We start from the raw sequence: 57,671 nt of genomic DNA on the forward strand, positions 1-57,671 counted from the left end.
GCGCTATTTTCGATCTCCCCCTCACGCTAGAGTTGGTGATATCAACGTTATTCAGAAGAAACTATATGCCTTATGGAATCAGTTTCCTGTTTGTCCCGATTCCGAAGCTGGCGTAATGAATCCTGGTTCAAAAAGCTAAGAATATATAGTTGAGTGTCTCTTGGTCCATCGTTTGATGTGGGTTTTCTTTCATTTTGTATGAGCTGATCGACAGGGTCGATCTAAACAATTATCCGCAATTTATTGTCAGGTATAGCAACGCATAATAGGAACTGATTATGAAGTCGATAACATTTGCGGTTGTAGCTGTTCTCGCAACCGCCACACAGATTTGTTCAGCGGGTAGTGACCATGTCGTGAGTGTGTCCGTTTCCGTCGGAGCAGAGATGGAAGACAAGTTTGTGTCTAACGGTAGGTTATTTCTATTTTTGAATGAGAATCTGGAGAAAGAGCCTCGTAAGGATCTTTGGCCTGTAACTCCAAAGCGAAACAATATTTTCGCCACCAATATCACGGGTTGGAATAAGGGAGACTCGCGGACGTTTGGCGCTGATACTGAGCTGCAAGCGACCACGCCTTGGACTCTGGCGAATGTTCCGGAAGGTACGTACAAGTTACAGGTTCTCTGGGATCAAGACATTGAGGAATCCCAGATAAATGCGCCGGGAAACCTGTACAGCACAGTTCAAGCAGTTGAAATTTCCGGAAAAACCCTACTAAAAGTCAGTTTGGATCAGCAGGTGCCCGCTCACAAGTTGGTGGAGCACGATCATCTAAAGTTGATGGAGATAGAAAGTCAGTTTCTATCTGAGTGGTGGGACAGAACAATGAAGCTCAAGGCGTCTGTACTGCTTCCATCCAGTTATTATGACGATCCCACTCGGGTATATCCGCTGCGTATTAATATCAGTGGTTACGGCGGTCGCTATACTCGCGTCAACTACCTGTTGGAGAATGAGAAGTTCACAGACTGGTGGTTCGGTGAAGATGCCCCACAGGTGATCAATGTCTTTCTGGATAGTGACGGTCCCTTTGGTGACAACTATCAGCTCGATTCTGAGAATAGCGGCCCCTACGGAACCGCCTTGGTTGAGGAGCTTATCCCAGCCATTGAGCGTTCCTTCCGAACGAAAGAAGACCCAAATTACCGCTACGTCGACGGCTGCTCTACGGGTGGCTGGGTTTCCCTGGCATTGCAGATCTTTTATCCGGAACAGTTTGGCGGAGCCTGGTCCTTCAGCCCGGATTCGGTTTCATTTGACCACTACCAGTTAGTCGACCTTTATAAGGACGATAACTTGTTCGTGAATGAGTGGGGGAATCTTCGTCCGGTTGCCAGGGATATTTACGGGGACCCTATGGTGACGGTTAAGGATTTCATCCGATACGAGAATGTACTGGGGTCATCTAATACCTATTTGAATTCCGGCTTCCAGTTCGGCGCGCATACCGCGCTGTATAGCCCTAAAGGTGAAGATGGTTTGCCGGCGCCCATGTTTGATCCGAACACCGGTGCTATCAATAAGCAGGTTGTCGAAGCTTGGAAAAAATACGATCTAAAACTGCACCTGGAAGAAAATTGGAGCACCCTTGGACCCAAGCTGCAGGGGAAAATCTATGTTTGGATGGGAGATATGGATCACTTCTATCTGAACCCAGCCACTCGTAGCATGAGTGAATTTCTGGCAAAGACCAGCGAACCCCAGTCCGACGCCGAATTTGTATTTGACGCAATGGAGGGGCACTGCACTAAATTCAGTAACATGAAGGTTCTTGGTATGATTCAGGACAAGGTCGATAAGTTGGAAGCCGCCTCTCCGTGAGGTTTTCTTTGTCGCCGTGTGAGCTTAACAGAATCGAGTAGAACAGTTATGAGTACCTTCGTAGCATTTTATCCAGTTGGTATCCCCGGAACGCCCTGGGGCGATGCCGAACGTGCCGAGTGGTTATCCCGCCAAGTCCGTCATCGCAGCTACGAGTCTGAGGTGTTGAGCAAGATTGAATTGTTGCGCTCGCGCTTTGACCTGGAAGAGTATGGACGGTTGGAGTATGCCGGCGAAAGCTTTCCTCTGCTGGCTATCCGCAACCGTAACTGGAGTGATGATCTTCCCGTAATGTTGGTAACGGGTGGTGTCCACGGCTATGAAACCAGTGGTGTACATGGGGCCCTAGAGTTCGTGGATCAACATGCCGCGGATTATACAGACCGAGCTAACATACTCGTCGCCCCCTGTGTCAGCCCCTGGGCTTACGAGCGCATCCATCGCTGGAATCCAAACGCAATTGACCCCAACCGTTCATTTTACAATGACAGTCCCGCGGAAGAGTCGGCGGCATTGATGCGGCTGGTAGCCCCCGTCGTTGATCGCGTAGTGATGCATATCGACCTGCATGAAACCACCGATACCGACGAAACCGAATTCCGTCCTGCGCTCGCAGCTCGAGATGGTAAGCCATTTACCCCGGGCGGTATTCCTGATGGTTTCTATCTCGTTGATGACAGCGAAAGCCCGCAACCAGAATTCCAGCAGGCCGTCATTGCGGCGGTGGAGAAGGTAACGCATATCGCGCCTGCGGATGACAGTGGTGAGATTATCGGTTCACCGGTTGTCGCCCGGGGCGTAATTGAGTATCCACTAAAGAAGCTAGGGCTCTGCGCCAGCGTTACCAACGCACGCTATAAGACCACTACCGAAGTTTATCCCGACAGCCCGCGCGCTACACCCGAGCAGTGCAATGCAGCGCAGGCCGCAGCGGTGTGCGCCGCAATTGATTATTCATTGGCGCACCAGTGATCTCGTTCGGCAAGATCTAGAATTAGGTCAACTCCATAGATATAACCCAGATCAATGTTCCGGAATACGGATTCACGTTATGGCAGTGTCGCCGTCGCCCTGCACTGGGCGATGGCGCTGTTATTGATCGGGCTGCTTGGACTGGGGCTGTATATGGCCAGCCTGCCGGATGTTGGGTTCGATAAACAGAAGATAAGGCTGATTCTGCTGCATAAGGAGTACGGTATTCTGGCCCTGGCGCTCGCATTAGTGCGGCTGGCTTGGCGTGTCGGAAACGTTTTGCCAGAGCTGATAGAGGAAATGCCGGCTTGGCAGAAGGTGGCTGCGCGCTTTGTTCACTTGAGCTTTTACGCGCTGATGTTGGCCTTGCCGATTAGCGGCTGGCTAATGTCTTCCGCCATGAGTGTGCCGGTATACGTTTTTGGCTTACGCCTGCCGGACCTTATTCCACATAACGAATATCGCTTCGAGCTGCTGGTCGAACTACATAAGTGGCTTGGGTTTGTGTTGATTGGTTTTATTGTTCTGCATGTTGCCGCTGCCTTGCGGCACTACTTTATTTGCCAGGATGATGCTCTGGAGAAAATCTTGCCCGGTCGGCCTGGTTAGGCTCTGATTGAGCGATCTGCTCGAATATAAAATACGCCGTCTGCTCCAATGCACTGGCCGTAGCCTTGTTCGCCGCGACAACGCCTGCGGTGGGCGTCTGCTCTATCAATGGTTCTTGTAGCGCAATCAAGCGACTGGCGATAATCCGGTTGGACCTGCCGTCCACCAGTTGTACCCGCAATGCCAGATGAAAGCGTGCCGGGCCGGAAGTGAAGTCCTGTACGAATTCCAAAATTTCCGTGCGTAATCCATAGCTGTAGGGGCCGAAGTAGGGTGGTGTGGCCACGGCCCTGAACTGCTGCGTGCGCTCAAACGTTTGCGCAAGTAGGGGTTGCAGCATCTGCGCTGGCGTTGCGCCCCATTCGTGTTTGCTGAAGTAGTCGACCTGATGGGGTTGGGCCTGATAGGCCATGCGTATGGTGTCGTAAATCGGATTGATGGCAGGTGGTAGCACCAGCAGTGTCGCATCGAGGCGGCTTTGCTCTGGCGTCGCTATCGGGATCTGGTTGATTACCGCCACCCGCATATTGTTTTCAACTGGGGAAAATATCGAGCACCCGGAAAGTAGCGCGACGCCAAACACTGCCGTTACGATGCGAGCAGCCAAGGCTTGATTCAACCTTGGAGGTGATATGCGATGGCCGCTGCTTGGTTTCATTCGGACTCGCCCGGTCCAAGTGGTGGCGCCGCACTGCCACGGATCAACACGGATGGGTCGCGGTTGATCTTGTCGGTAAGCCGCGTAATCGAATGGCTCAGCTGGTTGAGGGTGGCCATGGTGCGGTAGGCCTCAGGCAGAACCTGCTGTTGCAACGCATTGATAGAGTTGGTACTGGAATCCAGCAGCGGCCCTAGCTGGCCGCTGGCCTGCTCGGTATTGGCGATGATGGTATTCAGTCGCTGCTGGTTACTGGCTAACATTTGGCTCACCTGCTGCAAGGCGTCTAGGGTATCGCTAGTTGAATCCAGTAGTGGCCCCAGCTTGCGGGTGGCCTGCTCGCTATTGGTAATGATTGCACTGAGCTGTTCCTGGTTGGTTGCGAGCACGAGGGTAACCTGCTGCAGGTTTTCAGCGGTATGTTGCAGGGCGGTGATAGTGTCTTGATTGAGTAGGGTGCGCACAAGTTCGGTTAACGCCTGTACGTTCTGATTTACCTGGCTGATTGCCGTGTCCAGATTGACCGAGCGCGATGGGGTGCTGGGGATCCGCGCGTAGCGGGCGCTGGGTGCGGGAATAAGTGGGCTTTGATCGGTTCCCGAGTTGTTTAGCAGAATGTAGACATAGCCGGTAAAACCCCGGGTTGCCAACCCGCGCGCGGTGATGGTGGCGACGGTGGCTTTGGTGATGGGCGCATCTTTGTTGACTTCAAGCAGAATGCGTACGGACTTGGGGCCGGTCAGCTCCACGCTGGTTACGTGCCCGACGTCGACACCATGAAACTCTACTGGCGCGCCGACAATCAGTCCGGAGACGGGGTCTTGTGTGACGATCTCGTAGGTTGTATGGCGACCTGATGCGAGCTGGAAATACAGCCATGCGGCCAGCACAACGAGTACCAGGGCGGTGGTAAACAGTATTCGCGCCCGATTCGCAATGCTGATAGACATCGAGCGCTCCTCTGCCAGTGTGATATCTCCATATCAGGGCCAGTCGAAGTCTAGTTCAAATTGCGCCAAGGCGAATGGATATGCGGCAGGGCTAGTGCGCTGCTTGATAGCGCATGATCAAAATGTCACGCCCTTGCTTCTGGTAGGTATGGAAGCGGTCAACAATGGCCGAAGGTAATCCATTTTCATCGACTTCGGTGTAGCCGAGGGATTCGTAAAAGGGCACCAGATGCCGGTAGGGGAAGGTGAAGGTGCTGTCGTCGTAGGCTTCTGCCATGTGTCGCAACAGGAAGCGCGCCACGCCTTTGCCACGGGATTCTTCCGCGACGGCCACGCCGGCGAGCAGCTGGCTATCGGTGAGTTTGCGCAGCGAGCCACAGGCAATAATCTGGTTTTGCGCGTCGCGCACCACCATGCAGGGGTCGTGGCGCCGCGCTTTGCCGCGAAACTTGTGTGCGCGATAGAACTTGTTGGCTAACGGCATCTCGGCATCGGTGAGCCAGTGCGCAGTTAATTCATTGCCAGGTTGGTTCAAATCCATATCGCTCTAAGTCACGGAAAACGGCAGCGCCAGTATTTGGTTGGCGAATTAGAAGCGCAAACGCAGGCCCAGTGCGCCATCTACGCCAAAGCCTTCCTGGTTTTCATTGTCGCTGAAGGCGAAGTTAGGTACAGCCTGGACATAGGCTTGCACACTCGGGGCAATCCCGAAGGACAGGCCGATTGGCAGGCGCACGCCGGCTTTGTCATTGTAACTGTCATTGCCGCCATCTTCGTAGAAACCGCCGGCATCGATGTAAACGTAGGCGGTGCCGCGGTCATTGCGGAAGTTCTGCAGGCGCATATCGACGGCAATCGCGTCGCTATTGACGAAAATCGACGTGCCGCGGACTTGCGCAGTGACGCCCACGCCAAGGTCGTACGCGAGACCCAGGCCGATACCGTTCTGGTTGGCGAAAGAGGGCATGCTGATGACGGCAGTGAGCAATGGAATAGCGAATCTGAGCAGTTTCATAGGTACCTCTGAGGAAAGACATCATTGGGGCAGAAGGCGCGTAGTATATCCATCGTCAGGATTGTTGATTTGTTTCAGGTCACAGTTTCCCTTTGGGACTAATGTATGTTGTTCTAGAGCGAGTAATAGCCTGGATGACTGAGAGCGCGGTAGAATTGTTTGGCTAGGGGCAATCCGCATTGGGGCGCCACTAGTCAGTCAATAATCCGTTGAGTTGTCTGGGTCCATCCCACGCTATGTCACGCGAAATCTGTCCAACCTGCCAGCGACCGCTCCGTATGTGCTATTGCAGCGCGTTGGTGCATATCCCTAGCCGTATCAAGGTGCTCATTATCCAGCATCCGCAAGAGCAGAAGCATCCGTTTAATACGGGGCGTATGGCGCACCTTTGCCTGAATAACAGTGAGCTGGTGGTCGCAGAGAGCCTGTCGGAAGCGACGTTGCGTCGGTTGCTTCAGCCACGCTCGGCATTGCTGTACCCATCTTTGAGTTGGTTGCCACCGGTTCAGTCAGTAGAACCCGATAGCCCGCAGAGCGCAGCGCTGGAACAACTGGTGGTGATCGATGCGACCTGGCGCAAGTCGAAGAAGATGTTGCACTTACAACCGCTATTGCAGCAGCTACCGCGTGTGAGCTTTTCCGGGGAGCTGGAATCAAACTATCAAGTGCGCAAGTCGTCCATGGAAAACAGCTTGTCGACTATCGAGAGCATCGCTCTGGCAATGCAGGAGCTGCAACCGAATGGCGATTTCGGGCGGTTGTTACGGCCCTTTGAGAAGATGGTTTCATTGCAACTCACCGGTATGCAACGGTGAACCCAAGCAGCTTACGTGTCTTAGCGACACTCTGATTAATCCCTCCTAAACAAGCTAGCGTTCCGCTCGTTCACCCGGTTCGCATGAATACAAGTCTTTCAATTCGTCGATCACGACTGCTGGAGGCGGGCGGATTTACTGGGTTTGTGCATTTTTTGATCTCTCAATTCAATAAAAACAGTCAGAACTGTTTGTTCGCTACCTTCCTCTTTGGTATGGTAGAGATGTGAATGCTGGCGCATTCCAGCACCTGATGAGAGTGTGCGGGGCTAAGGGGTTTCCCCGCAATAACTATAAATAGCCACTTGTCTCGAAGGAATGATAATAATGAAGGGATATTTTGCGTCGCTAAGCTGTTTTCTTTTCGCCAACCTTGCGGCCTCAGCTGTTGCTCAAGAGAGCCAGCCTGAAGCAGAGGTTAGTATCGAACACATCACCGTCACCGCCACTAAGCGGGAAGAAAATATTCAAGAAGTCCCCATATCTATTTCCGCCTTTGACAAAGATTTCTTTAAAGATTCCGGCGAGACAAATTTCAATGCGCTGGAACAATATACGCCGAGCCTGAAAATCCAGTCCGGGCCAGACTCCAGAACCACATCCCTTCGCATACGCGGTATTGGGTCAGCGGGCTCAAATGCCGGTATTGATCCGAGCGTTGGTGTATTTATCGATGGCGTGTACCACAGCCGTGCGGGTATGAATATCAACGATCTGGTGGATATCGAGCGTGTGGAAGTGCTCAGAGGGCCCCAGGGCACTCTCTACGGTAAGAATACCGCGGCGGGTGCGATAAATATTATTACCTCCAAACCGACCGAAGATTTTGCGGCCGAGGGCGATTTGGTGTTTGCCAATAACAATCGCAAAGAAATGCGATCTATGGTGAACCTGCCGCTTGGCGATTCGGGTAATGCCATGCGCATGAGCGCGTTCGCGATCAACGGTGACCATCTTTATAAAAACACCTTCAATGGTGAGGGCGTCAATAATGTGGACAAATGGGGCGTTAAAACACGCTTCTTGTTCAATTTTGAAGACAGTGAGCTGCTGCTAAACGCGGACTATTCGAAAGAAAATACCGACTGCTGTGCATTGGCGGTGATCGACTATAACGGTGTGTCGCCCATTATGATTGGCACACCGATGACCAATATTCCTTCAGCGATGTTGCCCGGGCTACCGTATAACGCTCTCGAATCTGCACCTGGTAGCATTGGTGCTCCGCCTCAGGCAGATCCATTTGGTGATGACTACTGGTTTAATGATGAGCTGGCAAACAAGGTTGAGGTAGGGGGCCTTTCCGCTGAATGGACGTATGACGGGGCGGAATCGCACAGCGTCACCTTTATCAATGCAATCCGAACCTACTCATCTGGCAGCAGCTACGATGGTGATTTTACAGCCTATGATGCAGCTTCCGCGGCAGTCACCGAAGAGGACCTGAAGCAATATTCCACTGAACTGCGTGTGGCTTCGCTGGGTGACAATACCGTAGATTATCAGGTGGGCCTCTACGGTTACTATGCTAACTTCGAAACCGAAGGCAGTCTGGGATTGAATGAGACGGTGCTGCTCAATTCACCGCAACTGCAGACTGGCATGCCGCCACTCTCTGCAATCCTCGGCAGTCGTTCGCAGAATATTGATATCAATGAATATTCCACCAGCGCCCTGGCAGTGTTCGGCCAGCTGGAATGGAACCTCGGCGACCAGCTCAGTGCCACCCTCGGCGTTCGAGTGACCCAGGAAACAAAAGAGCGCACCGGTTCTCAGCGTACCCTGCGTACACCACTCCCAGGCCTGCCGCCAGAGTCATTGCCGCCGTTCCAGTATCTGCCTTTTGATCTCGCGCCTATTGCGGGGGCTGACGTTGACTTTGATCAGAAGCGCTCCGATAGCGATATCTCGCCTTCGTTTAACCTGCGCTATTTCATCAATGACGATGTGATGACCTATGCCAGCGTGAGCAAAGGATTCAAGTCTGGCGGCTTCGATCAGCGCCGCGTGCCGGTGCAGGTCTTTGGCAGAATTAATGGTGGTAATGACAGCGCCGGCGAGTTCGATGAAGAGGAGGCTACCAGTTACGAACTCGGTTGGAAGAGCGTTCTGCTGAACAACCGCCTTACGTTTAATGGCACCCTCTACCTTGTAGATTACGACAACTTCCAGGCGCAGGCCTTTGATGGGGCCAGTACTACCGTGACCAACGCCGGCTCGCTGGAAAGTTATGGGTCGGAATTGGATATCCTGTTTGCTGCGAGTGAGAAGCTTACTCTGGGCACCGCGATTGGCTATAACAAGGCCGAGTACAAAGAGTTTGATAATGGCCAGTGTACCGCCATGGATTCTCTGCTCTGGTCGCTGTCTAATCCGACGGTACCGTGTGTGGCTGATCTCGCGGGGAAATCTTTGGATAACGCACCCGAATGGACTTATAGCTCTTTTGCGCAATACGAGCAGCCACTTGGATCAGGTCTGCAGGTGATTACCCGTATCGAACATAACTTTGTAGACAGCCACTATCTGGATCAAGACTTGGACCAGAACCTGTTCAATGAATCGGTAGATCTGGTTAACTTGCGTGTGACCCTGAGCAATCTCGATCGCAGCTGGGAGGTGGCGGCGTGGGGTAAAAACCTGCTGGATGAGGAGTATCTGCTGATGGGAATCGATATTCCCACCGTAGGCGGGTATGCGGGTTTCGTCGCGCCACGCTCCAGCTATGGGGTTACTTTGCGTCGTAGCTTCAACTAACAATCTGGCTATTTAGTGCGTCGCATGCGGAAAAGTGGAGAGTATTATGGCCATTGCAGAAGCCACCCGGCAAAACGTGCAGCCGCCAACCATCAAAGGCAACTTTGAGGCACAGGAAAGCGAGTACGATTACTGGGTGACCGACATCGAAGGCACGGTGCCCGGCGATCTCACCGGGTCGTTCTTTCGCAACGGCCCCGGCCGATTGAAGCTGGGCGGCGAGCCGGTAGGACACTGGTTCGACGGCGACGGCATGATTGCGCGTACGACGTTTACTGAGGGGAAAGTCCATTTCTCGAATAAGTTTATCCGGACCCCCAAGTATGTGGACGAGACGGCGGCGGGTAAGTTTCTTTACCGGGGGTTTGGCGGTGCGCCGAAGGGCAACTTTTTCAAGCGCTTCTCACCGCCGGCAAACCCTGCAAATACCGGCCTAATACTGCACGCAGGAAAGTTTCTGGCACTCAATGAGGGAGGGCGCCCATACTCTATCGACCCCGCCTCCCTCGATACCTATGGGGAATTTACCTACGACGGCAGTCTCAGTAAGACCAATGTGTTCAGCGCACACGGTAAGATTAACCCCAAAAATGGTTGTTACTACAATTTTGGGCTGTGTTTCGATGTAGGCTGGGGAGGACTAAAACCGGGGTTTGAACTGTATAAAATCGACCCCAGTGGCCACATGGTGCAGCGTGCACGCTTCGCCCTGGACCATATGCCGTTGCTGCACGATTTCGCGATGACGGAAAACTACGCGATATTTATTCAGTCATCCGTGTCCATGCAGGGCAACGTATTGATGACCATGCTGAAGAATGAGTCGTTTGCTGACTTGATGCTGTATGACAAGCATCTTACCAACAAGGTTATCATTATCGACCTGCATAGCCTGAAGCGGGTTGACACTATCGAGATTGATCCAATCGCTTGTCTGCACTTCGGCAATGCGTATGAAAAAAATGGGGAAATCCATTTCGACCTAATGGAAACCAAAGAGGGTGGCTTTGGAACGCCAGATCAAAAAATGGAACCCCTGGATATATTTTCAGAGGATGTGAATTTCCGATCTGGTGCTGCCCGCTATAAGCGCTGTGTCGTTAACTTGAAGAGCCGACGTTTCCAGAGCGAATATATTGACGATGCGTTGGAAGGGGAGTTTCCCCAGTGGGACTGGACCCGTACTACTTCAGAAAACCGCTACGCCCTCGCCACAGGCTATACCGGCGAAGGCCCCAAGACCTACTTCAACGCGATACAGAAAATTGATCGTGAGAGTGGAAAGGTCGAAGTGCATGATTTTGGCAGTTACCGTTACACCGGCGAACCCCTCATGGTGGCTAAGCCGAACGCTGGGGCGGAAGACGATTTCTACTGCCTTTGCTATGTCTACAATGGCAATTCCGACAAGTCCGAAGTAGTCGTGATCGACGGTAAGGATTTTGAGGAACCGCTTGCCACCATCAAACTCGATTTCCATATTCCCCAGGGCTTTCACGGGATGTTCAGCCCGAAAGTGTTTCTGTAAGCAAAGATCACGCGCTTCGTATCTCCGTTGCCAGTTCGAATCTGTGGCGGATAGACTATTTGGCGAGCGCGCCGCCACGTTTGTAGCTAATATTGGCGGGTGACCAACTTTGTGCCTCATGCGCAGTGCACCGTGCGGGCCCTCTAGGCACACGGCGTAAATGTCTCTTTTTGGGGTGCCCCGGTCATACATCTGATAATTGCGGCAAGGGAATTTTCGTGGATGACAGCTAAACAGGCGCCAAGCTATTGCTGGACGATACGGCATTTGGTGTTCGATGCCTGATCCGCTACTTGACGTAATTGGACTCAAGTACATTTACCGTTACGGAACGAGGCATGTAGCGGTGCTTGACGATGTCTCATTTAGCCTGCGGAGCGGCGAATCTGTCGCAATCATTGGCCCGTCCGGGTCTGGCAAGAGTACGCTGCTCAATGTATTGAATGGGCTGCTGACCCCCGAAGCCGGTGAGCTACGCATATTTGGACAATCTGTAAAGACTCTGTCGCAAAATGATTGGGCACAGTTACGTCGCGAACAGATTGCGACCCTGTTTCAGGACGGGAACCTCATTCCCACTCTGACTGTTTCTCGAAATATAGCCTTTCGCGCCAATTTGGCGGGACTTTCAGAAAATGATGGTGCGGCGTTGATGGAACGTCTGGGCATTTCTGACACCGCCGAACGCTATCCCGACCAACTTTCCGGCGGCCAGCGCCAGCGTGCGGCACTCGCCTGCGCATTTGCCATGCGGCCAAAGCTTATCCTCGCCGATGAGCCCACCGGCAGCCTCGATTACGTCACCGCCCAGCGGGTTACCCCGTTGTTCTTCGATGCTATTCGCGAGCGCGATGTAGGTGCATTGATCGTCACCCACAACCCGGAATTAGCCGAGCGCTGCGATCGGATACTGGAGCTGCGCGAAGGAGCCCTGCGTCCATGGGACTCGGCACTGTCTTCCTGAGCCATTACCGCCGCCATCCAGCACAGCTGCTTGGGCTGTTGCTGATTCTGGTGTGCGCCGCAACTCTGTGGAGCGGCGTGCGTGCGCTGACCGATTCCGCCGCAAGCGCGGCAAAAAAATCCAGCGAGTTACTGGAGCCATTACTGCGTATTGAGCGCGAAGATGGTCTTGCCCTGACGGTGGAAGATTTCGCTGCTCTACGTCGCGCCGGACTTTGTGTGGCACCACAATTGCGCGTGCAGTTTGCAGGCCGCGCAGTGCCCGATGTTATTGGCATCGATCCGTTTACTGCCGGCTGCCTACGACAGTTCAGTGATTCTGGTGCGGAGGGCGAATCCGAATCTAGCGCCGATGCTGCAGTAGTTGAAAAACTCATCACCTCTTGGGGTAAGCCGCAATTACTTGGCGCGGCAGAAGATTTCGCAAAGTGGACGGCTTTGGGGCTTCCGGGGTCAGGCGCTATTGAATTCGAAGCGCTTGAAGGTGTGCCGCGGAATCAGCTATTTGCGGATATCTCCGTCGCGCAGGAATTTGCACCGGGCAATCGACAAGAACTTGCCATTTTACTGCCCGGCGCAGAACAGGGAGAAAAGAAACTCCCGATTGGCTACCGCACTGAGGTGGAAGACTATGGCGTTGAACCTGCGCCCCTAGTTGACGCGTTTCTGCTTAGCCTGAATGCGCTTGGCGTCTTAACGCTATTAGTGGCGGCGCTATTGGTGCGCAGTGTGTATCGTTTCGCCCTCGAGCAGCGGCGCCGCAGCCTCGATATTCTGGTGCGCTGTGGCATCCCGCAGAATAAATTGCGTATCGCGCTGATCGTCGAAGTGTTGTTAGTAGCGCTAATCGGCGGGACCATCGGTGTATGGTTGGGGGAACGCCTTGCTTCCGGCCTTGCCGATGGCTTTTCGGGAACGCTCAGTGGCCTTTTCAGTGTACAGGCGCTGGCGCAAAGTCGACTCACGCTTATGTCCTGGCTGGGCATGGTTTTGATTCTGGCGTTTGTTGTGGGCTGGGCCTGTTTGGATTTGCTTACAGCCTCAAGCCGACAAGGTACGCACAAGAACCCATTTCGCGCGACGTCCGAGCAGGAAGCGGGTGAGGGTAGAGGTCGCAATTGGAGGGTTATGCTCGCGTTGTTACTGGTCGCGATCTCGGTAGTTACCTTGCTTTCCACTTTTACCCTTTGGCTGATTTTCGCTGCGACCTTGGGGTGCCTTATCGGCTGTGGGATGTTGCTGCCAGAAATGTTGAACGGGCTGCTGGGTTTTGCCGAACGCGTTACCGTTCGGCCGTTGCTGGAGTGGTCCTTTTCAGAAATGCGCGCTCTGTGTCGTTTGCTGAGCCTGCCGCTTACTGCGCTCGCCTTTGCCATCGCTACCGCGATTGGTGTGCAGGCGATGGTTTCTGGCTTTGAGTCCACGTTTGATCGCTGGCTGGACCAGCGCCTGCAGGGCGATCTCTATCTGGACCCTGGACAGCCGGTGGACACAAGTGATTGGCAGCGGCGCCTGCAAAAATTGCCCGGCGTTTCCACGGTGTTGCCCATGGTCCGTGGGCGAGCGGTGTTGGAATCCAGTCAAGCCCCGATTCAGATTGATGTATTCGCCATTGACCCAGAGTCGCCGCTATTGCAGGACTGGCCATTTCTCAGTGCCGAGCAGCACCTCTGGCAGCGCGTGAGCAGTGGAGGTGTACTGATCAATGAGCAACTCGCGCGGCGGGAATCACTTGGGTTGGGGGATAAGGTTCAGTTCAAGCTTGGTGGCACAACGGATACTCGCACGGTTGCTGGCATTTACGCGGACTATGGGCGCCCTCAGGGCGAGCTCATGTTGCCGCTTTCACAAGTGAATGATGCGCTGCCGGAGCGTTACACTCGCTTTGTGTTGGGGTTAACGGATTCCGCCGGCGAGGGTTGGCGGGATTGGCCAGAGCAATTTCCATGGCTACAAAAGACCGACCTGCGCGATCAGCAGGAACTCAAGCGGGCTGCCAATGCAGCCTTCTCGCGCACCTTTCAGCTCACCCGATTGCTCAATGGGCTGACGCTGGCGTTGGCGGGCACCGCACTCGCGTTAATGGGTCTGGTCATTTTCCGCTTACGCCAGAGCAGTTATACCTTGCTGTTTGTAAATGGTGTACCGCGCGCAAGCCTGCGCCGCCGCCTGGTAGCCCACAGCATTCTGGTAACCGGCTTGCTGGCCATACTGGCCGTGCCACTCGGTTTATTCTTGAGCTGGGTACTGGTAGCGCGGGTAAACCCTGCGGCCTTCGGTTGGGCGTTGCCGCTGCATTTTTACCCAGAGTTTTGGCTCCAGGTTTGGGGTGTATGCCTGCTGATTGGCTTGGGTGTTGGGCTACTCGCTGGTAACCCGGTACGGCTGGAGACGCTCAAGAATGAATAGTCGACCACTCGTTACTGCCTGGTTTATCACTCTTGCGCTGGTGCTTTCGGCATGTGGCGATGAGCCGTCGACTTCATCTTCCATGAGTGCATTGACCGATCCCCCCGAGGGCTTCAAGCAGGCGCGCCCGGGGATGCAGGTCATGTTCCCTCAAGATATGGGAGCGCACCCGGAGTTTCGCCTGGAGTGGTGGTATCTCACCGCAAATCTGGAGAGTGCAGACGGCGAGCAATTCGGTGTGCAATGGACCCTGTTTCGCAATGGCATTAAACCGGGCCCGTATTCCAGCAAGGAGCAGGGCAGAATACTCGATTGGCAGCGCAACGAAGTATGGTTCGCGCACGCCGCGGTGAGCCGCCCTAACCAGCATTGGTTCGCCGATCGCGCGGCTCGTGGTGGCAATGGGCAGGCTGACGTTACCGCCGACCCCTTTACTGCCTGGATAGATCACTGGCAGTTGTCATCGGATAAGAATGGCGACTGGAACCTTGAAGTGGCAGAGCCGGAGTTCCAGTTCCGCCTTCGCATACAGCCGCGCTTGCCGCCAATCTTCCACGGTGAACAGGGCTTTAGCGCTAAGTCGGCCGGTGGCGGAGGCTCCATGTATTTCAGCTATCCGGATCTGGCGATTGAAGGCGAAATAGCGATCCTCGATAACGACGAGTCCGAAACCTTTACGGTAACCGGGCAGGGCTGGTTCGACCGCGAGTGGAGCAGCCAATACCTGAAAGAAGACCAGCAGGGGTGGGACTGGATGGCCCTGCACCTGGACGACGGCCGTCACCTGATGCTGTTCCGCGTGCGCGGAGCGGAGGATTTCTATTCCGCCACACTGGTCGCCGCGGATGGGGCAACCATGGCGCTGAAACCAGACGATTTTACCCTCGCTGCCACCGACTACCGTAAAACCCGCTTCGGCCAGGTGCCTGTGGTGTGGCGAGTTGCGGTGCCCACGGCAAACCTCGAACTCGACGTACACTCCTGGCCCGGCGAATACTGGAATGCAGGTGCAATGCGCTACTGGGAGGGACCGGTCACAGTTAAGGGCAGTCAAAGTGGCGCTGGGTATCTGGAAATGACCGGGTACGGCGATTAAAGCCACTTGTTGTAGGAAAGTCACGCTGGCTTACCTACAATACGTCGCCTTTCTTTAAACCTCGCTCACCTGAGCCGACCCAAACCCCATATTTGAGCCTATACCGTGACTTCCTCAACTTCCGATAACGCGCACCCTAAAGATTTCCAGTCCCTGCCACTGAAGCCCGCCTTGTTGAAGAACCTCAAGGATCTGGGCTACGCCCAACTGACGGAAATCCAGGCGGCGGCGTTGCCGGCGATGGTGGCGGGCGAGGATGTGATCGGCCAGGCCAAAACCGGTTCCGGCAAGACGGTGGCGTTTGGTCTCGGGTTGTTGCAGAAATTGCGTGTCGAGAAATTCCGCGTACAGGCGCTGGTATTGTGTCCGACCCGTGAACTGGCGGATCAGGTGGCGCGCGAGCTGCGTAAATTGGCGCGCGCGATTCATAACGTCAAGATCCTGACCCTGTGCGGTGGCATGCCATTCGGACCACAGATCGGCTCCCTCAAGCACGGTGCACATATTGTGGTGGGTACGCCCGGCCGTATCGAAGATCACCTGCGCAAAGGTAATCTCGACCTGAGTGGTGTGGAGACTCTGGTGCTGGACGAAGCCGACCGTATGCTCGATATGGGCTTTCAGGCGGTACTGGACCAGATCCTTGCCACCTTGCCGAAAGACCGGCAGACCCTGCTGTTTTCCGCTACCTACCCAAGCACCATCGATGCGCTCGCCAGCCGCGTGCTCAGCAATCCGGTCAAAGTGGAAGTGGCTGCGGGCCACACCAAAAGCACCATCGAGCAGAAGTACTACCGGGTGCAGAACAATGAAGCGCGGCCGGCAGCTCTGTATCAATTGCTTGCGAATCACGATGCGTCTTCAGCCCTGGTGTTTTGCAACACCAAAAAGGAAACCGAAGAGGCCGCCAACGCACTTAAACGCGCGGGTTTCGCCGCGCTGGCTCTGCACGGCGATATGGAACAGAAAGAACGCGACCGCACCCTGACCCTGTTTGCCAATGGCAGTGCGTCAATTCTTGTGGCGACCGACGTTGCCGCGCGCGGGCTGGATATCGAAGAGCTGCCCATCGTCGTGAACTACCACCTGTCGCGTGATCCGGAAGTGCATGTGCACCGGGTTGGGCGTACCGGACGGGCAGGGCAGAAAGGCGTGGCGATCTCGCTGGTAAGCAAGAAAGAAGTCTACAAACTTGAGCGTCTGGAAGAATTGATGGGTCAGGAAATCCCCTTGCTGGATGTGCCTGATACACCACAAGGTTTTGCCCCTGTACGCCCAGTCATGACAACCTTGCAGATTGACGGTGGCAAAAAGCAGAAGGTCCGCGCCGGTGATGTGGTTGGCGCGCTGACTGGTGAAGGTGGTATTGATGGCAAGCAGATCGGCAAGATCCAGCTATTCGATTTCTCCACCTTCGTAGCAGTGGAGCGCCCGGTGGCCAAAAAAGCACTAAAAAAGCTTGCCAATGGCAAGCTCAAAGGGCGCAATTTCCGCGCACGGATTGTGGGTGTATGACAAGAGCTCGTTAAATTTCCTAAAAACCCGAAAAATAAATACGTTCGTAAGTCTTCATTTTTTTTAGATATTCACGCTCTAAGTGGGACGAGCGTTTCACGACAACTCTTTGAATAATTGATATTGTGCGATGTCGTATGGTCAGGGAGGTCGCTAATTTTTTAGTGGCTTTCCAGCTTTGTTTTCACTGTAAGACACAAACACCATATATAGTGATTTCAAATCGGAGATATTTCGTGTTGACGGATCAACAAAAACAGCTGCTAAGCGTCCAAATTCAAGCGAATAAGCATGAAATTTATGTGATTTCATTTGAAGAGATGGATGCCATTGTCAAATCGTCGCCAAACGGTACGCGTGAACAGGTACAAGCTGCCTGGAAAAAATTGAAAGGCACAGCTGAGGCCGGAGCAGGGTATTCCGCTGCAGCAGATGATGCAGTAACGCTGACACGGCTGGTTGGAGATTTGGGCGGGGTTGGTGCTAGGGCGTATATAAAAAACTACGGTGGAAGGCCTCATATTATCCTCAAGGGTCGTCCGGGCCTGAGAAACATCCTTACTGGTACCAAGTACGGGATAAAGAACCCTAAAGTGGTAAATATGGGGCTTGGTAGAAGCGGAGCTGTCGCAGCTGCCAGGCAGGGTGGTATCTTGACAATGGTTCTACTTATCTCATATCGAGTTGTTGATTATGCGTTAACAGATGAGGCTACTTTATCCCGACTCATAGGGACCTTGGCGACAGATGTTGTAAAGGTCGGTATAACCACTGCGGCTTCGATTGCGACCGCAGTATTCGTGGGCGGCTTCACGTTAGCTGTCGGTCCTATTGCTGCCGTGTTGGTTGTAGGCGTCGGTGTTTCTATGCTTCTTGAATACGCGGATCAAAGCTACGGAATCACAAATAGAGTCGTTGCCTGCATTGATGAACTTGAATCTAGAGCTAAGTCGGCTTTCAGGGACCAGCAGGAGTCTGCGCTTGAGTCAGCTAGGGATGCGGCTAACTCATTAATTGCCCTTGTCATTGACTCAGCGCGTTCTGTAGTAATCCATTGGGTAAGAAGAAATTTGAGGGAATATATCTCTCCAGTACGGAGTGTATGGTAAATGCCTGGTCGGGTTGATCTGCCTATTCTGGCGCGAATTTTTGGACCATTCATTTTTATTGTTGGTGCACCAGTAGCATTATTTGTATTTCTATCTAATTCTTACCATCTCTTTACGCATTGGGCTGATGAAGCTCTTATGTTTGATAAGAGTGCGTTTTATCTTCTTGGTGTGGGTTTGGGAATGGCGGCACTAGCTATCCTCACTATTCAGGAGGGATGGTTTGGCCGAAGTCTTAGTAAGGCTCAGGCAGGAGTGTTAAGCCGGTTAATACTAGTGAGTGTTGCACTTATTCCTATCCTTCCCAATCTGACACATTATGCTGCGGATAGAGCGCTGAAAAGTAATGGGTACGTGGTGTGCGAGTCCGCATCTCACCAATGGCGTTTTGTTCGAGATATTGTGTATATCAAGCCCAGTGTGGTGTGTAGCGGTAGTCTTCGTGATCGAATTCTTGGCGGGGGTAAGAAATAATGGCCGGCATAGCGTTAGCAGTGCCGGCCAGTCAATGTAATTAAAAGCAATACAGTTATTGCTTGGTATCTACAGCTCTGCTTTCTAGCTGGCCTTCGCCGAGCAGGTCCAAATAGAACGCATACTCGAGGGCACGCTCCTTGTTGCGGCGGAAGCGGCCAGAGGAACCGCCGTGCCCGGCTTCCATGTTGGTATGGAACAGCAGCTGGTTTTCATCGGTTTTTAGATCACGCAACTTTGCCACCCATTTCATGGGTTCGAAGTACTGCACCTGAGAATCGTGCAGTCCAGTAGTGACCAGCATGCTTGGGTAGTCTTGCGCTTTTACCTGATCGTAGGGCGAGTAAGACAGCATGTAGTCGTAGCTCTCTTTGTTGTTTGGGTTACCCCACTCATCGTACTCGTTTACTGTCAGCGGAATCGACTCGTCCAGCATGGTGGTGACTACATCCACGAACGGTACCTTGGCGGTAATACCGCGGTAGAGTTCAGGTTCCATATTTACCACCGCGCCCATCAGCAGGCCACCGGCGCTACCGCCGGATGCAAATACCTTGTCGGAAGCCGCGTATTTTTGTTCAACCAGACCTTTGGTTACGTCGATAAAGTCGGTAAATGTATTCTTCTTGTTGAACATCTTGCCGTCTTCATACCAAGGACGTCCCAGCTTTTGGCTGCCGCGAATATGTGCGATGGAGAAGACAAAACCGCGGTCCAACAGTGAAAAGATGCTAGGAATAAACACTGGGTCGATGGTGTTGCCGTAGGAACCATAGCCATACTGCAGCATCGGGTGGGAACCGTCTTTCTTGAACAGGTCTTTGCGGTAAACCAGTGAAACTGGAATCTCCTTACCGTCCCGTGCAGTAATGCGAATGCCTTCCGCCTGGTAGCGGGTACGGTCGAAGTCCCCGAGCACCTTATCCTGCTTCAGTAATTTGAGATCGCCAGTCAGCAGGTTCGCATCGTAAATGGTGTTGGGTGTAGTGAGACTGGAATAGGAGATACGCACAGCATCGGACGAAACTTCTGGGTTCCGGCTCAGAGAGAGCTGATAGACCGGGTCGTTAAAGCCGACTTCAAAATCATCTTCATTCGATAAGCCGATGATACGCAGTGCGGACTGGCCTTCGGCCCGTTCGACCACGGCGAGTCGTCCTTCAAAGGTGGTGAAGTCTTCCAGCAATACATTTTCGCGATGCGGAATGACTTCCGCCCACTGGGACTTGTCACTGACAGTTTCCGCGTTTGCCTTCATCAGGCGGAAGTTCTCTGCCTGCCAGTTGGTCTGGATGAAGAATTCTTCGCCGAGCTTCTGCACAAAATACTCATGCTTGGGCTCGAGCGGGTGCAAAGGCTGGAATTCACCGTTCGGGGTGTCGGCGTCCAGCGCAGAAACGCCTTTTACCAGGGTCGAGTAGTGATGGATGTAAACCATGGAACCATCACGAGACTTGGATATGAAGGTATAAAAGGTGTTGTCTTTCTCTTCATAGACAACCTCATCTTCGCTTTGCGGGGTGCCCAGCTTGTGTCGCTTTACTTGATAGCCGAGCAGGGTCTGTGGGTCCTTATTGATGTAGAACACGGTCTGGTTATCGTTCGCCCAGACTGCGGTGCCCTCGGCATTCTCCAACTGGTCATCCAGCAGTTCGCCGGTGTTCAGGTCCTTGAAACGAATGGTGTAAATACGTCGGCCGACAGTGTCTTCCGGGTAGGCGAGTAGGGCGTTGTTAGGGGACACCGCGGTCTGCGCCACATTGAAGTAGGACTGGCCCTCTGCCAGGGTGTTCACATTGAGTAGAACTTCCTCCGCGGCTTCCAGGCTACCTTTCTTGCGCGCATGGATTGGGTATTCGCCGTCAGACTCGTAACGGGAGTAGTACCAGTAGCCGCGTACCTTGACCGGTACCGAAGACTTGTCTTTTTCCAGCCGCCCGACCATTTCTTCGTAGAGGGCGTCCTGCAGCGGTTTGGTGTGCTGCATGATCTGGTCGACATAGCTATTCTCTGCCTCCAGGTGCGCCAGCATTTCCGGGTCGCTGCGGGAATCGTCACGCATCCAGTAATAGGGATCGACCCGCTCATGGCCGTGGATTTCCATCTTGTGCGGGACCTTTTTTGCCACAGGTGGGGCAACTTTAGGTGCCAGTGCACTGGTGTCTGGGGAGGTGGGTTTGTTCTCTTCGGCGGGCTTGCCACAGCCAGTGGCCAATATTGTCATAGCTAGTACCGCTATCTGGGGCTTCATAGCTTCTCCGGATGATGATTATCGTTATTTGGCATAGGTTCGTATCCTATAACAGTTCATATTCTCAGGGATATTCACTGCGGTAAAGCGAGAGGCGGTAAAGCGAGAGTGTGAGAGGATACGGGCGCCGGTTGCTCCTCGGGACGTGCTGCTGAGAAGTGACTAACCTAACATCGATATGAGCATCTATATTTCCCCCCTGGCCGTCCTAGCGCTGTCAGTGATTATCGTCACCATTCCCTACTGGCCGGTTTTTCAGCGCAAAGGGCACCCACCCATATTGAGTGTGTCCGCGGGTGTTGGCATTACGTATGTGTTTCTCGCGGTGTTACCCAAGATGGCGATTGTTCAGGCATCGCTTGGGGGCACGGTGGATGATGGGTCGATCTTGCCGGTGGAGCGCCATGTATACCTTGGAGCGCTTGCCGGATTTGTCATATTTCTGTTTATTGCCAATAAAGGGTTTTCCAAGCGCTCAAAAGACCCAGGTTCGAAGCTGACCATTGGCGAGATCGTCGTTCTCACTGTTTTTTCCTTGTACTTCGCACAGATTGGGTTCTTGCTGGGGGAGTGGCCCAGCGGGTCCTTGCTCGGGTACTTTGCTTTAACCTGCGCCATTGGAATGCACTTTATTGGCATCAATTATCATTTGTGGAAACGGTATCCATGCCGCTATGCCCGCTTGTTTCGCTGGTTCTTTTCCTGCAGCTTGATCATCGGTTGGCTGGCTGCCGGATTCGCAGAGCAAGTGGGTGAGTTGGTGAAGCTTTCATCGATGTTTGTAGCTGGCGGGATCATCATCACTGCAATACGGGAAGAAATTCCCAGCCAGAGTGACTCCAACATATTTTACTTCCTGTCCTCGGTAGCGGTGACTACGGCGTTCGTTTTGTTTGCTGAAATAGTCCTGCTGAGATGACAGCATCTACATTGATGTCCAGCGAAATCTGGCTCGGTTGGTCTAGGCTGGCGAAGAGCTGTGTGATTACGTCGACTTATAGCGGGGGAGCTGCAAAATATAGATAATGCCGGCCATTCGGGCCAGAGCCCTCCGAACTTCCCAGATTCCGGAATTACCTATGGAAATCAGCGTTAACTTCCTCGATAACCTCAGACTTGAAGCCAAGTTTGACGACTTCACGGTCATTACAGATCAGCCGATCCGCTATAAGGGCGATGGCTCGGCGCCGAGCCCGTTTGATTACTTCCTGGCTTCCTCGGCTCTGTGTGCGGCGTACTTCGTGCGGGTTTACTGTCTAGCGCGGGATATTCCTACTGACAATATCCGCCTCTCCCAGAACAATATTGTTGATCCGGAAGACCGCTATAACCAGATCTTCAAGATTCAGGTGGAGCTGCCGGAAGATATCTCCGAGAAGGACCGGCAGGGGATTCTGCGCTCCATCGACCGCTGCACGGTGAAAAAGGTAATTCAGACCGGGCCCGACTTCGAAATTGAGACGGTCGAGAACCTTGCGGAAGACGCACAGGCGCTATTGATGGTTTGCCCGGATGCCGAGCATCAGACCTTTATTGAAGGCAAGGACCTGCCGCTGGAGCAGACCATTGCCAACATGACCAAGATCCTTGCGGATTTGGGCATGAAGATCGAAATCGCTTCGTGGCGGAATATTGTGCCGCACGTGTGGTCGCTGCATATTCGGGATGCGGCCTCGCCGATGTGCTTCACCAACGGTAAGGGCGCCACCAAAGAGAGTGCCCTGTGTTCCGCTCTGGGTGAGTTTATCGAGCGCCTGAATTGTAATTTCTTCTACAACGACCAGTTCTTCGGCGAAGAGATCGCAAACAAGCCATTCGTGCATTATCCCAATGAGCGCTGGTTCGAACTGGAGGAGGACGATTCGCTTCCCGAAGGTATCCTCGATGATTACACCCTGCCGATTTACAACCCGGACGGTGAGTTGGCTGGTTCGAATCTGGTGGACACCAATTCCGGCCGCGTTGATCGCGGTATTTGCTCGCTGCCGTTTGTACGCAAGTCAGACGGCGAGACCGTCTATTTTCCGTCAAACCTGATTGAAAACCTGTTCCTGAGTAATGGCATGAGTGCCGGTAATACACTGGCCGAAGCGCAGGTACAGTGCCTGTCTGAAATCTTCGAGCGGGCAGTGAAGAAGGAAATCCTCGAACAGGAAATCGCCTTGCCGGATGTGCCGCGTTCCGTACTGGAAAAGTACCCGGATATCATTGAAGGAATTGAAGAGCTGGAAAAGCAGGGCTTCCCTATCCTGGTGAAGGATGCCTCCCTGGGTGGCCAGTTCCCGGTAATGTGTGTGACCCTGATGAACCCGCGGAACGGCGGCGTGTTCGCTTCCTTTGGGGCGCACCCAAGCTTGCATGTTGCGCTGGAACGCAGTCTCACGGAATTAATGCAGGGTCGCAGTTTTGAGGGGCTGAACGATGTGCCTCCGCCCACGTTCAATAGCCTGGCGGTTACCGAGCCCCATAACTTCGTCGAGCACTTTATTGATTCTACTGGTGTGGTTTCCTGGCGTTTCTTCAGCGCCAAGTCCGACTACGAATTTGTCGAGTGGGATTTCTCCGGCAATCACGCCGATTCGAACGAGACCGAAGCGGATCGACTGTTCGGGATCCTCGAATCCATGGGGAAAGAGGTCTACATGGCTAACTATGAGGACCTCGGCGCATCGGCGTGCCGGATTCTGGTGCCTGGATATTCCGAAGTGTACCCGGTGGAAGATCTGATCTGGGACAACACCAACAAAGCACTGGATTACCGAGAAGATATTCTTAACTTGCACCGACTGGAAGACGAGGCCCTGGAAGACCTATGGGCGCGGTTGGAAGAAAGTCAGATTGATAACTACGAAACCATCATCACCCTGATCGGTGTCGAGTTCGATGAAAATACCGTGTGGGGCCAACTCACGGTGCTCGAACTGAAACTGCTGATTCAGCTGGCATTGCAGCGTTATGACGAGTCATTGGAGTCGGTGGAGGCGTTCTTGCAGTACAACGACAACACGGTAGAGCGTGGGCTGTTTTACCGCGCTGTGCAGGCGGTGTTGGAAATTGCGCTGGATGAAGACTTGGAGCTGGAGGACTTCATCGACAATTTGTGCCGTATGTTCGGCAAGGAGGTAATGGACGCTGCCGTTGGTTCCGTACACGGAGGTGTGCGCTTCCACGGCCTCACGCCAACTAATATGCAGCTTGAGGGCCTAGACAAGCACCTACGCTTGATTGCCAGCTACAAAAAACTGCACGCCGCACGCGCCCAAGCGGCTGCGCAGTAATCGGTATTAGTGGGTAGCAACGAGAGGCCGTTACGGCATCGCACACCCGCTAGTTGGATTTTCTTCACGGCCTGATCTGGCATTCAGCAGAAGAAAGCTCATTACGTGCAAGTCCTCAAAGCGCTTTTCGTAGGGCGGGTATACGGTTACGCCGTGCGGGAATGCGTTGAGGTGGCAGCGTGAGCAGCTGAATCCTTTTTGCGTATAGGTCTCCAGCGTTGTATTGACCAGATTTTCCGTGTTGGAATGCTGCGCACCGGGGATACCAGGCCCCAGTGAGGAGTTGGGGACTTGCAGACTTTTGTTTTGGGTGCCGATCAACTGGTAGTAAGACCAGACGGAATCGCGCAGTAGCCACTGGTATTTTTTGTTGGCTATTTGCACATCGATGGGGATCGGTGTTTCCCGTGATACGTTTACTTGCTTGATGTCTGCTTTTGTCGGAAGCGTATCCCCTTGTTTGAAGGCGCTGGGTATCAGGCCCGCTTCGCCCGTTTTTCCGCCTACCTCGTAGCCGTTCGGATAATTTGGACTCGCGCTAGCGCCGTATTGAGATTCCGCTCCTGGATTGAGTGCAGGGTGTGCAGGGAGTGGGAGTGAATCGTGAAATCGCTTTTCCAGGCGCACATTGTCAACGTGCTCGAAGGTAGAAGGCAGGTGCCCGAAAGGCGTTACCCGGTGAATATGGAATCCGATCAGGCCCATTAAGGTGGGTTCACTCAGGCCGCCATCCGGGAGCGGGAACTGTAAAACGCGGCGGAAATAGCGGCCGGGAATATCCGCATCAGGCCCTTCTGTTTTCAGTACCTTCCATGCAGCCTTTATTTCAGTAATCCCTTGTCGTGCATATAGCGGTAAATCTCGCAGGTAAAATTCCAGGCCGGTGGGCAGCGGCTGAAAGTTACTGCTGTCATCGTGAGGGCCTTGGGCTGGGTTGGGGGCTGCGTCGTGCTGGTTTGCATAGTCGATGTAGTTGTCGACAGCAATCACCTGATTGTCGGCATCATAATATTTGAACTGCTTGATGTACTGAAAGTAGGGCTGGCTGAGCTTTACCTCTACCCGTACAAACTCTTTGTTCTGGTCCACCAGTGGCCCGGTAGGCACGTTGGCGTTGGTGTAGGGCTGGTTGATGCCGGGTGCAAATGGTTTCCCGTACACGTAGCTGTTGCTGTAGCAGGGTGGTGACGGTTGACGTTGTAAATTCAGAAACTCGGGGTTCCCCCAGTCTACCGGCCAGTATTTTGGCGGAGTGAACGCCTTTTCCGGTTCCATGTAGGACTCCCAAACCACGATGGGGTGGGGTGCGGTGTTGTTGGCGATACCGGCTAGTTGCTGGTTAGGATCTGGCTGGCCGCCGGGACCACCTTGCTGCCAGGGCCAGTTCAGGGCGATGAACGATTGCCAGGCGAAATCGTACGTATCTTGTTGGCTGGCCGGAGGAGTCTTGTAAGCGTCTGGATTCGCAGGGTACTGGGGATGGTTCAGGTCGAAGGGGAGTAGCCATGGGGTCTGCCACTGAGGCAATGGGGTTGCGTTTGTGGCCGCTGACATAAGCAGCGCGCAGGCAAAGGCCGCACAGGTTCTCGAAGGCACATTCATACTGCGATGCTCCATCCGGTACTACTTCCTATTGTGTTAAGCGTAGGACGAAAGCTGCGCGCCAGGGTTCATTAAGGTGCCAGGCGCTTCTGGAGCGATTGTGGGGTGCTGGATAAGGCGCGTAAAAATGAAAAAGGCGGCCGAGGCCGCCTTTTTAAACCGTAAAGGTTGGTTTGTCAGGGAGTCGCAGACGCAGCGGTGGTTGCTGGCGTCGGAGTCTCGGTCTTGGGGTGTCCGTCTTCATCCAGTTCAACAATCGGAATCTCCAAGCCCTCGAGGCTTTCCCGAATGTTGGCGGCATCGCCTACCACCACAATTGCCATGTTTTGTGGGTCCAGCAGGCCGGTGATGACTTTGTTCAGTGCATCGCGATCGGTTTCTTTCAGCAACGCATTCTGCTGAGTGCGGTAGTCCAGCGGCAGGTCATAGCGCAGGATATTGTTCAGCAGGCTGAGCTTGCTGCTCGGCGTTTCATATTTACGGGCTTCCTGCTGGCCGATCGCAGAGCGCAGGTAGTTGAACTCTGTCTCGGTCATACCTTTGCTGTCGAAGTTTTCAAACTCGGTCAGTACTTCATTGAGTGCATCGGCGGTAGCGTCCTTTTTCACTTCCGAACTCAGCATGTACATGCCGTCCTGGGGCTCGCCGATCAGATAGGAGCGGGCGCCATAGGTATAGCCTTTGTCTTCGCGCAGGTTGAGGTTGATGCGGCTGTTAAAGTTTCCGCCCAGTGGGAAGTTGCCGAGGTAGGCGAGGTAGTAATCGCCGAGCGCGTCATACGGTAAGCCGTGCTGGCCGACGCGCAGGCTGGACTGGGCTGCGCCTTCCTTGTTCACCAGATAGACGGTGCGTCCATCGATGGATGGTTTCTCCAGAGCAATCGCTGCGCGGGTTGGCTCGGATACTTCCAGCTTCGCCAGTTGTTCGAGCGACTCGAGAATGCGTGAGTGCGGCAGGCTGGTGCTTACGGTGACACCACTTAAGTGACGAGGGAAGTGCGCCTTGTAGTGCTGCTTCACGTCTTCGAGCGTGATGTTCTCCACCGTGCTCGGCAAGCCGTTACCCGGGTAGCTGAGCGGGTGCTCTGCGCCACGCATCACCGCACCTACCGCGCGGGTTGCCAGTCCCTGCGGGGTTTTGCGCGCTTGCTGCAGGCTTTCGATGGTTTGCTGCTTGATACGGTCGAAGTCCGCTTCGCTGAACGCAGGCTTGAGCATGCGCTCCATCATCAGGGGAACCGCAGTATCCAGGTGCTTTTCAAGCACGTTCAAGGTAACCGTGGTTTCGTATTTGCCGCTGCTGACACTGACACTGGCGCCCAGGCGTTTTAGTGCCTCGGTGAATTCCGCTGCACTGCGCTCGGTGGTGGCTTCCGTCATGAGAGACGTCATCAGCGAGGTCAGGCCGGCTTTACCGTGGGGCTCGTCCCGCTGGCCGATATCGAATACGGCACGTACGGTAATGGTTGGCGTTTCGTCATTTTGCACTGCGAGCAGTCGGACGCCGTTCTCCAGCTTGCCATCCTGTATCGCAGGCAGCTCTACCTGCGGATTAACGCCAGGAGTGGGTTGTACACTGCGATCAAACGTATCTTTTACCGGACGCAACGCCAGTTCCTGGCCTTTGTCCGCATAGGTTTCCGGAATCGTGCGTGTCCACTCATAATTTTGTTTGGCTGCCGCCAGCTCAGGCTTGCCGTTTGGCACGATGCTGAGCAGGACGGAAGGTTGCTTGGCGATATATTGGTCAAACACCCGGGTAACGTCATTGGTCTTGATGGCGAGGTACGCATTAATTTCTTTGTCGATACCTTTGGGGCTGCCGGTAAAGGTCTCGAACGCAGCCAGGGTAGAGACTTTGCCGGAGACTGATTGCAGGCCAAAGACGCGGCCAGATTCGTAACCGGCCTTGAATTTAACCAGGTCGTCTTCGGTTACGCCGCGACTGGCAAATTCGGTCAGAGTGTCGCGCACCGCCTGCTCCATCTCGGCGAGGGTTTCTCCAGATGCGGGATTCTGAATCACGATAAACCACATTTCGCAGGCCAGTTCTTTACAGGAATGGCTCACGCTCGCAGAGACGGCGCGCCCGGTCTGAACCAGACGCTGGTACAGCATGGAATCCTGACCCTGGCCAAGAATGGCTGCTGCAGCGTCCAGTGCCGGTTCGTCAGGATGGCTGTAATGGACGGTGGGCATCATCATCGCCAGCGCGGGAAGGTGAATATTGTCTTCCAGTGTGACATAGCGATCGGCGTCCAGCTTGGCGGGCTGCTTGGGCAGATCTTGTACCTCGGGGCCTGCGGGAATAGGGGCGAAGTACTTGGATACCCATGCGAGGGTTTGTGCCTTGTCGATATCACCACCAATGGTGATGACCGCGTTGTTGGGGCCGTACCAGCGCAGGAAGAAGCGCTTCAGGTCGCTCAGGTCGGCCTTGTTCAGATCCTCGAGCCAGCCGATAACTGGCCAGGAGTAGGGGTGGCCATCCGGATAGGTTGAGGCAAACATGGTCTCAAGCGCGCGACCATAGGGGCGGTTGTCGACACGTTGGCCACGCTCGTTCTTTACGGTTTCCCGTTGTACTTCGAATTTTTCTTGAGTGACTGCGTCGAGGAACACCCCCATGCGGTCAGATTCCAGCCACAGTACGGTCTCGAGCTGGTTGGCCGGCACGGTCTGGTAGTAGTTGGTGCGGTCGCTGTTGGTGGTGCCATTCATGGTACCGCCGGCTTCGGTGATAATGCGGAAATGCTCTTCATCACCGACATTCACCGAGCCCTGAAACATCATGTGCTCAAAAAAGTGCGCGAAACCGGAGCGGCCCGGATCTTCGCGATTAGATCCCACATGGTAGGTGACATCGACGTGCACCAGCGGGTCGGAGTGATCTTCGTGCAGGACAACGGTGAGGCCATTATCGAGCTTGTACTTCTCGTAAGGGATTGCAATGTCTGCGCCGTTGCCATCGAAGGTCTCTACCAAGGTAACACCAGCGGGCAGGGCCGCTTGCTGCTCGGCAGCCTTGGGTGTTTCCAGTTTGGCGGAATCTTCTTTGCTGACGGGATCAGAACTTTTACTACAGGCGGCCAAAATTGCGGATGCGAAAATCAGGGCGATTTTTGTGCGGTGCATGGCGGTAGAAGACCTTTTTATTTTGTTGGATTTCAGATCCTAGCACAGAGAACCGTGCGCCGTAGCGTGAAGGAAAAATTAGCGGGAACGTGGCGCGGATTAACGCGACTTGTCACAGAATAAATCGGCAGGCAATAAAAAAGGGCACAACTCATCGAGTTGCGCCCTGAAGTTAGGGGGTCGATTTCAAGTTCGGCTTAGAACTTGAATTCAGTACCTACGCCAACGTAGCTGCGGGAGTAGTCGTCAGCAGCAGTTTCGTCGGTGTAGAAGGTGAAGACCTTAGCGGCGGAGGACAGTTTGTAGTCCAGACCCAGGCTGAAGGTTTCACCGTCAGTCTTAACAATATCAGACTGACCGTATTGTGCTTTAGCAGTCCACTTGTTGATCTTGTAAGCAACAGAAGTCATCCAGCCGTCTTGCTTGCTGCTGTCTGCTTTTTCCTGCTCTTCGTACAGACCGCCAACCTGCAGGTTGCCGAAGTTGTACTGGGCTACCACACGGGATACGTCCCAATCGTTGCCTTCAACGCCCATGTCGTAAGCGTATGCCAGGTAAACACCGTCTTTGTCGTAAGCGAAAGACAGGGAGGTACCGTTGTCGCGGGTGTCTACTACTTCACCAGCGTCGTCCAGGATCTCAGCGTCTTCGTTGCTGATGTAGGCAGCGGCTACTTTGAAGCCACCGAAAGACGGAGTGGTGTACTGAACCGCGTTGGACGGACGGTTGTCGCTCTTGGTAACCAGGCTCTTGATGTCACCTTCGAGGTCGTTGAACAGGTCAACTTTCTTCTGGGCAACTTTCAGTGGGGAGTCGAACTTACCGGCGATCGCCTGACCGAAGCCGCCTTCCAGGCCGGCATAGATGTTGCGCTGGCTGAAAGTGTCGCCGTCGCCATCCATGTTTACCTGATATTCCATCTTGTAGATGCCCTTGATACCGCTATCCAGCGGCAGCTCACCTTTAACACCCAGGCGAGAGGCGTTGCTGGATACGTCGGTTACGGAACCGTCACCTTCGTCGTTGGACTGGAAAGAAACGTTGGCTTTACCGTAGAAGTCGAAGAGCTCTTCGGCGTTGGCAACGGTAGGCAGTGCGGCAACCAGGGCCAGAGAGATAGCGGTCTTTTTCATGTCTGCTCTCATATCGAAGTAGGTAGTGAAAATGGATGCAAAAGGTTGTGTTCTTCAGATGCGGCGCAGTTTGCGGCACTTATGTTACAAACATGTGAAAGATGAAAAATATTTGAAGGTAATGTGACTAAAAGCTGCCAGATATGGCTGTTCGGCATGTAAGGCAGGATGTTTTTGCCCGAATTTGGATCGCTTTATGACAGCTAGGTACTTTCTTTGATCACCCACGCGGGGTCCAAAATACCCTGTTTCCTATGTTTTCGGTTATTTTTTGCTCAGATTTGGGGTGTGTCGGCAAATTTCTGTAATATCTCGACGTCTGGGTCAGGTGGACCGTCTCGATAGGTCAGGACTGTTAAATACCTCAATGCTTGGGGTGTTCGGGGGTGTGGTAGCAACATGGATGTGGCGTGCGGGCCGAACGGATATCGGTCATGAGCAGGTTTGGGGGCAGCTGGCGCCCGAGCCTAACGGTAGGTTTGTGGGTGTGCGCGATCGGCATTGGCCAGGTCGCCTACTGGCCAAGACTACCGGGCAATGCCGGACTGGCCAGCCAGATTTTGCTGCTGGTTGGCGTTCTTTGGCTCATTTTATTTGTCTCCGGTAGCGCGGACACCTACCGGGGTGGATGGCGGCCTCTCGTATATCGCCTGTTGTTCCCATTTGTCTTTGGTACTTGCTGGGCACTGGCCTCAAATCTCAAATCGTTAGAGCAACGTCTCCCTGAGGACCTGCACGGGTCTGACCAGGATCTCACTGTTCAGGTGATCTCACTTCCACAAAGTGCGCCTGCCGTGTCTTACTTTGGAGCCCCGCTACCGGCAGCGCGGGGCTACCGGGATGTGCGGTTTCGTGCCCGTATTGCTGTCGCTGGCGACCCACGTTTTCTGCATCAGATCGTCCAGCTTGGTTGGTACCGGATGGCACCGGATGACGTTGCAGACCTGCGTGCGGGAAGCCTGTGGCAAATACGCGTCCGTTTGAAGCAGCCGCGAGGCAGTGTCAATCCCCACACCTTCGATTACGAGGCATGGTTGCTGGAGCAGGGGATATACGCCACTGGTTATGTACGTGACCGCGACCGGCAGCCTGAGTTGCTCGCTGCAGGGGAGGGGCTCGATGCGCTTCGCGAGGGTATCCGGGATGGGCTTGGTGGCGATGGTGCAGATACCTATGCCTCGGCACCGCTGATGCGGGCACTTCTACTCGGTGATCGTGGGGGCATTGATGACAGTACGCGGGGTTTGCTGCAGCGCACTGGTACCGCCCATTTGTTGGCGATCTCGGGGCTCCACGTTGGCATGGTGGCGGTCAGCTTTTTCTTTGTCGGCGGTTTATTGGGCCGAATGACCGGATTGCTTTCCAGCGCACCGGGACTATTCCGCAATCCTGTGGGGTTGGCGGGCGCCATGGGGCTGCTCGCCGCCACACTGTATACCCTGGTCAGTGGTGCACCGCTTTCCGCGCAGCGCGCTCTACTTATGACCGCGGTTGCCATTATGGCTGTGATACTCCGGCGCAGGCTTGATGGCCAATTGGCGCTGGCCTTGGCTTTGTGCGGTGTTCTGATGTGGCAGCCCCTCGCGGTGCTGAACGCAGGCTTTTGGCTTTCATTTATCGCGGTCGCGGTATTGCTGTTGCGGTTCCAGGGCCGTGCGCGAGTGGATGGTTTGTCGGAGAAAGAGGGGGAACTCCAATTGCGAGGGCGCAGCGTGCGAGTTGCATTTGCGGCCTTGTCCAACAATGTACGCAGCCAGCTGGCGATTATGGTTGGTTTGCTGATTCCCTCGTTAATGATTTTTTCCGGCCTCAGCCTGACAGGGCTGCTGGTTAATTTGATTGCCATCCCGTGGGTGGGGCTGGGCATTCTGCCGCTGATATTGCTGGGGGCCGCACTGCCCATTGAGCCGCTCTCTGCCGCGCTCTGGGGTTTGGCCGACGCGCAGCTGCAATGGCTGTTGGGGTTCATGCGTGGCGTTGATGAAGTGGCGCCGGGTTGGCTCGCGTTACCGGTTCCCAGTACTTGGCTGGCTGTGTTTGGTGCTTTGAGCTGCCTAATCTGGCTGCTTCCAAAAGGCCTGCCGGGGCGTGGGTTGGCTTGGCTGCTCGTTCCCGTTATTGCGTCGAGCATCTTGCCATTTCAGCGTGCCCAGTCTCCCTATCTCGAGCTGTCGGTATTGGATGTAGGGCAAGGTCTGGCGGTTACCGCAGTTACTGATGAACATGCGCTGGTATTTGATGCCGGTGCAGCGACGGCCGCCGGATGGAGTGCCGGCGAGACTGTGGTCGCACCTTACCTTCGTGCACTCGGTCGCGAGACGGTGGATCAGCTCATCGTAAGTCACGGTGATCGGGATCATGCAGGTGGCGTGGCAGGTTTGTCGGAACAAATTGGGGTTGCCGAGAGTTATTCGCCAGGGCGGCTGGCACGGCACCTGGCTGGTATTTTGCCGGAAGGTACTGCGAGTAAGCGTTGTGCCGCCGGCGAATCCGAAAGCTTGGGCAGTCTGACTTTAACGTGGCTTTGGCCTGATGTGGAAACGGGGCACGCGGCGGTATTTCCCCGGCTCAGCGGCGAGGAAAACGACCACAGTTGCGTTGCCCTGTTGCAGTGGTCCGATGTGCGAATTCTCCTCACCGGAGATATCTCGAGCAGGGTAGAGCAGCGGCTCGCTCGCCAGTACCCTGATTTTTCGCCGGTGGATGTATTGATTGCCCCGCACCACGGTTCGCGAACTTCTTCATCAGAGGTGTTTATCCAGTGGGCACAGCCCGCCAACGTTGTTTTCAGTAGCGGCTATCGACATCACTTTGGCCATCCACATCAGGACGTGGTCGCAAGATACAGCCAATTCGGCAGCGAGCTTTTTAGTACCGCCGATATGGGGGCCGTGCAGTTTGTTTGGCGCTTGGGGAACGCACCCGCTGACACTATTTGTGCGCGCGACGCAGGTCGCTTTTGGCTAGCTGACGGGGGGGCTCGTTTGTGTGATTGACGCGTGCTACATCAGTTCATCTTCCGATTGTCTCCCGCCACGCATTGAACTTGTGCACTGGTTCATAAACGGACGGATTGGTGTCGCTATGACTGACAAGTGAGAATTAGTGCACTGTTCGTCACATCTAAACTGGTACGGTTTGCGCAAGAACAGAATAGATGTGTGGTTTGTATGAAATTTAACCGGTTTGCCAAGGCGTTCATCGCAGCCAGTAGTGTATCTCTCTGCAGCGGTGCGATGGCCTCAGATTGGAAATACTCCCTCGGTGCCGATGTCAGTAGTGGTGACTATGGCAGCACCGCAGAAACGGACATTACCTCGCTGCCGTTCACCGTAAGTTACTCCCCCTCTGCGGCCTGGACCTTCAAGGCGTCACTCCCGTGGGTGTCCGTTGAGGGCCCTGGCGATGTGATTCCCGGTGGTGATGGCGGTTTTGTGATTGGCCCGGGAAATGGCTTTGGCAACGGCAATGGCGGCAACCAGAATCCAGACGAGTCGGTGCGCAGCAAAGAATCCGGCTTGGGCGACCTGTGGTTGACCGGAACCTATAGCCTCGAGCCGGTCGGCAACCGCTACTTCGTTGATCTCTCGGCGAAATACAAGGTGCCGCTCGGTGATGAAGAGCGCGGGCTGGGTACCGGCGAATCCGACTACACCCTGCAAATGGAAGTCTTCACGGCGGTGGATGACTTTACGCCGTTTGTGACCGTAGCACGTAAATTCAAAGGCGACTTGCCGGATGTGGTACTGCGTGATGTTTGGTACACCTCGGTAGGATCAGGCTATCGACTGAGTGAGGTGTCCAGCATGGGTGCATCGCTGGATTACCAGCAGGCCGCTACGGATACGAGCAGTGCGCAAACAGAGATTTTTGGTTACTACAGCCACAAGCTGAACAACCGTTGGACCGGCATACTGTACGGCTATATCGGTCTTGCAGATGGCAGCCCGGACCAGGGCTTTGGTCTGCAGATTAGCTACCGGCCAGAAAATTAATCCCATTTCTTGTTTTGTCGCGCGCACCTGATGAAGGATGGGCGAATGGCAAGAAACTCCCTTGAAACCAGGAGAATCAATAATGAATGTCCCTTATAAATCCACTGCCCTGGCCGCAGCGCTTGCGGCGTTGGTCGCAATGCCCATGGTTTGGGCGGACGACGATGTCGCGCCTGAGACTAGCGACGTCGAAGTTGTAGAAACCGCTGAAGGTGTTCCCAGTGAGCGTATTGCTGGACTGTTTTCTGATTTCTTTGGAGAAGATTCGCAAGCGATCGTTAATGGCTTGCGCGACGGCAGCATTCAGTATGTAGAGCCTACTGACGTAGAAGGCGGTACTGAAGACGGTGAGACAGCCGATGTCGAAGCCGGAGATACGCCGGAAATGGAAGATGGTGCCGAAGCCACTACTGGCATGGGATACGGTAACGTGGTGATTACCATGGCGTTGGCTGAGCAGCTGGCCGGCATGTCCGAGGCGGAAGTCGTTGAGGGTGAGGAGGGCATGATTGCTCAGGATTCCCTCAATGAGATTCTCAGAATGCGCCAGGTCGAGGGCATGGGCTGGGGTCAAATTGCCAAGGCTATCGGTGTGAACCTCGGTGAGGTGATGAGCGGTATTCGCTCCAACCGTCCGGAGCGTGCGGACCAGGTGGAGCGTAAAGCTGCCCGTGCCGAAAAGCAGGAAATGCGTGAAATGGCGCGTGCCGAGCGCGTTGCTGCCAAGATGGAAAAAATGGAAAAGCCTGCTCGCGTAGAGAAGGTGGAGCGTCCAGAAAAGCCGCAGCGCCCTGAAAAGCCCGAGCGTCCGGAGCGTCCAGGGAAGTAAGCGCATTAGCACTTTCCCGAGCTCGATCCCCTGAACGGGGTCCTGAGACAGCCGCCGCAAGGCGGCTGTCTGCGTTTTGGGGGCTGCACGCGCGGACAGGCTGAATGCAAAGGGGGTCACAGCACAAAAAAAGTTAACAATCAGAGACTTAGCTGCTGCGAAGAGCTGTGGTAGAGTCTCAGGCCACGGCATCGAATATCGTTGATGGGGTGCCGAATTTATACACAGATACCATAAGAATCCCGTACGCAGTCTGGGGCACAAAACGTGTTAGAAATCATCAAATCCGGCGGCTGGCTAATGCTGCCAATCCTGCTTTGTTCTGTTGCTGTAATCGCCATTTTCATCGAGCGTCTCTGGACCCTGAATGAGCGCAAAATCGCGCCTCGCGCCCTGTTGGGTCAGGTCTGGGGCAGTCTGCGCAGCAATCAGCTCACTTCTGACAAGATCAAAGAGCTGCGCGACTCCAGCCCGCTGGGGCGCATCTTTGCTGCAGGCCTGTCCAATTCCAAGCATGGCCGGGAGGTCATGAAAGACAGCATCGAAGAGGCCGCCAGCAAGGTGGTCCACGAGCTGGAGCGTTTCCTAAATGTCCTCGGCACCATTGCCGCGGTGGCACCACTGATCGGCCTGCTGGGCACGGTGCTGGGTATGATTCAGGTATTCACCGCAATCATGCAGGAAGGCACCGGCAACGCCGGGGTTCTGGCCGGAGGTATCTCCCAGGCCCTGATCACCACGGCTGCCGGCTTGAGTGTGGCGATTCCCGCGCTGATGGCCCATCGCTACTTCCAGCGGCGTGTGGACTCCATTGTGGTGACCATGGAGCAGGAAGCGGTAAAACTGGTGGATGCGCTGCATAGCGACCGCCGCATCGAAGCCGCCTGAGCTTAAATCCCAAGATTCAGGAGCGCTCGATGCAATTCCGCCGTCAAAGACAAGAGCAGGATGGGGTTAACCTCACGCCACTGATTGATGTGGTCTTCCTGCTGCTGATCTTCTTTATGGTGTCTACCACCTTTACCAAGGAAAGCCACCTGAAACTCAACCTCCCCGAGGCCTCCGGGCCACAGGCGGAGGCGCCGCCGTCCACGGTTGAAATTCTTATCAACGCAGACGGTTCCTATTCTGTTGATGGCCGCGCGCTGATCAACAAGAAGCTGGCCACCCTCAAATCGGCACTGTCAGAAGTGTCGGCTGGCGAGTACAATCGCCCGCTGATCATTACTGCCGATGCCACCGCAGAGCACCAGGCTGTGGTTCGTGCAATGGATGCTGCTGGTCAGTTGGGGTTTGTGCACCTCAGCATTACCACGCGGCAGCCCGGCGAACAGTAATCTATAAAGTGTAAACCGGAGTGCCAAACTGGCGCTCCGGCGCTTCTGACCGCGCTTTCGCCTCCGTTTATGCTGTCGAGTCGAATGGCCACAACCTGATTGTTTATGGATAAATCCCCGCAACCGCCACGCAAGCCAAAGAACGGAGCCAAGACCTACCGTCGTCTGCTGTCGTATGCGGCGCCACACTGGCCGCTGTTTGTTCTTGCCGTGTTCGGTTTCCTGCTGTTTTCCACCATGGAGGTTGCGCTGATCGCAGTAACCGAGCTGTTGCTGGATGCGGTTGGCGTGGGCATTGATGCCGGGCGAGGCTTCCTGTCCAAGTACGTGGCGGGATTTTTCCCCGGTGGCCATATGCCGCAGGAAACGGCCCGCTGGCTGGTACCTCTGGGCATGCTGGTGATTGTCGCGCTGCGCGCGCTGGGTAACTTTATTGGTAGTTACGGGCTGGCGTATGTGGCCCGTGCGGTCATCCATCAACTGCGAACCGAGCTGTTTGAGCACATTGGGCGGCTGCCAAGTAGCTACTTTGACCGCTACACCGGTGCATTTTTGATTTCCAAGGTTGCCTATAACGTTGAGCAGGTAACCAACTCCATTACCAAATCGCTGAAAATAATCTTCCGCTCATCGTTTACCGCGATCGGTTTACTGACCTATCTGTTGATGGTGAACTGGAAGCTTACGCTGACCTTCTTCCTGTTTGTGCCGATTATCGCTGCCATCGTCGGCATCGTTGGCAAGCGCTTTCGCAAACTCAGCCACCGTATTCAAAACACCATGGGTGATGTTACCCACGTAACCCAGGAGGCCATTAATGGCTATGAGGTGGTGCGGATGTACGGTGGGCAAAGTTACGAGAACACGCGTTTCCAGGCAGCGAGCAACGCCAACCGCCAGCAGTTTATGAAGCTGGTGGTGGCCGATAACGCGAGTGTTTCGGTAATCCAAATCCTGGTTGGCCTCGCCACGGCCCTGCTGGTGTGGTTCGCACTGGCGCCGGGTATGGTCGAATCTATGACCGCCGGTGTATTCGCATCTTATATTGGCGCCGCCGCTTCGCTGGCGAAGCCCATTCGCAATCTTTCCGAGGTGTATGCAGAAATCCAGAAGGGTATTGCAGCAGCGGAAAGTATTTTCGATGTGATCGATTCGCCAAAAGAGCCAACTGGCGGTACCGCGCAGTTGCCGGAACCGGTAACCGGGCAGGTTACTTTTGAAAATCTCGGCTTCCGCTATTCAGAAGATACACCCGAAGTTCTCTCGGATATCAGTTTTACCGTAGAGGCTGGCAAGACGGTCGCATTGGTTGGCTCTTCCGGTTCCGGCAAGAGCACCCTGGTTAGTTTGCTGTCACGCTTTTATGAGCCGACCTCTGGTCGAATCTTGCTGGACGGAGTGGATATTACTCAGGTGCCGCTGGCGGATCTGAGAGAGCAAATCAGTTTGGTTTCCCAAAGTATCGTGCTGTTCAATGACACGGTGTATCGGAATATCGCCTACGGTGAGCTGGAAGGAAAGCCGGATGCTGAAGTGCAGAGGGCGATCGACCTCGCACATGCGCGCAGCTTCATCGAAGAATTGCCGGAAGGTGAGCAGACGGTATTGGGCGATAATGCGCAGATTCTTTCCGGTGGTCAGCGTCAGCGCCTGGCAATTGCCCGGGCACTGCTGAAAGATTCTCCGTTGCTTATTCTCGATGAGGCGACTTCTGCGCTCGATAATACTTCGGAGCGCCATATCCAGGCGGCGCTGAATGAAGTAATGAAAGATCGCACTACCTTTGTGATCGCGCATCGTCTTAGCACTATTGAGAATGCAGACTGTATTCTGGTGATGGAGCAGGGGCGCATCGTCGAGCAGGGTAGTCACAGCGAGCTTGTTGCCCGCGGCGGTCGCTACGCACTTTTGCTACAACAACAGAATGCTGAAGGCACGGGCTGATTGGCCCGTTAATCGCACACGTCAAATCAGGGATAGGGAGCGCTTGGCGAAATGTCGCTAGAAGACTGGTTGAATAAACGCTGGTATCCGGCCACCGACGGTGGTGAAGACAGCGGCAATCAACTGCCATTATTTGCACCGCTCGAGGTGGCATTTCGCCACGGTAGCCGCTGGCGGAAGCAGCGTAACAAGCCTGCTCCCTTGCCGGTACCGGTCATCGTGGTGGGCAATATCACCGTAGGTGGAGCCGGCAAGACACCATTGGTTGCCGAGCTGGGGCGCTGGCTGCAAGAGCGTGGGCGCAAGCCTGGTATTATCAGCCGCGGTTACGGCGGCCGCGCCAAGCATTATCCGTATAACGTTACTGCACAATCGCATCCACTCGAATCCGGTGACGAACCGCTCATGCTGCATCTGATGACCGGCCTGCCGGTGATGGTTGCGCCCAAACGTCTGGAAGCCGCGGAAGCCCTGATTGAACAGCACGGTTGTGATGTCATTCTGTCGGACGATGGGCTGCAGCATTACGCCCTTTGGCGCAGCATGGAAATCTGTGTGGTGGATGGGCAGCGAGGGCTTGGTAACGGTCATTTGTTGCCCCGTGGCCCATTGCGTGAGTCTGTTGATCGGCTCGATAGTGTCGATATGGTTGTCGCCAACGGACAGCCGAGCGAGCTGGCCCTGTCTCAGTGCGGGGAGAAGCTCGACTTCACCATGGAGCTTGAGCCGGCGCTTTGGCATCAGTTCAACCTGGACCAGACTTCATCGTTAAAGCTGGAATCTGGCCCGGAAGTCGGCCCCTGTAATGCAGTCGCCGGCATCGGTAACCCGCCACGTTTCTTCAATGCCCTGCGAGCGGCGGGGTACACCGTAACGGAAATGCCATTTCCGGATCACCACCAATACAGTGTGCAAGAGCTGCAGCTCGACGGCATTACGCCGGTAATTATGACCATGAAAGACGCGGTGAAATGCCGTGATTTCTGGCAAAGCCACTGGTGGGCACTGGAAGCGCGTGCCGTGCTGCCAGAAACGTTTTACCAGTGCATTCATCAACACCTTGAGAGCTTCGAACCCGCATGACCCGCAAGAGTAGTACCGTGAGTGCACCCAGTTTCGACGTGATTATTCCGGCGCGCTATGCATCGAGTCGGCTGCCCGGCAAGCCGCTTGCGGAAATTGCCGGTAAATCGATGGTCCAGCGCGTGTACGAGCGTGCTCTTGAGAGTGCAGCAGACCGTGTCGTTGTTGCCACTGATGATGAGCGGGTGGCGGAGGCCGTCACTGGGTTCGGTGGCAAGGTTTGCATGACCAGTGCCGAGCACGCTTCGGGTACCGACCGTTTGCAGGAAGTTGCCCAGCAGTTGGGCCTCGCCGACGACAGGATTCTGGTAAACGTGCAGGGGGATGAGCCGCTTATCCCACCGGCGGTGATCAACCAGGTTGCCGCGAATCTGGCGGCTAACTCCGATGCTGGTGTTGCCACGCTCGCTGAGCCCATCGAATCGGTCGAAGATTTTTTGAATCCCAATATTGTTAAAGTTGTGCGTGAAGTCTCGGGCTTGGCGCGATATTTTTCGAGAGCACCGATACCCTGGCCGCGCGACGCATTCGCTGAGGGGCAGGGCGCCTTGCCCGAAGGGCTGAATCCGCGCCGACACATTGGCATCTATGCTTACCGGGCAGCCTTGCTAAATCTGTTTGTGGCCTGGCCGATGGCGCCAATCGAGCAATTTGAAGCATTGGAACAGCTTCGGTTCCTGTATAACGGCCATGCCATCCATGTGGATGACGCTTGCGAAGTGGTGCCCGGTGGCGTTGATACTGAGCAGGACCTTGCGCGGATGCGCGCATTGTTTGCCTGAGTTTCTCGGAGCGCTGGCCGCGTATTTCATCACAGGCGCATCCTCAAGCAGTGGTAGTACATGATTCAGTCCGATATTGATCTGCAGCCATTTAACACGATGACCATAGCCGCGCGTGCCAAGCACTTTTGCGCGGTTACTTCCCTTGAGGAATTACGGGAAGCACTCGCGTTCGCCCGTGAAAAGTCGCTGCCCATTTTGCCCCTCGGTGGTGGCAGCAATATTGTACTTACCGACGACTTCCCGGGGCTGGTATTACACCTGGGTATGCGCGGCTTGGAATTTGAGGAAGAATCAGCCGGTGTGCGAATTCGTGCGGCCGCTGGAGAGAACTGGCACCAACTGGTGATGCGCAGTGTTGAGGCCGGCTTTGGGGGCCTTGAGAATTTAGCGCTGATTCCTGGAAACATTGGTGCTGCGCCTATTCAAAATATTGGCGCTTATGGGGTGGAGCTCAAAGACTACTTTGTGCAGCTTACTGCCGTTGAGATCGCGAGTGGTGATTTAGTTACATTTACCGCGGACGATTGTGCTTTTGGTTATCGAGACAGCGTTTTTAAAGGCGCAGGAAAGGATCGCTATCTGATATGTGAGGTGGTTCTGCGGTTGCCAAATACATGGAAGCCGCACGTAGATTACCCGGCACTACAGCAGTTTTTTGCCAAAGAAGGTAGGGCGCTGGACCAGCTGACCCCTGCGGCAATTGCGGATGCGGTTATTGAGATACGTAACAGCAAGTTGCCTAACCCTGTCGAAATCCCCAACACCGGCAGCTTCTTTAAGAACCCGGTGGTTAGCGAAGCCCAATATACGGCACTCAAGGAATCACACCCTGATGTGGTTGCCTACGCCGCAGGTGAAGGCTGGAAGCTCGCCGCGGGTTGGTTAATTGACCACGCCGGCTGGCGAGGGTTTCAGCGGGACGGTGTCGGCGTTCACGATCGCCAGGCTCTGGTGCTGGTTAATCCGGGGCACTGTAGCGGCCAGCAGGTTGTGGGGTTGGCTCGTGAAATCGCTGCCGATATCAAAGACAAATTTGGCGTGACACTTGAGCCAGAGCCGCGTTTCTATCCTTGATGTATTTTTGATCCTTAGCTTACCCAGTCGAGTTATGCGTGCCTGGTTCGTGTCTGGCTGTGAAAGTGTAACTGCCGAAAAATAATACTCCCGCCACCGTCGCTCTCACTCAGTGTTGCTATGGGGGCAGGCTTACGGCTACTGATGTTTGGTGGTCCCTCCACAACCGCTGACTGGTTTCTCTACAGGTTGGCGGCAAAATGATCTCTTGTAAATGCAGGCCTGCCCGCTACATATCTCTGATAAGTGGTCATATTTCGCCGAAATTGTCTTCAATTTCTCATGGAAACCTTGCTTTGCATCAAGACATTAGTCTGGTATGTTTTCTATGGGCTCTGTGGATGGATCAATGCAGGAGTAACCTGCTGAGCAATAACAAGAAATTTAGTTTTACGCGAGCTGTATTCAGTAGGAAAATGTCGCGAAAAGCTGATTGAAAATCCGTGGTTGGGGCTAAATTGATAAAAGTCTTAGTGGTAGACGATCACGACCTCGTGCGTATGGGGATATCCCGTATGCTCGGGGATGTGCCCGATATAGAAGTGGTCGGTGAAGCCAAGAGCGGTGAAGATGCCATCGCGTTTGTGCGAGAAACCCCTGTCGACGTCGTTCTGATGGACGTGCGTATGCCTGGCATGGGAGGTCTGGAGGCGACGCGTAAGCTGATTGCCCGCTTCCCGCAGTCCCGGGTCATTGCCGTCAGCTCATTGGATGACGACTTGTTTCCGAGCCGTTTGATTCAGGCGGGTGCCAAAGGTTATGTGACCAAGGGCGCGGATCTGGAGGAGATGGTGCGGGCAGTCCGCTCGGTGGTGGCTGGTGAGAATTACATTAGCTCTTCCATGGCGACCAAGCTGGCTTTGCGCAGCGTGAACGGTGGCTCGTCACCCTTTGATGAGCTGTCGGAGCGGGAGCTGCAGACAGCGGTGATGATCGTAAACGGTAGCAAGGTCGCCGAGATTGCCGAAACGCTCGCAGTAAGCCCGAAAACCGTAAATACCTACCGTTACCGTATTTTTGATAAGTTGGGGCTGCACTCGGATGTTGAGCTGACGCTACTCGCGGTGAAGCATCATGTGCTCGACCCGGAAGAGGCGCTCTAGCGCGAGTAAAAAGCGCTTTTTAGTGTGAATTTTGAACAGGGGCCTTGCTGGCCCCTGTTTCGTTTTGGTGAACTCTTCGCCATTCTTATAAAAATTGGTTCTGAATTGATTATTTGCGATGTTCGACAGTAAGCGGTTTTTATCTACGGTCACACGCAAGCCCGGCGTTTATCAGATGTTTGATGCCGCGGGAAAGGTTTTGTATGTGGGCAAGGCCAAGAACCTGCGCAATCGGTTGGCGAGTTATTTTCGCGCGACCGGTCTCACCGCCAAGACGATGGCCCTGGTTGAGAAGATTGCCGATATTGAGGTGACCGTCACCCGTAGTGAAACCGAAGCGTTGGTACTCGAACAGAGCCTGATCAAGTCCCAGCGTCCGCCGTATAACGTGATGCTGAAGGACGATAAGGGCTACCCCTATATCTTCCTATCCAGCAAAGACACTTTTCCACGTATCGCATTTCATCGCGGCTCCAAGCGGAAAAAGGGTGACTACTTCGGTCCCTTTCCCAATGCATCATCGGTTAGGGACAGTCTTAATTTCCTGCAAAAAACCTTTCGTATTCGCAATTGCGAAGACAGCGTGTTTGCCAACCGCTCACGTCCGTGCCTGCAATACCAGATAGAGCGTTGCACGGCGCCGTGCGTCGACTTTATTAGCCCCGAGGACTACCAAGCGGATGTTCGCCATGCGCAAATGTTCCTCGCCGGGAAAAGTGACAGCATCATCCGTGAGCTTGCCGACGCCATGGAGAAGGCCTCAGCAAGTTTGGAGTTCGAGAAAGCCGCGCGTTTGCGCGACCAGATTGTCGCCTTGCGCAGGCTGCAGTCAGATCAGATTGCCGAGAGTGCTGGTGGCGATGTGGACGTGTTGGGTGCGGCTACATCCGGCGGCCTGTGTTGCGTACATGTGCTGTTTATTCGGCAGGGGCGTATTTTGGGTAGCCGCAGTTACTACCCCAGTGAAAAGCTTGGGCTCGAATCCTCCGAGCTATTGTCGGCATTCATTCCGCAGTTCTACCTGGGCGGGAACCGGGAGGTACCGCGGGAGATACTTATGTCGGAAGACCTGGAGGACAGTGAACTCCTTGCCAGCGCACTTTCCGAGAAGTCCGGCAAAGAGGTACAACTGGTGCACCGGCTGCGTGGCAATCGCGCCTCGTGGGTGGAAATGGCGCAACAGGCGGCCAGCCAGAACCTGCAAAGCCGCACCGCGTCGCAGCAGAAGCTGCAAGACAGGTTTGAAGATTTGCAGAATATCTTGCAGTTGAATGAACTACCCGAGCGGCTGGAGTGCTTTGATATCAGTCATTCCAGTGGCGAGGCGACGGTGGCATCTTGCGTGGTATTTGATACCGGTGGTCCGGTTAAGTCGGATTATCGGCGTTTCAATATCGAGGGTATTACTGCCGGTGATGATTATGCGGCCATGGGGCAGGCGCTGCAGCGCCGTTACACTCGTCTCTCCAAGGGGGAGGGGCGCTTCCCCAATATTCTCCTGGTGGACGGCGGCAAAGGTCAGGTACGCCAAGCGATCAATACACTGAATGAACTCGGTGTACTTGGGGTTCAGATTATCGGTGTCGCCAAGGGCACAACCCGTAAGGCGGGCTTCGAAACACTACATGTGGTGGCACAAAATCGCGAGTTGGTGCTTGAATCCGATTCTCCAGCGCTGCATTTGATTCAGCAGGTACGCGACGAGGCCCACCGCTTTGCAATTACCGGGCACCGCCAACGGCGCGATAAAAAACGTCGCGAATCACCGCTGGAGGGGATACCCGGCGTTGGTCCTGCGCGTCGCCGCGCGCTGCTCCATCACTTTGGTGGGCTGCAGGAGGTTATGCGAGCTTCGGTCAATCAGATTGCCAGTGTGGAGGGGGTGAGTCGTAAGCTTGCGCAGGAGATATACTCGTCCCTGCACAATGAATAAGTACGTTGTACAAATAAACCGCACTCTAGGCGCTCATCGCCCATTGACGTTTATTTTTCGCCGCTAGATTGCTAAGTTACGCAGTGCCGACGAAGTGTGTTCAGCGAATGTAAAAGGACCAGCATGACTCTCGCCAACAAATTGACCCTGCTGCGCGTAGCGCTCATTCCGGTTTTTGTGCTGGTTTTCTACCTTCCCTATAAATGGAGCTACATTGCTTCCGCCCTGATTTTCTCCGTTGCGGCCGCGACCGACTGGCTTGACGGTTATCTGGCGCGCAAGCTGAATCAGAGTACCCCCTTTGGTGCCTTCCTCGACCCGGTGGCGGACAAGCTGATGGTCGCTACAGCCCTGGTGCTGTTGGTTGACCTGCACGACCACCGCCTGTTTACGATTGCCGCAGCCATTATTATCGGCCGCGAGATTGCGGTTTCTGCCCTACGTGAGTGGATGGCTGAACTGGGTCAGCGCGGTAACGTGGCAGTGAATTACGTTGGCAAGATCAAAACCACAGCACAAATGGCTGCAATCATTGTGTTGTTGGCATTCGATGTAGAGGAGTTTCCGGTGATGGAAACCATCGGATACATCCTGCTGTATGTGGCCGCAGCCCTGACACTTTGGACAATGGTGGTCTATTTACGCGCGGCCTGGCCTGCGCTGAATGGCGAAGATTCGTCCGCTTCCTAGTCGATTTTTAACGCGTTCACAGATCTGAAGTCTCGTGTAGATACGCTGATTTCCACGTCGCATCCAATTGGGTACGATAGTTCCATTCGAGCATTTACGTGCCAATGGAGTTATCGTGCCGTTTCGCTTATTTTTTCCTCAACAATACACTCGTTCAATAGCCACCCTCGTTGCTGCGCTATGCTGCTTTGGCCCGGGGGCTAACGCCGCTGAAAGCAACAAGTACAAGCGAGCAGAGTGGCTCCCAAAGTGGTCCGATGCGGATCGGGATTGCCAGAACACCCGTCACGAACTCCTTGTTCGATTTTCCCTGGCACCGATTACCTATACCGATGCGCGCCGCTGCCAGGTGAAGGGTGGTCTCTGGATGGACCCATACACAGGCCAGTTTTTTGAGCTGGCTTCGGACCTGGATGTGGAGCACATTGTGCCGCTTAAATGGGCGCATGAAAGAGGCGGTGCAGGATGGTCGCGTGAGCGGAAGCGCGCTTTTGCCGAAGACCCCGACAACCTGTGGCTTGTCGACGATGGGCGTAACCAGAGCAAGGGTCACAAAGGCCCCGATGAGTGGATGCCACCCTATGGCCCGGTGCGGGAATATTATCTGCGCCGCTTTTTGGGTGTTGCTGAAAAATACGGTTTGCAGGTAAGTCCAGATGAATCCCAGTTAATCCTGGCGATGCTGGCGCGTTCACGTAAAGGGTAGTGAGCCTGGCTTGCTTGGGGCTATCCAGTTGTATCGTCGCCCTCAGGTTGGGAGGCTATGTAAAATTTCCCCGAAGCGTTCTTCGACGGGATAGGGGTTCGCCGACCATCCCAGTCGCAACACCACGGCATTTTTTTCTGGTGCCACCATCAGCTTTTGTTCGCGGTTACCCAGCATAAAGTAACTGTGTTCAGGGAGGCCCGGGTACATTAGCGGTAAGTTGCTTGCCCGTTGTTTTGCTCCGTTAAGCCACAGCTGATAGCCATAGCGCGGATCGTTATTGCTCGTATTCGGCTGTGTGGCCCGAGTGATCCATTCGTGATCGAGAAAGCCTGGAGTGCGGTTGCCTCGGTTTAGTTGTCCTTTGTGCAATAGCAGCGCACCAAGGCGTGCCCATTCCGCAGCAGTTGCGAAGCCATAAGAGCTGCCGATAAACACTCCATCATTATCTAGCTCCAGTAGCGTGCTGGTTAGCCCTAGTGGCTTTAGGAATTCCTGTTGCCAGAACGTCAGTGCTTTTTGTGTGCCGCCAAGTTCCCTGTGCATCCAGCGGGCAATTAAATTGGTGCTACCGGAGGAGTATGAAAAATGTGTTCCGGGTTGGAATTTTAGTTTGCGCTGTAGCGCGTAGCGCGAAGCGGGTAAATTTCCGAAGAGCATGCGCGTGGCGTCCGTACCGGGGCTGTAAGTCTCATCAAACTCCAGTCCGTCGCACATCTGCAGTAGATTTTGTAGTGAAATGTGGGTGCGATCATCATCACACCATTCGGGAAACAAGCTCGTCCTAGCGGCGTAAGCCAAACCCAGTGTTTCCATTCGGCCAAACAATAGCGCGAGTAGGCTTTTGGACATCGACCAGCCCAGGAGCCTGGTGCTTGCTGTGATATCCGGACCGTAAGCCTCTGCCAGTATTTCATGGCCATGCACCACAATCAGTGCGCGCGTATCCAGGCTTGCTTGCGCGTCACGTCGTATTTGCTCCTGCACCATTCTTTGTAGTGGCTGGTGGCTGCGTCGGGCGAGTGTTTCGAGGTTTCGGCGCAAGTTTACCGAGGTTGGAATTGTTCCCGGGAAATTGAATGTAGGGTTATTTTCATCCTGCTCTGAAGGGATCAGGCTGCTGCCTAGAATAGGATCGTAGTGGGCTTTCATCGAAATCAGGCTGCCCAGTGATGCGAGCGTTGTATTGCCTCGATGTTCTATCGAAACAAATTTGAAAAGTGGCGAGTAGTTGCGCAAATCCTCGCTGATGCGTTTTTTACGGAAACCAGAGATGTGGTGCGCGGAACATGCAAGCTTGGCGCTCATGCCCAGTAACGTCTGCAGGGCATCTCTGGGCAGTACCAACAGATTGGCTAGCCACTGCGTGTTACGTATAAGCCATAGGAAAACTGCGAGGCTCGCAATAATCGTCAGCGAGATGGTTAGAAAGGAGGTGGTTGTGCTTTCAAATGGCATAGATCAGCAAAGTGCCGATAATGAGTTTTGCCAAAAGCATAGAAGAAGAGGGGAGGTGGTGCCCGGGGCGGGACTTGAACCCGCACGACCAGAAGTCGAGGGATTTTAAATCCCTTGTGTCTACCAATTCCACCACCCGGGCCAGTGGATGATCAGCTGGCGCATTTGTCGGCCAGTGATGGTGGCCAGCCTGAGCAGGCTAACCAAAAAATATGGAGGCTAGGGTCGGAATCGAACCGGCGTACACGGAGTTGCAGTCCGCTGCATGACCACTCTGCCACCTAGCCATAGGTGTCGCATCAAGCGATGAAAACGTCGCGGAGTTTAGCGGATGACCGCCAAAAATCCCAGCGTTTTCTGATACTTACGCGCCTCAGGGCGTGTAAGAGGGCGCTATTCTATGGTTTGCGAAGGATTAGTCAAGGCAATTTCTCGAACTTCTCACCGGCGAACAAAAAGTGATCGAAAGGCTTCTGCGCGGCCGCGTAATAACTAGTCAGAATGAAGGGATTTTTGCTATCGCGAATTGTTCTAAACGAACTAGGAATCATGCTGGCAATCCTGCCGACCTGACTAATACTGAGAGTAGCTGGCTAGCACACATCTCCCCCCAAGTCGTGTTTAGTAGTGCCGGCCGGGCACCTTCCTCCATACAGGTGCCCCGTGTGTTGTAAGGATGAAATCCTCCAAGTTTCACTCCTAATGGTCTTGGCCCTGACGCTCTCCCCCCCCCGTCGTCAGGGCTTTTTTTTGCCTGAAAGAAATGCCCGATCCAGCTGCGGGATCTCGCTGCCCGCCGCTTCTTCCGCAAGCGTGCGGAATCTCTCCAGGGTCACTTCTCCACGATCAGCAGCTAATGCGGTAACCACATCATCGAGGCTGTTTTTACCTTCGCTGGCTTTCTGGATATAGAGGTCAATCTCTTGCAGGACCACGGCAGCGCGCGCAGTAATTGGGCCGGAGGAGCGCTTCACCAAGAGGTTAGGGGACTTTTCTCCCCAGGCAGCGAGTTTCTCCATGGTTTCCTGGTAGCGTCGTTCGCTAATCCCGCCTGTGCGGCGCAATGTTTGTAGCGAGTAGTACTCCGCTATTCCTTCTACGATCCAGTCGCTTTCCTTATCGCCGCGAATGCCGGTACCGACGTGGATGAGCTCATGCAGCAGGCTGCTGGTACGGTTCCCGGATATAAGTGGGCGGTCCGAGTGGATGAATAAGGATCGCGTGCCGGAGAGGCCGCCGCGCCACATGGGGTCAGGTGCCATTACGATAAGTAGCCTGTCTGGAAATAACGGAAACACCTTTTTGAGCTCTGGCATTGTCCAGTTGAGAAAGGCCAGCGTGTCCTGTCGGCGAATACTCTTACCCCGCGGGCCTGCCACAACGGTATCTGTCCCGTCGATAAATTCCTGCCGGCTGCCCACATTGCCTGCGATCATCCACCCCTTCGGCCGCACGAACCGGCGCCCGTCATCTTTCAGCAGAAAGATACCTGCTTCATCTATTGCGTAGGGTGCGAGGCTGCGCCAGTTATCCGGTGCCGTAATTTCCAGGGTGGCGCGGGAGTGGAGCCTTTCCGGAGCGCGGGCTGATATCGGGGGGATTAGCTTGTCTGAACGAAAAATCGCCCAGTCATCGGTAATGCGCGAATCGTAATGCCCGGAGCCCTTTTTTTGATCGATAACGAACTGGTACTGGACGCTGGCGGACTCCCCGCTGGGCGTCCATACCGCTTTATCCCCATCTATCTCGATATCACCGTCGCCGCGGATGTTGTGGTGGCGCTCGGGCTTCAGGTGCAGCGTCAGCTTGCTGGGCAGTTCTTCGCCGGTGAGCGTGATGGTGACGTCGGCCATGCCGGTTTCAGGATTGAGTGCCGCCTTGTAGCGCACATCGTAATAGTCCACGCCCTTGGCATTGGCGCTAACCGAAAGGGAGAGGGCGGTGAAGATCAGAAGAAATCGTAAATATAAACGCACTGGTAGAGCTCAAACCCATGTCGAATGGTTAAATCTGGTGTCTGTGACCACAAACAAGGGTATCAGTGCCGCAGATTCTGGCTCAATCAGTGAAGCGTAAAAATGAGAAGGCGTAGAAGGGAAAATGGTCGGTGAGAGAGGATTCGAACCTCCGACCCCTTCGTCCCGAAGGAGGTAGGTTATTCGTCTGAAACCCGCATGGTTACTAGGTTTTTACTAGTAATGAGTAATTTTTTACCTGGTCAATGTTACACAATGCGGACAATTCGGTCGATAGGACCATTTCGCACGCTGTTTTCAGATTGAGTAACATTATTGCCGTAGGATTCAACCGCCAGCATTAAAAAGACCTTAGTAATTGTGCGACTTCCCGCTCAACCTCGTTTTCTTTGGTACATTTTTGTCCCCAGTGCCGGAGAAAATGGATGGGTCTACCGACCTCCTGGGGAGGCCTTCGCGGTGTACTTTGGTGATCGTCAGGATATGGCTTTCAGGTACGCAAAGCATCAGAATCGGTCGTGGATGCGACTAAATGGCCACAAAATACGCGAATTCGCTCTATATGACGAGGAGCCGATCTCGGGTGGGCGCAAGGGGCCACGGGGCAGGCCGAAGTATCTTTCTTTCCGTCGAAACTCAACGGGTACGATGTACTGGCTATATAGGCCACCTTGGCTAGCTAATCCTGTTTCTCTAGGGCGGGATGAAAACGCCGCTACCGAATACGTCAAGAAAGCAAACCAGCAGCGAGATCGTTGGCTGCAAGAAAAAGAAGAGCGGTTAAGCCAATGCATTCTGAATCGCATTTCTCGAAGAGAAAAGGGTGCATTTGCGCCGATATCATTTAGGGCTCTGATTTCCGACTTTGGGACCGCCTTGCGGCGCACGATGCCTAAGGGTGCGTACCGCCTTGAGGTAAAGCCGAAGCTCGCGATTTATATTCACCATTTAGGTCGCATGGCTGTGGATGAGGTGGACGTCGATATGTTGCGCCTAAATATCGAAATGTCTGTTTTCCGTGAGGAGATCTATAAAAAGCATCGAAAGTTATTGGTTAAGATCTTCGATTACGCTTATGGCCGTGGATATCTAGGTCGAGAGCTTTCTAATCAAGCGAGGCGGTTACCTTCGACTCTTGATGAGATGTTGAAATAGAGTGGGTGTGGTTCGCATTGGTTGTGTTTAGTTATGGCAGCCAAATTACAACCTCATCCTACTCCGGGAGGTAGGCTACTCACGGCAAATCCAGGCGCTGCGGGGCGGGAGCCAAAAGTGAGTAACCGTGAGTAACTTTGTGAGTACTGTGTGTTAAACCGGCGCCTAGATGATAATCCTAAATAGGTGCCAAATTTTGTAATTTTTAAACAAAAAAAGCCCGCATACTGCGGGCTTTTTCTAAAATCTGGTCGGTGAGAGAGGATTCGAACCTCCGACCCCTTCGTCCCGAACGAAGTGCGCTACCAGGCTGCGCTACTCACCGACTAGGTCGAGCAAATTGCTCATGCTTCCTTGCGAAGCGGGCGGCATTATAACAGCCGGTCACGACCTGTAAACCACTGATTTCATTAAATTTACGAACCTGCCGCGATTGTCGTACGCGGCAGGATTGGGTGACGCGGCTCAGCGGTCGATCTTGCGAATCAGACCTTCCTGAGTGGTGGATGCAACCAGACGACCGTCCCGGGTAAAGATCTGCCCACGGCAATAGCCACGGGCACCGCTAGCTGATGGGCTGTCGGTCACGTATAACAGCCATTCATCGGCCCGGAAGTGGCGGTGGAACCACATGGCGTGGTCCAGACTCGCCGGCATCATGTGCGGGTCAAACAGGCTGATGGGGTGCGGCTGCAGGCTGGTGCCCAGCAGTGCCATATCTGAGGCGTAGCACAGTGCGCTGCGGTGCTCGATCGGGTCGTCCGACAGCTCACTATCCACCTTGAACCAGAACATGCAGCGGGGTTCGCGGACGCCAGCGCCAAAATAGCTCATTGGGTCCACCGGGCGGAAGTCCACCATGTAGCGCCGCTGATTGTGAGCTGGGTCGTTCATACCGGCTTCTTCGGCCAGTTGCTGGGTGTTTTTCAGCTTTTCGGGGGGGATAACACCTTCGGTGGGCATTTCGGCCTGATGATCGAACCCCGGCTCGTCGATTTGGAACGAGCAGGACATATTGAAAATCGCCTTGCCGTTCTGGCGCGCCACTACCCGGCGGGTGGTGAAGCTACCGCCGTCGCGAATGGGGTCTACATCGTAGATCACCGGCATTTCACTGGAGCCCGGGCGCAGGAAATAGGCATGCAGGGAATGAGGCAGGCGGTCTTCCACGGTCCGCGCGGCCGCCATTAAGGCCTGCCCCAGTACCTGGCCACCAAACAGTACTTTTCTGTAATTCTCTACATGGCTGCGACTGCGGTAGAGGTTGCTATCTAATCGTTCGACGTCGAGCAGAGTGCTCAGAAATTCCTGCATGTGGGACCTAATCAAAGCAAGTTGAGCGTAGCGCCGAGTCGGCGCTGCCTGGTTCGCGCTGAATGATAGCAAGCCACACCCCCGTGGCCATTACGCATTCTCCCAATCGGCCTAGCAATACGATGCGCGAGCCGCCGGGGTATGGCTGGGGTCCTTGGCTACAGCTACATTTTTATAGTGACTTGTATCCCTATACGGTTTGTTCGGTGTTGTAGTCGATAGGGTCGGAGAATCTCTTCCTACGAACCCCTCCAGAGTGGGGCAAATCCTGCGATGGGCGTGAATTTCATCGAATTTCTTTTCCAAAGCAGGGGAATTGCCTATCATTCATGAATGGATAGTCAATTTCAGTCTCCAAATTTACGGACAGTTAAGGTCGGAAGTATGGATAAGGCAAAAGAGAAGGTTCAGCGGTTCCGTGCGCGCGAGCAGCGTATCCTGGACGCAGCGCTGGAGCTGTTGCTCGAGCATGGTGAAGAGAAGGTGACGGTTGAGCAGATCGCTGAACGCGTCGACATTGGTAAAGGCACCATTTACAAGCACTTTATCTCCAAGACCGAGATCTATATGCGTCTGTTGATGGACTACGAAAAGTCCCTCACCGAGCGCCTTAAGAGTGCCGTTGCTACTGCGGAGCAGGGCGATATTACCGCTCCGGCCCGTGCTTATTTTGAGTCGCGCATGGCAGATCCGGCGCGCGACCGACTGTTTCAGCGCCTTGAGGAAAAGATTATTGCGCTGAATCTGGCCCCGGAAATGATCGCGGAGCTCCACGCGTTGCGTAATTCCAATGCTTCAGCGCTCAATCGCGTTTTCGAGCGCCGCATGGAGCAGGGTGTACTGAAGAAAGTACCTGCTTATTTCTATTATTCGACCTACTGGGCTCTGGTGCAGGGCGCCGTTGAGCTGTATCACTCCAAATCGTTCTCTGACGTAATTGAGGATCGCGAGGGGTTGATGGAATTCATCATGGATGTCGGTGTGCATATCGGTGATATCTCCAGTCGCCGTCACCAGGATTCAGACCAACCGACAGGCTTGCCCCAGAGCACCCCAAGCACCCCGGGTAGCAGTTTTGGCTGAGCCATTATTTCAGCAGCTACAGAAATTACAGGACGAGTTCCAGGGGTACCCGCCGGTATCCTCCTGGAACCCCGACCTCTGTGGCGATATGGATATGATCATCAAGGCCGATGGTCACTGGATCCATGAAGGGACGGAAATTGAACGCCAGCCGCTGGTGAAGCTCTTCGCAAGCATTCTTAAGAAAGAAGGTGAAGACTATTTCCTGATCACGCCGGTCGAGAAATGGCGCATCGTTGTGGAAGATGTGCCTTTTTTAATTACGCAGGCGGCGCGGGAAGGGGATGGTGATGGCGCACAAATATTGCTCACTACCAATACCGGGGATGTGCTGCCGTTAGATAAAATGCACCCACTTCTGCTGAAACCTTACGGCGACCCCTCTCAGCCAATTCCCTATATAGAAGTGCGTGATGGACTTGAGGGGCGCATGTCCAGAGATGTTTACTATCAGTTGATCGACTGGGCTGAGCCGCGTCAGCCAAATGAGCCTCCGGCCAAACTCTGTCAACTCTGGCTAAAAAGTAACGGCGAAGAGTTCTTGCTCGGCCAGTACTGAATTATTCGCAATGAATAAATTCTCATTGTCACTCTCGTTAGCTCTGCAAAAATATCTCATTAATTTATTTCACATGTTTCACTTAATTTAAATCCGGTTAAATATTATTCGGAATAAGATTTCGTGAAATATATTAGAAATATTTGAGAAATATGCTGACATATAAGTTTCACACTTCAAGATATTTGAAATATTTGTCCCATTTTCATATTCGCGTCTTTCATTCGTAACATTTTCGCAACACTCCATTCCTAGACTCCCCCTCGTCCAAATTGCTTTGGCCGTTAAAAAAAATATTTACGGATAAATCCATTTCATCCTTGTTAGGGGGATTCATGAAACTCGTAACCAAGAAGCTGCTGCTGGCAGCTGCTATCACTGGTCTGCTGACTGGCTGTGACAGCGGCGGTATTACTATTGCTCCGGAAACCAACGACAACTCCGTAGATAACAGCACTGGCGGCGGTGACGGTGGCGCTGTTGCAAATAACCCATGCGCTTCTTACGAGAAAGCTGGTTCTGTTAAGCAGGGCGAGTTCAACTCTGAAACTGGTAACTGTACCTACAACGCAGCGTTTGTTGATTCTGGCAACCCGCTGACAGTTGACCTGGTAATTCCTGCTCTGGAAAACGGTGCGCACCTTTTTGAAGGAAGTCTGTTCGTTGGTAACAACTACGACGACGACACCACCATGGCTGCTGCTGGTATCGCCGAAGGCGGTGACGGTGCTCAGCTGACCGTACAGGCTGGTGCAACGGTTGCATTCCCAGACAGCACAAAGTTCATGGTTGTAAACCGTGGTTCTCAGCTGGTAGCTGTAGGTACTGCGCAAGACCCAATTACTTTCACTTCTCTGTCTGACGTAGAGGGCACTGTAGGTCCTGAAGACATACAGCAGTGGGGTGGTATGGTGATCAATGGTTTCGGTATCACTAATAAGTGTGCCTACGATGCCGAAATGAACACCTCTGAATGTCACGTACTCGCCGAAGGTGCTGCTGGTAAAGACCAGTCCAACTACGGTGGTGACAACAACGGCGACAGCTCCGGTCACATGGAATATGTTCGCGTTAAGCACACTGGTGCGGAAGTTGCGAACGGTGACGAGCTGAACGGTATCACCTTCAGCTCTGTCGGTTCCGGTACCATCGTTAAGAACCTGCAGGTTTACTCCACTTACGACGACGGCATCGAAATGTTCGGTGGTGCGGTAAGTTTTGAAAACTACCTGGCCATGTATGTACGTGACGATTCCATCGACATTGACGAAGGTTGGAGCGGCTCCATCACTAACGCGCTGGTAATCCAGAGCGAAACCGATGGTAACCACTGTATCGAATCTGACGGTATCGGTTCTTACAAAGACACCAACGACTACACCGCTCTGATCGCAGCCGGCCTGAACAGCCGCCCGGTGATTGATGGCCTGACCTGCATCATCTCTGCACAGAGTGAAGGTACTCACGATCCGGGCGCTGGCTGGCGTTTCCGTGAAGGTATCTACCCGATGATCACCAACTCTATGGTTATCGGTTCCTTCGCCGCTGACGAAAACGGTGTGGAAGGTAGCAACTACTGCCTGCGCGTTGAGAGCGCCGAGACCACTGCAGCTCTGGCTGCCGGTACCGAAGCAAGCATCACTTCCAACATCTTTGCCTGTGCTGACAAGACCAAAGGTGGCCCGATTGGCACTGACGAGCTGGAAGCCTGGGCGGTTGCCAACGGCAACGTATTTGCCGACGTACCAGCTGACGCCGCTTTGAACCCGACTGCCGCTGCCGACACTGGCCTGCAACTGCTTGAAGGTCCTCTGTCTGTATTCTCCATCGACACCGACAGCATGATGGTTAATGACGCTGCGGTAGGTATCTCTCCGATCGAGCGCGCTTACCTGGGTGCTCTGAGTGCTGGCGACAGCGACTGGACTGTTGGCTGGACCTACGGCCTGCACGACGGCAGCCGCGCTCAGGCTCTGTGGTTCGAGCAGCAGTAAGTGCTTAGGAGGTCAGGATTTTAAATCCTGACTGAGGGGCGCCGCCTTCACACACTGGAGCCGGCGCCTCATTTGATTTTGAGATCAGGAACGATTAGAGGCCTGGGAAATGGATAAGAACGAAAAGTTTCAAAGAGTGCCGTTGGTATTGGCTATCGCCACGGCCTCTGTCATTGCTCCTAACGCGTTGGCGCAGGTAGAAATGGACACGATTGCTGGCCCGCAGGCGCAGCAAATTGAAGAAGTAATGGTGCAGGGGCGACTGAAAGACTCAGCCGAGATGCTGGTTAGCGAGCGCCTGGAAGAAGAAGTGGTAACCGACATCCTCGGTTCTGAAATGATCGGACGAGTAGGGGATTCAACAGTTGCCGCTGCGCTGCGCCGTGTGGCTGGTCTGTCCCTCGTTAACGACAAGTTTGTTTACGTTCGTGGCCTGGGTGAGCGTTATTCCAGTACCACTCTGAACGGTGCCACCGTGCCGTCTCCAGATCTGACCCGAAACGTAATTCCGCTGGACATTTTCCCGACCTCCGTTGTGGATTCTCTCGCGGTACAGAAATCATATTCCGCCGATCAGGCGGCAACCTTTGGTGGTGGTAACGTCAACATCCGCACCAAGGGTATTCCCGATGGCCTGACTTTCTCTATTGAGTTGGGCAGCGGTATGAACAGCGAGACCGATGGTGACGTGCTGTCTTACCGCGGCGGTGATGATGACGACTTCGGCACCGATGACGGCACTCGTGCCTTGCCTGTGGAGCTCGAGCAAGCACTGCAACGCTTTAAAGGTGAGCTTGGTGTACAGGACATTCGCGAAGTTCTGGAGCAGGAAGGCAACGAATATGCCTCAGCTTCCGAAGCGATCGCTGCTGCAAAACAACTCAATCGTGAGTTGGCCCTGCAGTTGAATCGTGACATCGCGGTGCAGGACGATTCCAGTAACCCGGATATGGGTGTGAAGGGTAGCGTTGGTAACCGTTTCTACATCACCGACGATCTGGAAGTAGGTTTCCTGGCTGGTGCATCTTACAAGAACCGCTGGCGTGAAGAGGAGACCATCAAGCGATCCTACGGTTTGCCGGAAGAAGTTGTGGACGTTGAAAATACCTCAACATACTCCGTAGATCTGAGTGGCAACCTCAATCTGGGGGTTCGTTATGGCGATGACCATGAGCTTACTCTGACCAGCTTGTACCTGCGCAATACCGACGACGATACCTCTGTGCGCGATTACTTCAACGAAAACCGCCAGCTGTCTGACGGCCGTGGGTTCCGTGAATATACATTGAAGTATGAAGAACGCGATCTGCTGGTGAATCAGGCTCGAGGTGCTCATACTCTCGGCCCCGCGACCAAAGATATGGTTCCTGGCGGTCTTCTGAACTGGGTGTCGGATGAGCTGAAGGTCGACTGGTTTTACTCCGAGTCTACTGCTCAGACCGATATTCCGAACGAAGTTTCCGTCAATGCCGATACTCTGACCAATAGTCTTGGCGAGGTGGTGAGCTCTTCGGTCAGTAACGGTGTAAACAGTTCCGGCTTCCGTTTTACCGAGTTGGAAGATGAGGTCCTGAACTACGGTTGGAGCTCTACTTTGCCGCTGGAATTCTCCAGCTCTTCACTGGAGTTGAGTGGTGGTTTTGCCCGTACTGAAAAGGCGCGCTACTACAAGCAGAGTGAATTCCGTATCGGCGCGATCAACGTTGACGACCCTGCGTCACTGGGCGGGAGTCTGGACCAGGTGTTTAGCGATGCGCAAATCACCGACCCGGCCAATGACTACGCTTTTGACCGCGCGGGTACCAACAACCAGAGCTACATCGCCGCTACGTTGACAGATGCCGTATTCGGTAAGATTGACTGGACCCTGAATGAAACCTGGCGTGCGTCCGCCGGCGCTCGCTGGGAAGAGTACAACCAGGTTGCCCTAGACTGGAACCCCTATGGTTACAGCATTGAGAGCCCGCAGATTGACCTGGATGAAGATGGGCTGCGTGACTCCACTTACAGTGACGACGCAGTATATCCGTCTCTCTCGCTGACCTATATGGGCGCGCTGTGGGCGGAGACCTTCCAGTTGCGCTTCGGTGCCAGTAAAACCGCGGTTCGCCCGGATCTGCGTGAAATTACTGAGGCGATTTACATCGATCCAATCACCGACGAACAGGTGAAAGGTAACCCGGATGCCCGCCCGTCTGAAATCACCAACTTTGACGTGCGTGGAGAATGGTACTTCGACAATGGCGACAACCTGACCGTATCCGCTTTCTACAAAGATATTGTTGATCCGATTGAATTCTTTGAGTTGGCTTCCAGTGATACCAACGTCGCTCGCGAAATCATCAATGCGGAATCCGGTGAGATCACTGGTGTGGAAATTGAGGCGCTTAAGGGCCTTGGTTTCATGGGTGAATTCATGGATAGCTTCTTCGTGCAGAGCAACCTGACGTTCCAGGAAACGGAACTGGTTGCCGGTGCCGAAGCCGATGCCCCGACCAATCCTATCCGCGAAATGACTGGCGCCTCCGAGTATGTGGTTAACATGCTGGTTGGTTTCGACTC

The 57,671-nt window shown here is 54.1% G+C and carries 44 protein-coding genes and 3 tRNA genes (2 of these 47 cut by a window edge); 33 read left to right on the forward strand and 14 right to left on the reverse strand.

Annotated features, from left to right (window positions below; genetic code table 11):
• The 4 genes from KUV22_RS02345 to KUV22_RS02360 all read left to right on the forward strand — a co-directional run.
• Positions 1–139 carry the 3' portion of a hypothetical protein gene (locus tag KUV22_RS02345; RefSeq protein ID WP_222228045.1) on the forward strand. The gene continues 503 nt to the left of window position 1, outside the view, so only the last 139 of its 642 coding nucleotides appear in the window; its start codon lies off the left edge, out of view; its stop codon occupies positions 137–139.
• 139 nt (positions 140–278) lie between these two features.
• Positions 279–1,823 carry an alpha/beta hydrolase gene (locus KUV22_RS02350; protein ID WP_222228047.1) on the forward strand — a complete coding sequence of 515 codons (1,545 nt, stop codon included), beginning with the start codon at positions 279–281 and terminating at the stop codon, positions 1,821–1,823.
• A gap of 48 nt (positions 1,824–1,871) precedes the next feature.
• Complete coding sequence (locus KUV22_RS02355) at positions 1,872–2,795, forward strand: M14 family metallopeptidase (protein WP_222228049.1); 924 nt, start codon at positions 1,872–1,874, stop codon at positions 2,793–2,795.
• 54 nt (positions 2,796–2,849) lie between these two features.
• Complete coding sequence (locus KUV22_RS02360; protein WP_222228051.1) at positions 2,850–3,404, forward strand: cytochrome b; 555 nt, start codon at positions 2,850–2,852, stop codon at positions 3,402–3,404.
• On the opposite strand, the gene KUV22_RS02365 is transcribed toward KUV22_RS02360, so the two are convergent.
• The 4 genes from KUV22_RS02365 to KUV22_RS02380 all read right to left on the reverse strand — a co-directional run bounded on the left by KUV22_RS02365 (position 3,352) and on the right by KUV22_RS02380 (position 6,027).
• A complete protein-coding gene (locus KUV22_RS02365; protein WP_222228053.1) occupies positions 3,352–4,011 on the reverse strand; it encodes an ABC-type transport auxiliary lipoprotein family protein in 660 nt (219 codons plus the stop codon). The genes KUV22_RS02360 and KUV22_RS02365 overlap by 53 nt on opposite strands.
• Positions 4,012–4,058: 47 nt before the next feature.
• Positions 4,059–5,012, reverse strand: coding sequence for an MlaD family protein (locus tag KUV22_RS02370; RefSeq protein ID WP_222228054.1), 954 nt, complete (start codon positions 5,010–5,012; stop codon positions 4,059–4,061).
• 91 nt (positions 5,013–5,103) lie between these two features.
• Positions 5,104–5,553: a GNAT family N-acetyltransferase gene (locus tag KUV22_RS02375; protein WP_222228056.1), complete on the reverse strand. Its 450-nt coding sequence runs from the start codon at positions 5,551–5,553 to the stop codon at positions 5,104–5,106.
• A 48-nt stretch (positions 5,554–5,601) separates the two neighbouring features.
• Positions 5,602–6,027: a hypothetical protein gene (locus tag KUV22_RS02380; protein WP_222228058.1), complete on the reverse strand. Its 426-nt coding sequence runs from the start codon at positions 6,025–6,027 to the stop codon at positions 5,602–5,604.
• Positions 6,028–6,263: 236 nt separating this feature from the next.
• Between KUV22_RS02380 and KUV22_RS02385 the strand changes: the two genes are divergently transcribed.
• The 9 genes from KUV22_RS02385 to KUV22_RS02425 all read left to right on the forward strand — a co-directional run bounded on the left by KUV22_RS02385 (position 6,264) and on the right by KUV22_RS02425 (position 18,693).
• A complete protein-coding gene (locus tag KUV22_RS02385) occupies positions 6,264–6,842 on the forward strand; it encodes a tRNA-uridine aminocarboxypropyltransferase (protein ID WP_222228060.1) in 579 nt (192 codons plus the stop codon).
• 327 nt (positions 6,843–7,169) lie between these two features.
• The gene (locus KUV22_RS02390; RefSeq protein WP_222228062.1) at positions 7,170–9,599 is read left to right on the forward strand and encodes a TonB-dependent receptor; all 2,430 of its coding nucleotides are present in this window, start codon (positions 7,170–7,172) and stop codon (positions 9,597–9,599) included.
• Between the two features lie 46 nt (positions 9,600–9,645).
• Entirely contained in the window at positions 9,646–11,127 is a 1,482-nt protein-coding gene (locus KUV22_RS02395) for a carotenoid oxygenase family protein (protein ID WP_222228064.1), read from the forward strand.
• A gap of 277 nt (positions 11,128–11,404) precedes the next feature.
• On the forward strand, positions 11,405–12,091 hold the full coding sequence (locus KUV22_RS02400; protein WP_222228066.1) for an ABC transporter ATP-binding protein: 687 nt from the start codon (positions 11,405–11,407) through the stop codon (positions 12,089–12,091).
• Positions 12,067–14,499, forward strand: coding sequence for an ABC transporter permease (locus KUV22_RS02405; RefSeq protein WP_222228068.1), 2,433 nt, complete (start codon positions 12,067–12,069; stop codon positions 14,497–14,499). The genes KUV22_RS02400 and KUV22_RS02405 overlap by 25 nt, the downstream gene beginning before the upstream one ends.
• Complete coding sequence (locus KUV22_RS02410) at positions 14,492–15,595, forward strand: lipocalin-like domain-containing protein (RefSeq protein ID WP_222228070.1); 1,104 nt, start codon at positions 14,492–14,494, stop codon at positions 15,593–15,595. The genes KUV22_RS02405 and KUV22_RS02410 overlap by 8 nt, the downstream gene beginning before the upstream one ends.
• A gap of 105 nt (positions 15,596–15,700) precedes the next feature.
• Entirely contained in the window at positions 15,701–17,110 is a 1,410-nt protein-coding gene (dbpA, locus tag KUV22_RS02415; protein WP_315857492.1) for an ATP-dependent RNA helicase DbpA, read from the forward strand.
• A 236-nt stretch (positions 17,111–17,346) separates the two neighbouring features.
• Entirely contained in the window at positions 17,347–18,219 is an 873-nt protein-coding gene (locus KUV22_RS02420; RefSeq protein WP_222228072.1) for a hypothetical protein, read from the forward strand.
• Positions 18,220–18,693 carry a hypothetical protein gene (locus KUV22_RS02425; RefSeq protein ID WP_222228073.1) on the forward strand — a complete coding sequence of 158 codons (474 nt, stop codon included), beginning with the start codon at positions 18,220–18,222 and terminating at the stop codon, positions 18,691–18,693.
• Between the two features lie 55 nt (positions 18,694–18,748).
• Here KUV22_RS02425 and KUV22_RS02430 read toward each other — a convergent pair whose 3' ends face one another.
• Entirely contained in the window at positions 18,749–20,944 is a 2,196-nt protein-coding gene (locus KUV22_RS02430) for a S9 family peptidase (protein WP_261319071.1), read from the reverse strand.
• Positions 20,945–21,122: 178 nt separating this feature from the next.
• On the opposite strand from KUV22_RS02430, the gene KUV22_RS02435 reads away from it, so the two are divergent.
• A complete protein-coding gene (locus tag KUV22_RS02435) occupies positions 21,123–21,863 on the forward strand; it encodes a hypothetical protein (RefSeq protein WP_222228074.1) in 741 nt (246 codons plus the stop codon).
• A 160-nt stretch (positions 21,864–22,023) separates the two neighbouring features.
• Complete coding sequence (locus tag KUV22_RS02440; RefSeq protein ID WP_222228075.1) at positions 22,024–24,222, forward strand: OsmC domain/YcaO domain-containing protein; 2,199 nt, start codon at positions 22,024–22,026, stop codon at positions 24,220–24,222.
• A gap of 30 nt (positions 24,223–24,252) precedes the next feature.
• Here the strand turns inward: KUV22_RS02440 and KUV22_RS02445 are convergent, their stop codons facing one another.
• The 3 genes from KUV22_RS02445 to KUV22_RS02455 all read right to left on the reverse strand — a co-directional run bounded on the left by KUV22_RS02445 (position 24,253) and on the right by KUV22_RS02455 (position 30,091).
• Positions 24,253–25,839, reverse strand: a complete 1,587-nt coding sequence (locus KUV22_RS02445) for a hypothetical protein (RefSeq protein ID WP_222228076.1) — start codon at positions 25,837–25,839, stop codon at positions 24,253–24,255.
• Between the two features lie 161 nt (positions 25,840–26,000).
• Complete coding sequence (locus tag KUV22_RS02450) at positions 26,001–28,958, reverse strand: M16 family metallopeptidase (RefSeq protein ID WP_222228077.1); 2,958 nt, start codon at positions 28,956–28,958, stop codon at positions 26,001–26,003.
• Between the two features lie 197 nt (positions 28,959–29,155).
• Positions 29,156–30,091 carry a porin gene (locus KUV22_RS02455; protein WP_222228078.1) on the reverse strand — a complete coding sequence of 312 codons (936 nt, stop codon included), beginning with the start codon at positions 30,089–30,091 and terminating at the stop codon, positions 29,156–29,158.
• Between the two features lie 434 nt (positions 30,092–30,525).
• Here KUV22_RS02455 and KUV22_RS02460 point away from each other — a divergent pair, with 434 nt between their 5' ends.
• The 13 genes from KUV22_RS02460 (at position 30,526) to KUV22_RS17455 (ending at position 45,570) form a co-directional block, all read left to right on the forward strand.
• Entirely contained in the window at positions 30,526–33,087 is a 2,562-nt protein-coding gene (locus tag KUV22_RS02460; protein ID WP_222228079.1) for a DNA internalization-related competence protein ComEC/Rec2, read from the forward strand.
• Positions 33,088–33,261: 174 nt separating this feature from the next.
• Positions 33,262–34,086 (forward strand): hypothetical protein, encoded by an 825-nt coding sequence (locus KUV22_RS02465; RefSeq protein WP_222228080.1) that lies wholly within the window; start codon positions 33,262–33,264, stop codon positions 34,084–34,086.
• A gap of 82 nt (positions 34,087–34,168) precedes the next feature.
• Positions 34,169–34,915 (forward strand): hypothetical protein, encoded by a 747-nt coding sequence (locus tag KUV22_RS02470; protein ID WP_222228081.1) that lies wholly within the window; start codon positions 34,169–34,171, stop codon positions 34,913–34,915.
• Positions 34,916–35,182: 267 nt separating this feature from the next.
• Positions 35,183–35,803, forward strand: a complete 621-nt coding sequence (locus tag KUV22_RS02475; protein WP_222228083.1) for a MotA/TolQ/ExbB proton channel family protein — start codon at positions 35,183–35,185, stop codon at positions 35,801–35,803.
• Positions 35,804–35,832: 29 nt separating this feature from the next.
• Positions 35,833–36,252, forward strand: coding sequence for an ExbD/TolR family protein (locus tag KUV22_RS02480; protein ID WP_222228085.1), 420 nt, complete (start codon positions 35,833–35,835; stop codon positions 36,250–36,252).
• A gap of 105 nt (positions 36,253–36,357) precedes the next feature.
• On the forward strand, positions 36,358–38,196 hold the full coding sequence (msbA, locus tag KUV22_RS02485; RefSeq protein WP_222228087.1) for a lipid A export permease/ATP-binding protein MsbA: 1,839 nt from the start codon (positions 36,358–36,360) through the stop codon (positions 38,194–38,196).
• Between the two features lie 51 nt (positions 38,197–38,247).
• Positions 38,248–39,279 (forward strand): tetraacyldisaccharide 4'-kinase, encoded by a 1,032-nt coding sequence (lpxK, locus tag KUV22_RS02490; protein WP_222228089.1) that lies wholly within the window; start codon positions 38,248–38,250, stop codon positions 39,277–39,279.
• Positions 39,276–40,061 carry a 3-deoxy-manno-octulosonate cytidylyltransferase gene (kdsB, locus tag KUV22_RS02495; protein ID WP_222228091.1) on the forward strand — a complete coding sequence of 262 codons (786 nt, stop codon included), beginning with the start codon at positions 39,276–39,278 and terminating at the stop codon, positions 40,059–40,061. Before lpxK ends, kdsB begins: the two co-directional genes overlap by 4 nt.
• Before the next feature lie 60 nt (positions 40,062–40,121).
• Positions 40,122–41,138 carry a UDP-N-acetylmuramate dehydrogenase gene (gene murB, locus KUV22_RS02500; RefSeq protein ID WP_222228093.1) on the forward strand — a complete coding sequence of 339 codons (1,017 nt, stop codon included), beginning with the start codon at positions 40,122–40,124 and terminating at the stop codon, positions 41,136–41,138.
• Positions 41,139–41,596: 458 nt separating this feature from the next.
• A complete protein-coding gene (locus KUV22_RS02505; protein ID WP_222228095.1) occupies positions 41,597–42,241 on the forward strand; it encodes a response regulator in 645 nt (214 codons plus the stop codon).
• 118 nt (positions 42,242–42,359) lie between these two features.
• Entirely contained in the window at positions 42,360–44,174 is a 1,815-nt protein-coding gene (gene uvrC, locus KUV22_RS02510) for an excinuclease ABC subunit UvrC (RefSeq protein ID WP_222228097.1), read from the forward strand.
• 123 nt (positions 44,175–44,297) lie between these two features.
• Positions 44,298–44,864 carry a CDP-diacylglycerol--glycerol-3-phosphate 3-phosphatidyltransferase gene (pgsA, locus tag KUV22_RS02515; protein ID WP_222228099.1) on the forward strand — a complete coding sequence of 189 codons (567 nt, stop codon included), beginning with the start codon at positions 44,298–44,300 and terminating at the stop codon, positions 44,862–44,864.
• Between the two features lie 115 nt (positions 44,865–44,979).
• Positions 44,980–45,570, forward strand: coding sequence for an HNH endonuclease family protein (locus tag KUV22_RS17455; RefSeq protein WP_315857493.1), 591 nt, complete (start codon positions 44,980–44,982; stop codon positions 45,568–45,570).
• A gap of 42 nt (positions 45,571–45,612) precedes the next feature.
• Here the strand turns inward: KUV22_RS17455 and KUV22_RS02525 are convergent, their stop codons facing one another.
• From KUV22_RS02525 to KUV22_RS02540, 4 genes are all read right to left on the reverse strand, one after another.
• Positions 45,613–47,028, reverse strand: coding sequence for a serine hydrolase domain-containing protein (locus tag KUV22_RS02525; RefSeq protein ID WP_222228101.1), 1,416 nt, complete (start codon positions 47,026–47,028; stop codon positions 45,613–45,615).
• 56 nt (positions 47,029–47,084) lie between these two features.
• Positions 47,085–47,170 (reverse strand) — tRNA-Leu (locus KUV22_RS02530).
• Positions 47,171–47,241: 71 nt separating this feature from the next.
• Positions 47,242–47,315 (reverse strand) — tRNA-Cys (locus KUV22_RS02535).
• Positions 47,316–47,765: 450 nt separating this feature from the next.
• Complete coding sequence (locus tag KUV22_RS02540; protein WP_222228103.1) at positions 47,766–49,004, reverse strand: hypothetical protein; 1,239 nt, start codon at positions 49,002–49,004, stop codon at positions 47,766–47,768.
• A gap of 459 nt (positions 49,005–49,463) precedes the next feature.
• Here KUV22_RS02540 and KUV22_RS02545 point away from each other — a divergent pair, with 459 nt between their 5' ends.
• The gene (locus KUV22_RS02545) at positions 49,464–50,159 is read left to right on the forward strand and encodes a hypothetical protein (protein WP_222228105.1); all 696 of its coding nucleotides are present in this window, start codon (positions 49,464–49,466) and stop codon (positions 50,157–50,159) included.
• A 248-nt stretch (positions 50,160–50,407) separates the two neighbouring features.
• Here the strand turns inward: KUV22_RS02545 and KUV22_RS02550 are convergent.
• Both KUV22_RS02550 and KUV22_RS02555 read right to left on the reverse strand, forming a co-directional pair.
• A tRNA-Pro gene (locus KUV22_RS02550) sits at positions 50,408–50,484 on the reverse strand.
• Positions 50,485–50,624: 140 nt separating this feature from the next.
• Complete coding sequence (locus tag KUV22_RS02555) at positions 50,625–51,473, reverse strand: acyl-CoA thioesterase (RefSeq protein WP_222228106.1); 849 nt, start codon at positions 51,471–51,473, stop codon at positions 50,625–50,627.
• A 384-nt stretch (positions 51,474–51,857) separates the two neighbouring features.
• On the opposite strand from KUV22_RS02555, the gene KUV22_RS02560 reads away from it, so the two are divergent.
• The 4 genes from KUV22_RS02560 to KUV22_RS02575 form a co-directional block, all read left to right on the forward strand.
• Complete coding sequence (locus KUV22_RS02560; RefSeq protein ID WP_222228107.1) at positions 51,858–52,556, forward strand: TetR/AcrR family transcriptional regulator; 699 nt, start codon at positions 51,858–51,860, stop codon at positions 52,554–52,556.
• Positions 52,549–53,115 (forward strand): DUF1285 domain-containing protein, encoded by a 567-nt coding sequence (locus KUV22_RS02565; protein ID WP_222228108.1) that lies wholly within the window; start codon positions 52,549–52,551, stop codon positions 53,113–53,115. Before KUV22_RS02560 ends, KUV22_RS02565 begins: the two co-directional genes overlap by 8 nt.
• A gap of 335 nt (positions 53,116–53,450) precedes the next feature.
• Positions 53,451–55,109 (forward strand): serine/threonine protein kinase, encoded by a 1,659-nt coding sequence (locus tag KUV22_RS02570; protein ID WP_222228109.1) that lies wholly within the window; start codon positions 53,451–53,453, stop codon positions 55,107–55,109.
• Between the two features lie 109 nt (positions 55,110–55,218).
• Positions 55,219–57,671 carry the 5' portion of a TonB-dependent receptor domain-containing protein gene (locus KUV22_RS02575; RefSeq protein WP_222228110.1) on the forward strand. Its footprint extends 271 nt past the window's final position, so only the first 2,453 of its 2,724 coding nucleotides appear in the window; the start codon lies at positions 55,219–55,221; its stop codon lies beyond the right edge, outside the window.

It is taken from the genome of Microbulbifer agarilyticus (assembly GCF_019800665.1).
In the GTDB taxonomy this organism is placed as follows: domain Bacteria; phylum Pseudomonadota; class Gammaproteobacteria; order Pseudomonadales; family Cellvibrionaceae; genus Microbulbifer; species Microbulbifer agarilyticus_C.

What these genes read in the sequence shown, in the direction of transcription:
- uvrC (WP_222228097.1), top strand. Translation starts at nt 42,360, where the DNA reads ATGTTCGACAGTAAGCGGTTTTTATCTACGGTCACACGCAAGCCCGGC.
- KUV22_RS02570 (WP_222228109.1), top strand. Translation starts at nt 53,451, where the DNA reads ATGAAACTCGTAACCAAGAAGCTGCTGCTGGCAGCTGCTATCACTGGT.
- lpxK (WP_222228089.1), top strand. Translation starts at nt 38,248, where the DNA reads ATGTCGCTAGAAGACTGGTTGAATAAACGCTGGTATCCGGCCACCGAC.
- KUV22_RS02390 (WP_222228062.1), top strand. Translation starts at nt 7,170, where the DNA reads ATGAAGGGATATTTTGCGTCGCTAAGCTGTTTTCTTTTCGCCAACCTT.
- KUV22_RS02430 (WP_261319071.1), bottom strand. Translation starts at nt 20,944, where the DNA reads ATGAAGCCCCAGATAGCGGTACTAGCTATGACAATATTGGCCACTGGC.
- KUV22_RS02380 (WP_222228058.1), bottom strand. Translation starts at nt 6,027, where the DNA reads ATGAAACTGCTCAGATTCGCTATTCCATTGCTCACTGCCGTCATCAGC.
- KUV22_RS02560 (WP_222228107.1), top strand. Translation starts at nt 51,858, where the DNA reads ATGGATAAGGCAAAAGAGAAGGTTCAGCGGTTCCGTGCGCGCGAGCAG.
- KUV22_RS02395 (WP_222228064.1), top strand. Translation starts at nt 9,646, where the DNA reads ATGGCCATTGCAGAAGCCACCCGGCAAAACGTGCAGCCGCCAACCATC.
- KUV22_RS02370 (WP_222228054.1), bottom strand. Translation starts at nt 5,012, where the DNA reads ATGTCTATCAGCATTGCGAATCGGGCGCGAATACTGTTTACCACCGCC.
- KUV22_RS02400 (WP_222228066.1), top strand. Translation starts at nt 11,405, where the DNA reads ATGCCTGATCCGCTACTTGACGTAATTGGACTCAAGTACATTTACCGT.
- KUV22_RS02470 (WP_222228081.1), top strand. Translation starts at nt 34,169, where the DNA reads ATGAATGTCCCTTATAAATCCACTGCCCTGGCCGCAGCGCTTGCGGCG.
- KUV22_RS02425 (WP_222228073.1), top strand. Translation starts at nt 18,220, where the DNA reads ATGCCTGGTCGGGTTGATCTGCCTATTCTGGCGCGAATTTTTGGACCA.
- KUV22_RS02445 (WP_222228076.1), bottom strand. Translation starts at nt 25,839, where the DNA reads ATGGAGCATCGCAGTATGAATGTGCCTTCGAGAACCTGTGCGGCCTTT.
- KUV22_RS02385 (WP_222228060.1), top strand. Translation starts at nt 6,264, where the DNA reads ATGTCACGCGAAATCTGTCCAACCTGCCAGCGACCGCTCCGTATGTGC.
- msbA (WP_222228087.1), top strand. Translation starts at nt 36,358, where the DNA reads ATGGATAAATCCCCGCAACCGCCACGCAAGCCAAAGAACGGAGCCAAG.
- KUV22_RS02455 (WP_222228078.1), bottom strand. Translation starts at nt 30,091, where the DNA reads ATGAAAAAGACCGCTATCTCTCTGGCCCTGGTTGCCGCACTGCCTACC.
- pgsA (WP_222228099.1), top strand. Translation starts at nt 44,298, where the DNA reads ATGACTCTCGCCAACAAATTGACCCTGCTGCGCGTAGCGCTCATTCCG.
- kdsB (WP_222228091.1), top strand. Translation starts at nt 39,276, where the DNA reads ATGACCCGCAAGAGTAGTACCGTGAGTGCACCCAGTTTCGACGTGATT.
- murB (WP_222228093.1), top strand. Translation starts at nt 40,122, where the DNA reads ATGATTCAGTCCGATATTGATCTGCAGCCATTTAACACGATGACCATA.
- KUV22_RS02450 (WP_222228077.1), bottom strand. Translation starts at nt 28,958, where the DNA reads ATGCACCGCACAAAAATCGCCCTGATTTTCGCATCCGCAATTTTGGCC.
- KUV22_RS02440 (WP_222228075.1), top strand. Translation starts at nt 22,024, where the DNA reads ATGGAAATCAGCGTTAACTTCCTCGATAACCTCAGACTTGAAGCCAAG.
- KUV22_RS02435 (WP_222228074.1), top strand. Translation starts at nt 21,123, where the DNA reads ATGAGCATCTATATTTCCCCCCTGGCCGTCCTAGCGCTGTCAGTGATT.
- KUV22_RS02355 (WP_222228049.1), top strand. Translation starts at nt 1,872, where the DNA reads ATGAGTACCTTCGTAGCATTTTATCCAGTTGGTATCCCCGGAACGCCC.
- KUV22_RS02525 (WP_222228101.1), bottom strand. Translation starts at nt 47,028, where the DNA reads ATGCCATTTGAAAGCACAACCACCTCCTTTCTAACCATCTCGCTGACG.
- KUV22_RS02480 (WP_222228085.1), top strand. Translation starts at nt 35,833, where the DNA reads ATGCAATTCCGCCGTCAAAGACAAGAGCAGGATGGGGTTAACCTCACG.
- KUV22_RS02360 (WP_222228051.1), top strand. Translation starts at nt 2,850, where the DNA reads ATGTTCCGGAATACGGATTCACGTTATGGCAGTGTCGCCGTCGCCCTG.
- KUV22_RS02410 (WP_222228070.1), top strand. Translation starts at nt 14,492, where the DNA reads ATGAATAGTCGACCACTCGTTACTGCCTGGTTTATCACTCTTGCGCTG.
- KUV22_RS02375 (WP_222228056.1), bottom strand. Translation starts at nt 5,553, where the DNA reads ATGGATTTGAACCAACCTGGCAATGAATTAACTGCGCACTGGCTCACC.
- KUV22_RS02460 (WP_222228079.1), top strand. Translation starts at nt 30,526, where the DNA reads ATGAGCAGGTTTGGGGGCAGCTGGCGCCCGAGCCTAACGGTAGGTTTG.
- KUV22_RS02555 (WP_222228106.1), bottom strand. Translation starts at nt 51,473, where the DNA reads ATGCAGGAATTTCTGAGCACTCTGCTCGACGTCGAACGATTAGATAGC.
- KUV22_RS02350 (WP_222228047.1), top strand. Translation starts at nt 279, where the DNA reads ATGAAGTCGATAACATTTGCGGTTGTAGCTGTTCTCGCAACCGCCACA.
- KUV22_RS02465 (WP_222228080.1), top strand. Translation starts at nt 33,262, where the DNA reads ATGAAATTTAACCGGTTTGCCAAGGCGTTCATCGCAGCCAGTAGTGTA.
- KUV22_RS02405 (WP_222228068.1), top strand. Translation starts at nt 12,067, where the DNA reads ATGGGACTCGGCACTGTCTTCCTGAGCCATTACCGCCGCCATCCAGCA.